At 64.7% G+C, this 57,671-nt stretch carries 19 protein-coding genes and 1 pseudogene (2 of these 20 running past the window's edge); 6 read left to right on the top strand and 14 right to left on the bottom strand.

The features are described from left to right. The 13 genes from LWC34_RS26610 to LWC34_RS26550 form a co-directional block, all read right to left on the bottom strand. On the bottom strand, positions 1–30,816 hold the 5' portion of the coding sequence (locus LWC34_RS26610; protein ID WP_233727866.1) for a phospholipase D-like domain-containing protein. Its footprint begins 32,688 nt before the window's first position; the window shows 30,816 of its 63,504 coding nt (coding positions 1–30,816); the start codon lies at positions 30,814–30,816; its stop codon lies beyond the left edge, outside the window. Between the two features lie 92 nt (positions 30,817–30,908). Further along, positions 30,909–31,502: a hypothetical protein gene (locus LWC34_RS26605; protein WP_233727865.1), complete on the bottom strand. Its 594-nt coding sequence runs from the start codon at positions 31,500–31,502 to the stop codon at positions 30,909–30,911. Then, positions 31,499–31,900, bottom strand: coding sequence for a YbaB/EbfC family nucleoid-associated protein (locus LWC34_RS26600; RefSeq protein ID WP_233727864.1), 402 nt, complete (start codon positions 31,898–31,900; stop codon positions 31,499–31,501). The genes LWC34_RS26605 and LWC34_RS26600 overlap by 4 nt, the downstream gene beginning before the upstream one ends. A gap of 155 nt (positions 31,901–32,055) precedes the next feature. Further along, the gene (locus tag LWC34_RS26595) at positions 32,056–35,388 is read right to left on the bottom strand and encodes a right-handed parallel beta-helix repeat-containing protein (protein ID WP_233727863.1); all 3,333 of its coding nucleotides are present in this window, start codon (positions 35,386–35,388) and stop codon (positions 32,056–32,058) included. Positions 35,389–35,404: 16 nt separating this feature from the next. Beyond that, positions 35,405–37,966 (bottom strand): hypothetical protein, encoded by a 2,562-nt coding sequence (locus tag LWC34_RS26590; protein ID WP_233727862.1) that lies wholly within the window; start codon positions 37,964–37,966, stop codon positions 35,405–35,407. Positions 37,967–37,981: 15 nt separating this feature from the next. Then, on the bottom strand, positions 37,982–39,313 hold the full coding sequence (eccB, locus tag LWC34_RS26585; RefSeq protein WP_233727861.1) for a type VII secretion protein EccB: 1,332 nt from the start codon (positions 39,311–39,313) through the stop codon (positions 37,982–37,984). Between the two features lie 6 nt (positions 39,314–39,319). Beyond that, positions 39,320–40,729: a type VII secretion integral membrane protein EccD gene (gene eccD / locus LWC34_RS26580; RefSeq protein ID WP_233727860.1), complete on the bottom strand. Its 1,410-nt coding sequence runs from the start codon at positions 40,727–40,729 to the stop codon at positions 39,320–39,322. Continuing rightward, complete coding sequence (gene eccCa, locus LWC34_RS26575) at positions 40,726–44,700, bottom strand: type VII secretion protein EccCa (RefSeq protein ID WP_233727859.1); 3,975 nt, start codon at positions 44,698–44,700, stop codon at positions 40,726–40,728. Before eccCa ends, eccD begins: the two co-directional genes overlap by 4 nt. Further along, the gene (locus LWC34_RS26570; protein ID WP_233728958.1) at positions 44,697–47,591 is read right to left on the bottom strand and encodes a hypothetical protein; all 2,895 of its coding nucleotides are present in this window, start codon (positions 47,589–47,591) and stop codon (positions 44,697–44,699) included. Before LWC34_RS26570 ends, eccCa begins: the two co-directional genes overlap by 4 nt. A 64-nt stretch (positions 47,592–47,655) precedes the next feature. Next, on the bottom strand, positions 47,656–48,297 hold the full coding sequence (locus LWC34_RS26565; protein WP_233727858.1) for a hypothetical protein: 642 nt from the start codon (positions 48,295–48,297) through the stop codon (positions 47,656–47,658). 92 nt (positions 48,298–48,389) lie between these two features. Next, positions 48,390–48,680 carry a WXG100 family type VII secretion target gene (locus LWC34_RS26560; protein WP_233727857.1) on the bottom strand — a complete coding sequence of 97 codons (291 nt, stop codon included), beginning with the start codon at positions 48,678–48,680 and terminating at the stop codon, positions 48,390–48,392. A 30-nt stretch (positions 48,681–48,710) separates the two neighbouring features. After that, positions 48,711–49,031: a WXG100 family type VII secretion target gene (locus LWC34_RS26555; protein WP_308200138.1), complete on the bottom strand. Its 321-nt coding sequence runs from the start codon at positions 49,029–49,031 to the stop codon at positions 48,711–48,713. 938 nt (positions 49,032–49,969) lie between these two features. After that, positions 49,970–50,371: a CAP domain-containing protein gene (locus LWC34_RS26550; RefSeq protein WP_233727855.1), complete on the bottom strand. Its 402-nt coding sequence runs from the start codon at positions 50,369–50,371 to the stop codon at positions 49,970–49,972. Positions 50,372–50,498: 127 nt separating this feature from the next. Here LWC34_RS26550 and LWC34_RS26545 point away from each other — a divergent pair, with 127 nt between their 5' ends. The 5 genes and pseudogenes from LWC34_RS26545 to fusA all read left to right on the top strand — a co-directional run bounded on the left by LWC34_RS26545 (position 50,499) and on the right by fusA (position 56,078). Continuing rightward, complete coding sequence (locus LWC34_RS26545; protein WP_233727854.1) at positions 50,499–51,416, top strand: malate dehydrogenase; 918 nt, start codon at positions 50,499–50,501, stop codon at positions 51,414–51,416. An 82-nt stretch (positions 51,417–51,498) separates the two neighbouring features. Next, positions 51,499–52,151: pseudogene (locus LWC34_RS26540) on the top strand (response regulator transcription factor). A gap of 5 nt (positions 52,152–52,156) precedes the next feature. Then, positions 52,157–52,738, top strand: a complete 582-nt coding sequence (locus LWC34_RS26535) for a hypothetical protein (protein WP_233727853.1) — start codon at positions 52,157–52,159, stop codon at positions 52,736–52,738. Between the two features lie 460 nt (positions 52,739–53,198). Then, positions 53,199–54,029: a transposase family protein gene (locus LWC34_RS26530; protein WP_233722716.1), complete on the top strand. Its 831-nt coding sequence runs from the start codon at positions 53,199–53,201 to the stop codon at positions 54,027–54,029. Between the two features lie 27 nt (positions 54,030–54,056). Further along, positions 54,057–56,078, top strand: a complete 2,022-nt coding sequence (gene fusA / locus LWC34_RS26525; protein WP_233727852.1) for an elongation factor G — start codon at positions 54,057–54,059, stop codon at positions 56,076–56,078. A gap of 44 nt (positions 56,079–56,122) precedes the next feature. On the opposite strand, the gene LWC34_RS26520 is transcribed toward fusA, so the two are convergent. After that, entirely contained in the window at positions 56,123–56,980 is an 858-nt protein-coding gene (locus LWC34_RS26520) for a GNAT family N-acetyltransferase (RefSeq protein ID WP_233727851.1), read from the bottom strand. Between the two features lie 169 nt (positions 56,981–57,149). Here LWC34_RS26520 and LWC34_RS26515 point away from each other — a divergent pair, with 169 nt between their 5' ends. Continuing rightward, positions 57,150–57,671: the 5' portion of an IS701 family transposase gene (locus LWC34_RS26515; RefSeq protein ID WP_443667751.1), read on the top strand. The gene runs 822 nt beyond the window's last position; only the first 522 of its 1,344 coding nucleotides appear in the window; its start codon is at positions 57,150–57,152; its stop codon lies beyond the right edge, outside the window.

Raw genomic sequence — 57,671 nt, 5'->3', positions numbered from 1 at the left:
GCCAATCTGGTTGCTGACGTTCGTCGTGCCGTGGTCGTAGTGCTCGAATTCGCCTGGCGGCACGTAATAGATCTGCCGCACCGGGCCCAGCTTCGCTTTGACGTTCATGCCACGGCTGAGTTTGACCTGACCATCGGAAGTGTGGACGGCCGTGAAGTCCGCGCCTGAGCCGGACAGCATCTCCCTGAACCGGGACAGCAAAGTCTCCCGGTTGAGCACAACGTCCTTCTCGGAGTTCAGCTTTCCTGGCGACACCGACCTGCCGGCCTTGTCCGCGCGGGCGATCCTGTCGAGGGCGTCGAGCGCCTGCACGCCGTGGACGACAACATCTCTCGGCAGCTCGTTTGGCGGTCTGCCCGGCCACGTGTGCGGTCGGTTGTCGCCGACAGTGGTGCCATCAGTCGGGAAGTGCCCCGTACGGTTCTCCCGCACGACACCGTACTTGACGTTCCTGGCCCGCCTGAAGGATGCCAGGTCAGTCAAGGACGGGATCTCGCGGAGCGTGTAGGTGAACTCGAATGCCTGGTCGAACCCGGACGTGCCCTTCGGCCGGTTGCCGTCCATGGTCAGCAGGTTCGTGCTGACGACAGTCCCCTTTTCCTTGGTTCGCAGGCGACTGAAGATCGCCAGGAAGTTCGGTGCCGGAGTCTGCTCGGCAATACCGAAACCAGGACCGCCGCCGACGCTCTGCATGGTGGCTTTGTTCTTGCGCTTGCGAACCTGCCGCATGATGTTGGCACGGGTGTAGAGCTTCAGGCCACCGCCCTTCGAGTCGCCAACGTGTTTGGCCTCGCCGATCGGCTTCGCTTTGATGACCAGTCGGTAGTCGCGCCCGGCCGCGTTCAGCTGCCAGCCGTGCCCACCATCGGCCATCTGCGGCAGGCGGCTCGACAAACCCGTGAGCAACGGTGCGACCGCGTTCTCCAAGTCAGCACCACCCAGTTCCCGCGCGTCGTGGGAGAGCTGACGTCCCAACGGTCCTTCACCGATGGGATCAACCCATACCCCGCTCCACAGCCGGCCGTCGCGCAGACTCCACGGGGCCTTCCTGACCACCTCGGCGTCCTTTGTAGACGCATTGGCGAGCAGTCCGTGCGGGTCGTCGAAGGAAGAGCGATCTCCTGCGAGCACATCGGTCTTCGAGACGAACAGAACCACTTCGCCAGGCGTGGTCACCTGTGTACCGTCCTGCAACGTCACGGTGTTCTGGACAGCCGTCCGGACCACGTACATGTCCTCGGTGTCGCTCAGCGACCGGAACAATCCCTCGGTACGCCCACCGCCCTCACTTTCGCCGCTGCCCCACGACTGGCCGAACGTCCCATCGGCGTGGTCGCGCGTCTGGCCAGTGCGATAACCGCCATTGGCGCGGTATCCCCAGTTCGAACTGTCGTCCTGCTCCCAGTCCATGCCGGCCTGCACCTCCTGCATGAACTCGCTGTAGAGGTTTTTCCCCGTGCCCTCCAACGCCTTGAGGATCTGCGGCTTGCCGACCGGAATCGCCTTGAGCGTGCCGTTCTGCGGACCGATGTGAATCGCCGCACCTGAGGCGAGAATCCGCGTCAGGTTCGTCTGGTAGGCGGTTGTGGTGACCCCCGACCACACGTTGTTCTGAATACGAAGCCGTTCCTGGGCCTGGGCTTCGGGCGGGTTGTGAACCTTCACCCCGAGGTTCAGCTGTTCGACAACTCGCGGGTCCGGCGGCGCGCTGGGTTCGGTGTCTCCGCCGTCATTGATCATCCTATCCGGTGAACCAGACATCTCATTGATCAATGCCTGCTGCAGCAGAGCCATGCCTCGCACGGCAATCGGCGCGCGAGCCACCATGCCGACCAACGGTGACGTGGCATCAGGCGGAAGGCTTCCCAGCGGCCCAGCAGCCTTGTGCGGTGCGCGGTCGCTAAGCGTGTCCGCCTGCCACACCCGCACGTGCCCGTCGATCGGCCGGTGAACGACATCCGTGCCACCGTCGTGCTCTGTCCACGTGTAACTGACAGGCAGGTCGAACAGCGAAGTCGGGCCTTCGGTGCGGGCGTACGCCATGATCGACGAGGAAGACGTCTCACCAGTGTGGTTCTGCCTGCGAGTGCCATACGTGCCACCGCCAACGCCACCGAATGGTTGGTCGGTGGCCGATGGGCCGTCCTCGTCGGCGTCAGCGTCTCCGGTAGTGCCCAGTTCAACGCCGCCCACATGCGTCACAGCGTCCATACGGCGCGACGAAAGCTGGTCAAGCTGGATGAATACGTTGACCGGCATCGGATGGTCGCTCCGTTGGAACTCACCGGTTCCGGTGACCTTCGCCGACAAGCCGATTGTCACTTCATTGCCGGACTCGTAACGGAACACCAGCGGCACACCAGGTTGGCCGAGAGCACCACCCATCAAGTCGTCGATCCGCCGGGTCAGGTACGTGGCTGACAGCTGCTCGACCACCATGCGCCAATTGCTGTACAGCACCCCCGGCTTGTTCAGCTCGACCCCGGTGGGTGACATTGCCTGCAGCTTCTGCCATGGACTCTGCTGAGCGGTACCAAGGGCCTCGATCGGAAGCAGCTCGCGCTCGACCATGCGCGTCACGACCTGGTTGTAGAGTTCGTCCACACCGGTCAGGTCCTTGACCGTGCCGTGACCGATGCCGTTGTCGGCGTTCAGCTGAGGCGACCACCAAACTCTCTTCGGTTGAGCGGCCTTGTCATCCGCAGACGGGCCGGCCTTCTTGCCCGCGTTGTCCACTCCGGACGATTCCGCTTGCTCAGTGAACTCGCTGGTGCGGACTCGTACGTGGGCGAATCCCTTGACCGTCGTTGTGCCGTGGTAACCTGAACCTTTTGGCTCTTCGCCTTCTGCTTCGCCGCGCGACGTCTCCCGCGTGTCCTGCCCGCGCCTCACCAGACTGCTGATTTTGTGCGGAAGGGAATCCTTCCGCCCGCCGGTCAACAGCGCGGCCTTGTCGTCCCGGCCCCAGTCAGCCTCAAGGGTGAAATCGGAGTTGACCTTCACTACCTTGGTTTCGTCAGCGGCTCGCATCGCTCTGAGCAGCCACCCTGTCTGGCCTCGGGTAGAAGGCGTGCTGCCAAACCGGGTCTGTGCGTATCGCACAGCGGCATCGAGCACGCTGAGCAGAACCCTGAGGCGACCGGTGGTGTTGAAGCGGCCACCGATCCTGGTCTCCCTGGTCGCGGATGTGCGGTAGACCGTCTGGCTGAGCTGGTCGAACTTGACGTTCTCTGTCGGTATTCCGATGTCCTCAAGCGAGTTCGCCACAGCCGTCAACGCGATGTTCAGGTACCGGCCGTCCTTGCGCAGTGACAGCCTGGGAACCTCCTGCCAGCCGCGGCCTGGATTGTGTGCGTCGGCCAGTATCGACCCGACCCTGTCGTTGCTCAGGAAGAGCTTGATCTGCTCCTCCCAGAACCGGTAGTTGTCTTCCCCGATCAACTCACGGATGGCCGCGCGCATCCGGTCGACACCGCGGACCAGTTCGACGCCGATGTGTCCTCGGAACAAAGGCAGATCATCCGGCCGGGTCACCTGCCGCAGGTTCGGGTCATTGGTGGGCAGCAGGTGCTTTGGCACCAGCGCGGACATGGTTTCCTTGCGGGGATTACCGTCCTTGTCGGCGAAGGTGAAGTCTTTCCACCGTCCGGATGCCGGTTCGTTGATCCGTGCCGACCACCGCACAGGGACGTCAAGCATCGCGACCTTGTCGTCCGGTTTGAGGTACATGTAGCGGCCTACGGCGGAGCTGGCGCTGTGGGCCACGTTCTTGGTCACCGACACGCCACCGGTCAGCGTCCCGCTCAACGACGCGAACGGGCCAAGGCCGAAGCGAGCGGTCAACCCGAGATCCCCGTACACGGTGGTCGCTCGTGATCTGCCACGGGCGATGTCCACCCCGATGTTGTTGATCCGTTGCTCCAGCTTGCCTTCCGGCACGCTGGCAGTCGTGTTGTGCGTCGGCCGGTCGGGGACCATGGCGGTCAGCTCGATGGTGAACTTGCCCGCGTCGGTGGTGACCTCCAGCTCCATGCCCTCGTCAAGGGCGGCTGTGAACGACCACACGAGTTTGTTGCCGAGTTCAGCTTCGCTGATCTTGGCGTCACCGGGGATGATCCCGTTGAGCCACGTGGTCAGCTCGGCCAGGCTGGTCGGCTGGTTGGCGTACTGCAGGCCAGGTACCAGCCCGCCATGATCAGGCGCACCGTCTTCGACCGGGTCCGGCCTGGCCGGGCGAGTGCCGTCGTACCAGTGGGTGGCGATCGCGGCCCGGATCAACTTCTTCCTGGTTATCTCGGAAGAAAGCTTGTCCAGGTTCTGTGCGCGCCTGGCGAGGTCCGCCAACTCGAGCAGGCTCTGCTCTGTGACCACGTTCTGGCCAAGCAACTCCAGCATCATTGACTGGTAGTCCTCGACACTGGTGAATCCGCGGCTGCGCGCATCGCCGTAGTACGCGCGCCTCGCCGTCATCAAGAGCTCGGCTGTGGCGCGAGTGATGCCTTGGAAGCGCGACTCCAGTTCGAGGACCTCGTTCTGCCGGTTCGGCACACCGTCCACACCGGACTGCCGCGTTGCCGCCGACTTGAAGTACTTGGTCAGCCGCTTTCGCGTGACCTTCACCGTTTTGGCGTCCAGCATGGTGACGGCTTGCACCAAACGCTGGATGTGGTCGTCGGTGACCCGATTGGCCGCTGGGTCGGACACGTCGGTGATCAGCGGCAACAGTGCCGCACGGGGATCTGTTCCACTGAGTTCCCCAGTGTGCTGAGGGTATTTCGCCCGCACGATGGTCAGCAGCCGGTGGACTTGCTTCATCGAGAGGTGCTGCCACGAATCGGGATTGTCGTTGTACAGCGCCTTGGTCTGCAACGCGTGATCGCCGCTCTCGGCCGACAGGTCGGCCTGGAGTTGGTCGACCTGCTCATCGGTCAAGTGCAGTCGCTGCCGCAGGTCGTCCATCGCCTGGACATGTCGTACACCATCGACCGAAACCGTCCCGCGCTCCGCGGCTCGCAACGCCAACGCGGCAAGCTCCTCCGTCTGGGCGTCGGTGACGTTGGTGGCGTTGGGGTCCAAGATGACCTGCACCAGTGGTAGCAGATCGGCGTACACAGACGACCGGTTCAGCGCACCGGCCAGTTCCGGGAACTCGTTGTGGAACAACTCCATCAGACGGTGCATCGCGGCGATGTCGGGCACCACGTCTTGTCGCGACGCCAGTGCGTCGCCAGCAGCGCGCCGGTGGTAGTCCGCTCGTTGCGCCGAGTACTGCCGCCACCGCCCGAGCTCATCCTCGGCAGCCACAGCGACAGCATCTGCCGCTTGCTCCAGTGTTGTTTCGCGGTACGGCGACGCGTGCTGAATTCCCCGGTTGACGGCAGCGACAGTCCGGTCGAGCCGGGTTTTCGCCTCCCACCAAGCCGCACGTGCCTCGTCGGCGTTGGTCAGCCGGTAGTGGAAGTCAGTCTTGTCCGCGTCCAGCCGCGCCTGCAGATTGCGAGCTGCCCCATCGGCACGGTTGTGCTGTCGTTGGGCTTCCGCCGCCCTGTCCTCAGCTTTTCGCACCACGTCCGCCTGCAGATCCGCAAGCCGACCGGTCTCGGCCACCTGTTCCCGCAGTGAGGAGATGTACTCCTGGTTACCGCCTGCCCAAACGGGCCAGTCATCTTCAGCCAATCGCGCTTGCAGTGCCTCTTGCCGCGCCTTGTGCTCGGCGAGCACGCGGACGCGCTCAGCCAAGTCGTAGTTGGCGTCGTCCAGTTCTCGCTTCGCTTCGGCTACGTCGTTGCGGGCCGCACCGATGCGCGAAAGGAAATTGCGCCACGTCGAGTGAACGGCGTGACGTGCTCTCGTGAGCTGAGCTTCCTTGTCACGCCACCGCTTCTCGGCCTGCCGGACACTGTCCTGTGCCTGTTCGACGCCTGAGAGGTCGATCTCGGGCCGGTTCAGTGCCAGACCCACGTCACGAGCGTCAACCCGGATCGCCGCGGATGCCGGGACCGTCACCTCGACAACCGTTTGCCGGCCGTCAACGCGCCTGGTCTCAACGCGATAGTCGACGTCATAGCGCACGAGCGCCGATCGGCCGGACGACCACGCGGTATCGGACATCCCGCCGAGCTCGGGCGCTCGCAGCCGTGCATGCACCTGTACCGGAAGATCGGACAGTGGGTGGCCGGCTCGGAGCATCTGCGGCAGGCTGGTCCGCAGGCTCTCCGCGTCGATACTCTCTGCCGGGTCCACCAGCAGGCCAGTGTCCCGCAACGACGACGCGATGGCCTTGCGTAGCGCGTCGACACCGTGCACCGTCTCGGTGATCACCCCGTCGGGTAGGTGAACACTGTTGGACTTCCACGCCTTGCGGACATCCGTGCTCACGACGATCTCGTGCGGGAATCCACTGTGCGCGTTCTCGACAGAACTATGGTCATCAGCCATCGATCGGTACTGGACGGACTGCTGGACAAGCGGGGGAGCCGACTCCGTCATGCCGTCGGGCGACACCGCGACGAGTTCGAAGTCAACCTGCGTCCGGAATCGCGCGACAACGGCCGGACCGTCGTTGCTGACCGAATCGAACGTCGTCTCCCCCGCCTTGGCATGCAGGACAAACCGGCCGCCAGCCAATGCCGCGCCGCCGTCGAACGCGCTGTCCATCAGCTGTTTCGCGGCTAGGGCTGAGGTTTCGCTGTGCAGCTGTCGTAAGGTCGTCCGTGCGGCATGCCGTTCCGCGTCCGATATGTAGCCCGCCCGAAGGAAAGTCACCAGGCCTGAAAGATCAGGCAATTGCTCATATGTCCCCCGGCCGATCGAGCGCGGCGCGCCAGGCTGGTTGTGCAGTGGCGATGTCAGGCTGAGACCAGGCCAGTGCGGCGTTCGTGCTGGCAGCGGCGGCATCAGTGGCGGCGTACCGATGGTCCGCGCCTGCTGTTCGCTGACAGTCAGGAAAGCCGCGCCAGGCAGTACGAGCCGGTCCGACTCCGAATGCGACTGTCCAATGTGGTTGGTCTCGGCAACGATGTCGACCAGCACGTCCGCCTGTACCAGCAAACCGCCAGAATCACCGGCCGCGACAATCCTGGGGTTCACCAGCCGCGCTCGGGCTCCCACCGCGCCTGAGGTCACATTCGAACGCAGGTTCTTCACCTGCACTCCCGCGCGCACGAGTTGCGCGAAGTTCTCCCGGGTGAACAGTGCGTCGATAGCCGCCCGAGCGGGAGTGTCCTCGTGCGTAAGGGAATCTGTGCCAAGCGAAGCACGTTCGAGGGTGGCAAGGGCGGCCGCGTGGATGTGGTCGAATCCGACAATGGCCTCGACTCGATCCCATGTGGTCACCGCCTCCGCTGGTTTGGGCTGTGCCATCAGGGCGTCAAGGCCGGTGTGTCCGTAGGGCAGCGGTCCACGCTGAGCGGGGCCAGGACGGTGGCCGTCCATCGGCCTGTCGAACACTGCGAGGTATGACGCGAGGAGCTCGACTCGCCCACTCCTCGGTGAAAGAGCATGGACGTCTGCTGGCTCGGCTGAACTACCACGAGTCCTGGCCATCGTGACGGGCGAGAGCGCGTTCAGATCGCCGAGAATCTGCCGGATCCGCCTGCGGGGCCGGGAAGAGCGCTCGATGGTGACGTCGTAGTCCAGCTCACCGGAGAACCGGTGCCTGCCGTCCGATCCGCCGGCGTACTTCTCGTCGCGCAGTGCCGCCTTCACCCGCACTGTCACGTAGTCGTTGCTCAGCAGACCCTTTCGCTTGAGACGGACTGACACACCGTGCGTCAACATCCGGCCGAGGCCGGCCCGTGCGTCGAAGGCCCGTTCCAACGCACGTTGGTTCGCCATCATGAGCTGGAATTCCGCCCTGTCACGGACACGGTCACCCGCCTGCCAGTCCGGCAGGAAGTCCCGCAGGTCTTCCCTGCCGGTCAGGAAGGACTCCACCTGCTGTCGCAGGCCGGCCAGATCAACACTGACGGTTTGTGCCTCGCCGCTGTGCAGCGCCTCGCTCAGGTAGGGCGTCAGATGAAGCTGGTGGCCGGCCGTTTCCTGCGCTGCAGACGGTTGCGGGGTGGGCTGTTGCGGCACTGGCAGCCCGTACCGGGCCGCTTGGATGGACGTCAGCTCCGTCACGACAGTGACGTCGATCGGCACCTCCGTGCCGGTTGGCGTACTGACCCGAGCAGTTGCCTGAACTTGGTACATACCGAAGCCTGGAGAAGTGCTGAGCAGGCGTCCCCCGGTGATGGCCGCGGTCATCCGCACCGCGCTGACCGTCCTGCCGTCCGCACTGAGCAGGTCAGGTGAAGAAACCCATCCGTCCACCATCGTGGACAGCCCATTCGAGATGCTGGCCGCGCTGATGAAGTCCCGCAACGCTTGATGCCCCGGAGTTCCGTCCTCGGTCACCGACGGCTGCCCCAGCGATCGCGTGATGTCGGCGAATTTGTCCTCGACTGTGGTGGCGGGTCGCGAACTGTCATCCACGTCCTGCCGAGATTCAGCGAGACTGGGCTCGGGGCCCGGGCCGAGAACCGTGATCCTGATCCGGTCCTCATCAGCCTCCTGTTCAGGTGAGACCGTGGTCGGCTCGGCGGAAACGCCCGTCTCCGACGCCGTGACGGCGTGGAACTGGAGTCGCTGCCTGCTTTCCAGGTGCTCGGCGATCTCGGCAAGGGAATGCGAGCCGTCGAACAGGGTGCCGACCTCGGTCACCGGCTGCAATCCATTGCGCAGCAGCAGGTGCTGAAGCAGGAGCTGGAGGTTCACCTCAGCGTCGATGTCACCGAAGACGCCGACCGTGTTCAGGATGAGAACCGGCCGTGCGATCGCGACCAGCCTCTCCATTGTGTTCACGCTGGCTGCCAGCTCAGCACGCGATTGGTCAAAGATCTCGTTGACCAGCAACCGCCGGTCCGCCGCGGTCAGCTCGGTGTCCTGCTGGACTGTCCCATTGGCGGTTCTGCGCAGGATTCCCTTGGTCGGAGCGAGCCGGTCGACCATCAGTGGCTTGCCGAGGACGCGCACGCTCGCGATGTCAGCGATCACGCGAGGCAGGCGGACACGCGGCCGGATCCGGGCGGGTGCCAAGTCGGTGAAGCTGGCATTGCTGACCAGCGCACGACGCATCGCGTAGTAGTGATCGGCGTCGAGCTTGATCGACAGCGCCTCCGGGTTGTCGAGGAACTCCGCGGACGCCGCCTGGAAACCCGTCGTGAGGGTGTCGTTCAGATCAGCGGGGCGGTTCAGCGCGAACTGCCGCGTCCAGTCTTCGGCGTTCGTCCATTCCGACAACACCCGTGCAGGCGCGGCGGGGATGAACGGCCTTTGCAAGCGCCCGAGGTCTTTCGCGATGGTCTTGGCGAGCAGCGCCCTCGCGGGATATCCGCCGAGATGCTCGTTGCGAACGTTCTGCCAGCGCAAGACAGCCAACGCGCCTTGGTACTCCAGGTCAGTCTCGGGATTTTCCGGCGGCTCGAAGTACTCTTCCAACTCCTGGCGCGCGGCCGTGTCCATCGAGGCACTGACGGGCACGTCCCGCAGAGCCGCGAAGGCCGCGTCGAACTGCTGCTGCCATTCCAACGCGGATCGTTGACGTGGCACGCGCCCGTAACCATCGTCGACGATCCCGGCTGGTTCGGGATGAGGTTCGACCACCGGCGACGGCGCTCCCCCAGCCGAGTCCTGTTCGGACTCTTGTCGAACCGGAGTCCGCGGCGGCACCTCGGAGTTCGCTATCGATCCGGTTTCGTCCGCATACCGCAACTCGTGCATCGCCAACCCGAACAACGCACGATACCTGCGTTCGTGCTCCTCGTTGTCGAGCCGCGTGGTCTGCGGGTCAAGGAACCGATTCACCATGGCGCGGGCCTGCGGCTCGAGCCGCTGAGTCAGCTCCGAATCCCAGTCCCTCAGCTGACTGTAGAGTTGTTCCCCCTGCCCGACCAGCCATTCGAAACGTGTCAGGTCCTCCCGGAACTCACGTACTCGCGCCGCTGGATCGCGCTCTTCGTCCAGCTGTTTCGCCAGCAGATCCATGGCGACCAGATATATGACCTTGTCATGACGCGAATCGGCCGATTCGCCCCATTCCTCGTCCACCATCTCCTGTGCATCACGCAGCAGGACGTGGGGCATCGATTCGTCCGTCAGCCGAAGATGTACGGACTCAGCGTGCGTGAACAGCTGGTCCCAAGCGGCGAACCCGGCAAGATCCGCATCGACACTCAGTGCCCTGTCGCGCAGCTCTGATCTGGCGCTGCCTTCGGCCTCCCGCGCGTCGTACATGACCGATGCCAAGTGCCCAACGAACTGCCGCCACTGTCCTGGTGACTTCCGCCCCGGGGACAGGAAGATACGGCGCCGTCGTCGCTCTTCCTCATGGAACGGTCGCGACAAATGCTCGGCGACGGCCGGGTCCAGCTTCGTCAAGTCATCGTGCATCCGCTCCAACTCAGGTGTCAGCTGGTCGAAGCGACTCAGGTCTTCCCGAATCTGGCGCACCCTCGCGGTCGGATCGACCCCCTGCCCAAGCCAAGAGTCGAGGAGATCCAGCATAACCACGTGCATGCTGCCGCGATAGCGGCGCCATGCTTCATCCTCGCCGACGTCCTCGCCCTCTTGCAAGCCCGGTGGTCCGCCGTATACGAAGTCCACCAGTCCCCGCGCCTGAATCGTGAGTCCCTGCAACCAGCCCCGTTCCGTCAGCCTGCGGTAGGTGGACGTGGCCAACTCGGTTTCGGTCTGCCACCGATCGATCTTCGCCATGTCGTCGGCGAGCCACTTGGTCTCAAGCCGGCTGTTCACAGGCGCGTCGCCGACGGCAGGCTCGCCCGAGTTCCGCACGTCGTGCATCGCCAACGCGAAGAGTCCCCGGAACCGCTGCCCGTCCTCAGAGTCCTCGTCCTCGGTGATCTCCGGATCCAGGAATTGGCCGACAATCTCCATGGCCCTTGGCCGAAGTGACGCGACCAGTTCGGGATCCCACTGCTGCACGTCGGCATAGAGACGATCCGTCAGAGCGGCCCAATAATCGAAGGCATCGAAGTCCGCGCGGACTTCCCGTGCCCGAGCCGCCGGGTCGAGCTGTCCCCCTCTCGACACGGCAAGCAGATCCTGCTCCACCAAAGATCGGACCCGGTCATACCGCCGCCAGGCCACATTGTCGGCGTTCTCGGCTTGACGGGAGTCAAGCGGACGACCGTAAACCTCGTCTGTGAGTCTGCCTGCCTCATACAGCAAGGCGTCGTCCAAACTGGTGTGATCGACCGAGCTGACCCCGGCAGCGCTCGCGAATATGGCGCGCCATTCGTCGACCTTGGCAAGATTCTCCACGAACAGGTCCCAGCCCGGTCGCGACGAGGCCAGGGTCGAATCGTCGGTGATCGCACGCAGTTGCTCAGCTATCTCACGCACTGCCGTCACGGCGGCTGAAATCGACGACTCGTTGGCCACGATGTGTAGCGCGGCGACGTACTTGACGCCTTCGAAACGACGCTGTCGCACGGGCCCTTGGGGCGTGGCGAACACAGACTCAACCACGGCGGCGGCCCGGTCCAGCACCAGCTCAAGTTCTTCAGCCGTCCCGGTGAACGCGCTCCAGAACATGGCCTCCGCCTGTACGAACCGCATATCCACCTCAGTGGGCGAAAGCGTGTCCGGTAGCGACGGGCGGATCTCGTCCGCGATCTCTTGAAGCACAGGCAACTCATTGGCGATCGCCCGGACCACGGCCAGCGGGCGGCCAGGGGCCTGCTCCTCGATCAGCACGTGGTGCGCCGCGATCAGCGCGACTTCCTCGCTGGCCTGCGGAGCCTGCGTATTCGCGTGTGCCACCAGCCGTACCCGGTCGGCCTCCAGCAGCCCGCCAAGCGCTGTCCTGGCCCGCTCCACCTGCGTGGCCCAGTAGTCCGCGGTGTGCAGATCCTGGACCCACCGGCCGACGTCCAAGGCGGGACTGCCCAACGTCAAGTGAGCGGTCACCAGGGTCTGAGCGTTGACCACCGCGGTGGTGTCTGGCGGCAGGACACCGCTTTCGGCTGCGGCCCGCACAGCCTCGTCAACAACTCCAGCAGCCTCATCCATCAGCTCTTGGCTGGGCGGCCGCCCGGTCAGGACAGCTTTGGCTGCTTGGATCTGCTCCCGCAATGACTCGCCCGTACGCAACGCGGTGTCAGCGTCCTGGATGACCTGCCGCAGGTCCGGGATCCGCTGGCCCGCGAGGATCTCCAATGCGGCGATCCGCACGACTCCGTCGAACCGCCAGCGTTCCATCGCGCGAGTCGGCGCCGTGAACACCGACGTCACCACGTCAGTCGCCCAATCGAGCAGCCTGTCGCGCTCGGCTTGGGTGTCCTCGTCGAACTGTGCTTCGAAATCTCGCGTCGCCTGCGCCAACCGCGTGTCCACGGCGATCGGGTCGGCCGTGGCAGGCAACTGGACCGGGCGGGGATGCAGGTCCGCCACGATCTCACGTGCCAGTCGACGGAGTTCTTCGACATCCGTCATTTCTTGAAGATGGGTCATCGCAACGTACGCGGCGCCGTTGAACCGACGGAACAACTCGGCCGACATACCCTTCAACGACTGTACGAACTGGATTCGAACCAAGGGCTGCACACCGTCGAGCAGGTAGCGATAAGTCTCGACCGGCAGTTCGGAGAGGCTCTGTTCCGCGGTGACGAAGTCGTTATCCCACTGGGCAATGTCGCGGCGTATATCGAGGATCTGTTGAGCCCGATCGGACAAACCGCTCGTCTGGCCGAGCTGCACCTGATGCGCCAGCACGATCAGCGCCTGCTGATAACCCTCGCGTTCCGCAGGCGTCAACTCCTGCCCATCCTGCCGGACGAAAACCGGGTTCACCAGTTCCTGAGCCCCGCGCAACAGAGCGCCGCGTTCCGTATTGTCCAACGGCGCCAACGCGATTTTGGCAAGGCGCACCTGGTTGTTCAGGTCGTCAAGATCATCGAATCGCTTCCTGATGAGCGACAGCACGTGCTCGATCTTCTTGACTCGCTGACTTTCGTCGTGCGACAGCCGCAGCGCGAGGTGATGGCTGAGCATATTGAGCTGCCAGTTCACTCGGTCAGCATGTCCAGGAGTCCGCTGTTGAGCGAGAACCGGCCCGAAAGCGGCGAACACCACCGGCTTGAGCAGACGGGCGTAACGCTGGAAGTCCTCGTAGGGAATCTGGCCCAGTTTGATGTAGGACGCCAGTAGTTCGGTTTCCCGCAGTTCGGCCCGCGAACCGATGGCCGCCTCGCTCGATCGACGCTGTCTGCCAGCCGCGATCTCGTCCCACATGAAAGTGGCATTCCGGATCGGGGTGTGCAGGTCCAGATCGGAGTCGTACGGCAGCAGTGCCGTCGACAGCCCGAGTTGCTGATGTGTCGCGATGCTGGGTGGACGAACCCGATGGGTGAACTGCTCCCAGTGTCCGTTGTCATCGATACTCCACCGCGCCTGTCCGTCGTGCAGCCAATGACGCAGTTCACCGGTTGGCGCATAGAGCTTTCCCGCCCCGGACGGCCCGCTGACCACCTCGAGGAACTTCGACGCGAACCACGTACTCACACGGCCGGTGGCGAAGAACGTGATATCAGCGCCAGCAGCCATCGCATCAGCGAACCCTTGCTGCCGCAATGCGAACCACGCCAGCTGCGCGGGATCCGCCGACCTGATTTGGCCATATTCGTCGACGACAACGGCCCGTGGTCGACCCGCTTCAGGCTCGATGAGGTCCACGTCGACGACAACGGCCGCGTCCGGCAGCCCGTCAGGACGGCCCGCCAGGAACTGCTCGATCGAAACAGGCCGATCGGTCACGAACGACAGGACCTGTGGACCCCCTTGGGCTTGGAAGAAACGCGATACCGCCACATCGTCGTCGCCAAGCTCCAGAGTTCGCGCCGGGGAGCTCATCACGTTGGCGCGCGACAAATCCCACGGCACGGCAGGCTCTGCGTGGTCCATCGCACCTGGGAACCGTGACGATCCCCCGAGCTGCTCCGCGATCTCGACCTGATCAGCGTCCGATGCCGGGCCTTGTCCGAACGGCATGTCGTTTGGCCTGCGCTGGGTTCCATGGAGGACGGCCAGCTCCAGCGCGTAGGTTTCGGCACGCTGGCGGACCTCATCCGTGCTGAGCCCCCGGCCAAGGTCCTCGTAAGCCCGGAGCGCGACTTGGTTGACCGCCTGGCGATACCGGAACAGTCGAAGAGTCTCTTGTGGTGGCAAGGTGTCCACCGCGACCGGGGCAGGCCGGTGGTGCATGCCGACTGCCCTTGCCGCCACTCGCAGAGCCTGTCCGTCCCGCATCCACGGCAGGTCGAGCGAGTCGTCCGGTGTGCCATCCTCGCGCCACGTTCCCCATGCTTGGGCGAGTTCGCTCGCGCGGCGTTCGGCGTTCGCCTGGCGTACCTGATCCTCGATGCCGTCTTCGCCGTCTTGATAGAGCCGGAGAGCGACCAGATCAACCGCTTCGGTGAAGGAGATGCCCTGCCGGTGGAACGACTCGACTACCTCGGCCGCCCGCTGACGCAACAGCTGCGCCTCTGTCTCCGGGAGGCTGTCGAGCACCGCGCCCGCCGGTATTACCGGTCCGTCATCCGGGACAACGATGGTCTGGACAGGGCTCGGGCTGGGAGCAGGCGTCCCCGGCGGAGAGTCGAACCAACTGGCGTCGAAGTCACTGTAGTCGGTACGCCGCAACCCCCATCTGTCCGCCAGCGTCCGCACGCTGGTCTCTGTCTCCAGGTAACCGTCGTCAGACGGATTCTGCGCGAGCCGCACAGCAGCCCAAGCGACCAAGCCGGTGTGCCGATCGGTCCATGGATCGGCCAAGTTCCACCGCACCATCCGCTGCGCGTCCTGAAAACGCCCTGCGGGAACGTTGCCGACCTCGCTCCCGGCTCGGGCGAACGTGGTGTGCCAGTAGTTGTTGTCGTACACCAGCCATTCAGGGTCGAGCTGTTGCCCGTGTTCGGAAACCTGACTCCACCGCAACACCAGCGCGATCTCTTCGACGGTGTACGCACCCGCGAACAAAGTGCTCGTGTACGGCAACGGGAAATACCGGAAGCCATTGGCCTCCATGAGCCCTGGCAAGAGATTGAACACCGTGAACACGAAGTTGCCGTTCGGCATCGGCTGCAGGATCTGCATCGTCTCGACCAGCCGTGCGATCGCGATCAGCCGCTCGTGATCATTCGTGGCCGCCGCGATCTCTTCGCGGTGCCGGGTGACCGCGGCATCACCCAACTGGTCCACTATGGACCGAACAGCCGGGTTCGGACTGATCCGCCAGCCAACTGGAGTGTTCTCGGCAAAGGCGATCGCGGACGCGTCGCCAGGTTCACCGATCAGCTGATGGCCGGCTATGGTCGCGCCTGGCAGATCGCCGGCGATCTGGTCGAGTACCGGATTTCCCTCTGGATCATGACGATTCGGGTCGTACCCGCTGAGGATCGATTGCCACGTCAAGTTCGCGTACCACTCCGGCACAGCCTCGGTCGAGACACGCCGGATGGGTTGCGTGAGTACTGGCGCGTATTGCGCGCGTAGCCGAGGCAGCCAGTTCTGCGGTGCGTAATCGGCTCCCGTCATCGGGCGCTCAGGGTCGGCGGCGACGCTGGGCGTCAGCATGCCGCGCGCCTCAGGCGGATGATTCCAGTCGACCTGCGCGGCACCGGTCACGGCGATGACACGGGGATTGCGCATCGACACGGTGATCTGCGCTCTGTCCGTGCCGTCATCCTCGGGCTCGGCCGTCACCATGAACATTGCGTCGACATCGATCGGTCCGTAGCCGGCGACTTGCGGCTCACGAGCACGAACAGCCGCCTCGAGTTCCCGCCGCAGATGGGTCCGGATCGCAGCGCTTCCAGGGCCGGTGATCTCCACCTGTGGCAGGGGCGCACCATCCAGCGCGCGTTCGATGGCCGCTTCGGCAAGCCACACCACGTGATCATCGAGATCCGTGGCGGACTCGATCTCCGGTGACTGAGCGCTCCTGTCGTAGCGAACAGCGATCGGTGGGAGTGTGTCGGCAGCCGTCCACATCTGCGCGAAGTCGAACCGGCCGAGCGGAACCAGCTTCACGCCACGCGTGATCTCGTTGGCTGCGCGCCAGATTCCCTTTTTGAGAACGGTGTAACGCGCCCGCGCCAGCGGCGGCAGCTCGACCGGCGCCAGTCGTCCATTGCCGTCGACGACCATGTCGGTGATCGTGCGCGCCCGCGCCATGACTTCCGGACGCCTGGCAAGATCCGACAGGACCGCCGACCACATGAGATTCGGATGATCGCTTGACCGTACTTGCTGGTCGACCGAATGGATGCCGAGGTTGCCCGACGCCTGTACCTCCGAGGCAACGGTTTCGCTGATCTCACGGGCGGCTGCGACAAAGTCAGCGAATCCGTCGAACGGAGGATTGGCAGGAGGTCGCCCATCGATGGCATCGAGAACGTCCGCGACGAGGAGACGCTGTTCGTCGATCCGCTCCCATGCGCCGTCGTTGAACACCGCCAAGGTGTTGCGCGCCGGTTCAAGGTGATAGGCACCACCGACCGGAACGACTGGGCCGGTTGGCGCGTTCACCGCGAGAGTGAGGTTGTACGTCCGTAACGTCCGCCAGATGTCCCGGCCAGGCCGGTTGACCGAGTCGATGATGCCGGCAGCACACGAAACAAGGTTGATGGACGTGATCGGCGGTGCGCCGAGAGCAGACACAGCCGCACGGAAAATGTCCGAGTTGACCAGGATGTGCGCCAAGTCGGCTCCGCTGATCGCGGCCGCCCGGCCATCGCGATAGGCGACACTCAACAGGTGCTGCCCGCCCTGGGTCACAGCGGGAATATCCACAGTGAACGCGCGCCCGCCCTTGGCGAGATCCTCGACACCCGGTGCGGTGATGGTGCGGACGTACAGCTTCTTGTTGTCCCCCATACTGTCGTCGCGCACTGGGCTGACGAGCGCCGACTCGTTCTGTGTGGACACCGTGTGCTCGATCGCCCTGGCGCGTTCTTCGCCAGAGTTCGCGAAGGTCACGCCGACGACGGTGCCGTCCGGACCTCGCAGCGGATCCATGACCAGGTTGTCCGCGAACGTCACCCATGCCTGATCGCGCTGCGGCAATCCGTGCGGTACGCCGCGCATTCCCAGCAGCGGCGCACCGAGCAGCCGTTCAGCCTCTGGCTGTCCGCTGATCCAGGCCCTCGCGGGCGCGTCATCGAAGTTCTCAACAGCAAGCACGGCACGTGGAAAGCCATCCGAGTCGAACACACCATCAACGAGCATGGCCGACAGCGCCCAACGATCGACGTCGATCTCGGACGCCGCGCCGAGCGTATTCAGCACCGAGCGGATCTCATCGATCAGGACCTCGCGCGTGGCCGTCGCACGCTGGACACCCGTTTTCTGGGCTGATCTCTCGCGGCTGAGACTGAAGGGGAAACTGCTTCCCCTGCCATAGCCATCAATGAACAGCCTCGGCAAAGCAAGTCCATCGGCATTACGTTCGACAGCCGCCTCGGCCAACCACCGTGCCACGCCGCGAACCGAACCCGCCGGGACGTGCTCACGATTTTTCTTTCCCGATGCGAACGGCACTGTCACATCAGCGGGTACATCAACATCGTCCCACCGCGCTCGCACAGGATCACGCCACATGTAACCCGGAACCATGACGGCGTTGCGCTCAAGAACGTCGCCCCTGCCCCACATTCCCTTGCCATGCGCCTCGTAGCGCCGCCTGGCGAACTCCGGCAGCACGGGCTTGACCCAGCGGTTGTCCAGCCACTGACGTTCTACAACTCGATCAATACGGTCCGCGAATTCTGACGCCTCCGAGAAGTACTGGAGCACGGTGTTCCACACCGCTTCACGAAGATCGCGCCGCTCTATCCGCTCAATCCGCCTACCGGCAGCAGGGAGATCCAGCTTCCCCGAGTTCATGACCACCGGCGCCAACGTCTCGATGGCATAGCTGGCCGCGGCCACTATGAAATCTTCGTTTGTTCCCTGTCCGAGATCGACCAGTGCACGCACCTTCGCGACATGATTCAGGTCGTCGACGAGAGCGACCCGAATTCCGCGCACCACCATCTCTTGGTCGACCGTTATCCAATCACCACTACTGTAGATCGAGAAGTAATTGTCAAGTTCGTTGGCACTAGAAACGCCCCCTGGCGTGACTACGGCGGTTGCGACATGCACTGGAAGTGGGCCGCGTGAGCCAAGAAGCTCCTTCATACGATGAAAGAAGTCGAACGAAACCATTCCAGGCAGCGGCACCCTGCCTGTTTCGCAACCGCCAACGATGATCGATCCAATCGGGCCTTGGAGCGCCTTCTTGAAGGCCGCCGACGCGAACACCAGGTCGGCGAGTTCGGAACCACTTAGGAAATATGGGGAAGCTTGCCAATCCTCAACGTAAATATAGTTGGTCGTGCCGTGCACATCGACAAGGAAAGTTTTCTTGCCATTGCGGACATCGTCGGCCCATGGCGACTTGACCAGTGTGACATGCTTTGCCACTTCACTTGACGGGAGAGCGTTCACTTCGTCAAAGCTGATGTCGATCAAAGCGGTGATGTTCCGATTGAACGAAGCCCACCATTTCTTGACCTGCCGAATTTCCGCATTGCTTCTCGCGAATGAGATACCGTAACCCGTATCAGCGTTGCCTATGTCGTGTGACATGTATTGCGGCCCGGCGATCGGCTGCACCGAGATCACGGGTGGCTGCGCGGAACTACGTTCGGAACGATGTAGCCGCTCCTGCCTCGCCGGACCCTCGGGGATCTCGACGGTGAGCACGACGTGTGGTGGCTGGCCGCTGAGCGGATTCGCCTCACCGGTGGTGAACGCGGCCGGGGTGACGTTCTCGAACTTGACGCCTGTGCCAGGGGCAAGCTCACGCCGGGCCGCACGCATCTCGTCAATGAGGACGCCGCGGGTCAGCGTCGCCAACCGCTGACCAGCTCGTGCGCCAGGTTCCGGCCGAGCTCCTGGCGTTGTGCTCACGCGACCGGTGATCCGGACGACCGGCAGCGGACTTCCGTCTTCCTGCTGGTCGATCGAAGTGTGAACCAGCCACCGGGCCATCGATCGAATGTCGCGGCGGTTGATGTCCCGCTCAACTGGGTTGGTCGTGGTGAACTCGACTGTCGTCGTGGCCGTCGCGGCGGAGTCGTCGTCGGCGATCGTCGTCCAGGTTCCGCCGTCCCAGATGGAGTGCACCCAGTCCTGTTCCTGCGTGACATCGCTTGGCAGCACCATGTTCTTGCTCGTCGCGACGTGCACTGGCAGGTGAATTCCTTGCCGCTGGAGCTCAGCGTGGAAATCAACCGCCAGATCCCATGGCCGGGACGGGGTGTGCAGCTCCGGACCGAGCAACGTGATCGACGTGACAGGCTGACGCCCGCTCCTCGCGTCGCCGAATTCCACCGATTCGACAACGTGCTTGGCCAGATCCCTGCCCGTCACGTCGCGGCCGTGCCCGTGGTCGTCGAAAACCTCCGCAAGGTTGTCGATGACCTTGACCCTGACGAAGAAGCTCTGGTTTCCCCGCACGGCCTCGGCGGCCCACGGGGCAACCTCCCGGCGGACGTGGTTACGCCGCTCCTCTTGGGGAACGCGTGCGAAGAGGCCAGGCGGAAGGTCCACCACCGTGCTGACATCGCGCCTTGACGAGTTGAGCCACAGCTGCGTCTGTTCGCGTTGCCGTGCCTCGCCTTGGAAATCGAGACCGATGTGCTTTCCGTTGCTCATCAGTGGCGACGAGTGGACACCGGCAGGCTCGGGCATCTCGCCGCTGATGTCGGCCAACGCCTCGCGCCACAACGAGATCCGGTCCTCGTAACGCGGTCCGGGAGGCTCGACTATCGACGTGGTGGCCGGCGGATTGCCGGGCAGAGCGACGGTGATGACCGCTTGCCGGACGCCGTCACGCGCCGACGGCTGCGGATCCGTTCGCACCAACTTGACTGGATCCACAAAACCTATGAACCCGTACGGACGCGACAGGTCCTTAGCCATCTCGCCCATCACGAACAACAAGTGCCGTCGAACAGTCTCAACCGCGTCACGAGTACCAGAGACAACGACATCCGGAGACGGCAACCCGTCGGCTTGCCGTTCGATCGCGGCTTCTATCACCCATCTGGCGAGCACCGACACTTGCCTTGACTGTGCCGCGTTGTGCGGAAGAGTGACGACGACACTGTCCGGCAAGGTCCATGATGGATTGTGGGTGCTGGTCCCGCCGTTCCAATAGGCCGGACGGAACACGATATCGTCGTCGTGGTTCCAGACTGCCTTGTCCCGTATTGTATAGAGGCCCTGGAACGGGGCCGGAACCGATGCCCAGTGGCCACTGGCCGTCTTGTGCCGATCTGCGACCCAGAACTGTTGCCCTGGCTCATACCCATGTCTCGTCATACGGGTTTCAAGCGCGATCCGCCATGACGAATCGGAGATACGATACTCGTCAAGTTCGGTCATAATCGCGGTCAGGTCAAGCACTCCGCGCCGTTCCATCGCCTGGCGAAGCGCGTTGTTGGCCAACCTGATTTCCCTGGCCATGCGCGTTCGGGTCACGGCTTCGTCGGGATGAACGAGATCCTGAATCGACTCGCCGACATAGATGTGGTCAGGCAAGTCGGCTTCCGGGTCGAGCTCCTGCCCCCACTTGAGCGCGGTGGCGATCTGGTCGAGGGAAAGGCCACCGGTGAACAGCCCTTCCAGGTGCGGCAGGATCACCTGGTCGAATCCGGACCGCAGCAACAGCAACGGGAGTATCACCCGAACAGCGACTTGCTCGTTGATGACCGAGAAACCCTGCGGGTCTCCTTCGGATGAGATACGGGTGACCGCACCCATCGTCCTCAGTCGCAGAACGGCGCGTGCGACGGCCCGCAACTGGTCATGTTCGGTTCTCGCCTCGGTTATGTCCCGGTTGAACTCGGTGAACACATGGTTGATGAGCTCACGGGTCTGCCTCAGATCGTGATGACCGGTCGTGGTGATCATCAGATCGTCACTCTCCGGCACCCTGACGAGTTTCGCGATCGCGTTCTCGCCGTCCGGGTCAGTGTTCCCACGCGTAGCGTCGACAACCAACCGGACACCCGCGACACGATCGGTCAACATGTCCGCGCTCGGCCGCTCGGCATCCAGCACGAACGAACTCGTTCCCGACCCGGCCAACGCGGTCCAGGTGTACCAGTTCCGCTCCCGCAGCGGTGCCACGATGGTATTGACGATGCTGGCGTAGGTGTCGGCCGTCAGCTCGATGCCACCGATGTCCTTGGTAGCGAGGAACTTCGCGAATGCCGCGTCCATTCCTTGCTGAATCCCCGGAATCGCGTTGTCGAAGTACGCCCCCGGGTTATCCGGCCTGGCTTTCCGGGCAGCCGCGTGTTCTGACAGGGGAACCTGCATCTGCCACCACTCGGATCGGCTGATCCGCAACGGCTTCGGCCGCAACGACCTGGCGGGCACATCCGTGGCGCTGTTCGATGCGTTCGCAAGCCACACTCGGTATCGATTGAAGTCGTTGGCGCGCATGCGGCGTGTACCCGGTTCAGGCACCACGCCGATAGGCAGTGCGTTGGGCGCTACTGCAGGGCGAACGACTGCGTGGGGTGCCGTGTGATCACCAGGTACAGCGACGACGATGACCGGATGCCGCCTCTGGTCCCCAATGTCATGGTGAACGACATCGATATCGGCGAATTCAACAGTGTTGACGTTGGCAGGCGAGAGTTCGGCCAACGCGTCGTTCATATGGCGACGCAGTTGTGACTCAACAGATTCAGCCCGTGCTGGGGGCGCGGCAATGCTCACAACGGGCCGATCCAAGCCGTCGACTCGTCGCTCAATGGCTGCCTCTGCCAGCCAGCGACCAAGCGGCCCTATGTCCGTGAGGATCTTGTCTTCGACGTCGAACTTCACCTCCAACGGCGTCGGCGCCTCGTGCCGGTACCAGCCAGCCTTCGCATCGTGTTTTTCAAGTGCCACAAGAGTCACAGGCCGTATCACGCGGTCGTTGTGCCAGAGAGCTTTGCCAACGACCTTGTACCGGCCACGCGCCGCGGGCGTCAAATCGACGTGGAACCACTTCCCGCCGGAATCCTTGTACAAGTCGGCGACCCAGGCGACCGGCGCCGCTTGCCCCGCGAAATGGTCGAGGGTGAGAATCCAGCCTTGCTGCGAGGTCTGCTGATCAACAGCTGTGAGATCCAGTATGCCCTGCGACATCATCGGCGAGGACTTGATCGCCGCGATACCGTCAAGAGCCTCGGCAAGGGCCTCGTCGTACGCCAAGGGCTGATTCGAGCCGAGGCGCTGCTCCATGGCTTCGACCTCGCCGCTGTCCGCAAGCACCGCCTGCAGGTCAAGCCGGTTGATCAGCCCGATATTCGCGGTCCGCCACTCACCGCCGAACATCCACAGCTTTCCGTCGCGCACAGCGGTATCGCCGGAAGGCGCGTGCACATCGACGATATGCCCGTGCTCGTACATGTCCATGACAAAGTCGTGTATCGGCGTGCCAGGCCTGACGTCCGCGGCGGTATGGAGCCCGACGAACGTGAACGAACTGACTCGCCGTCCTTGCTCAACGATCTCCATGAACGCGTCCGAGTCCCGGACGATCTGTGCGACCTCTCGGCCGTTCAGCGAGTACTCGGTGCCATTCTCGTCGTAGACCTTGATTCCCGAGTCATCTCCGGACGCGTCGATGACGAAAGTCCGTCCACGAACGCCTTCATCATTGAGGTATGGCGATTCCTCCACTCTGGACATAGTCATTTTGTCTTGAGTGGACAGTGCGTCGAACTCACTCGCGGCGAGATCGACCATCGTGGTGCTGTCCCGGTCCCGCGACCGAATCCAGTTCTGGGTCTGGTTGAGCGCTTCGCTTCCCCGTGGCCTGAACGACAAGCCGGCAGGCCGCGGGCCGGAAGTCAGTGTCGTCTGAACGTACTGCCCATCCAGCACCGGTGCCGAGCGGGGCGCGCCGACAAGCGACCGCAGCAGATCCAGTCCGGTCTTGCTGTCCCGGTACTCATCGGGAAGTCCGAGCTGGTGGCCGATCTCATGCGCGAGCTCTTCGGCTGAGCTGTCGGTACGCCAGGTGGTTCGGTCAGTCGCGGCCCGTGGGTCGTTGCTCAGCTGCACGACCATGTCCGCTTGTTCACCGGGGCGAGCGGGAACCACTCGCACGACAAGCTGATCGCCTGTCGGTCCGTTGCTGAACTGATACTGAGGCTTGTTGAAATGCTCGTCGACGCCTTTGCGCAATGTGGACCACACCGCGGTGACGTCTTGGTGAGATCGGCTGCTGTCAGGATCGGGCTTGATCTCGGCCGTCACCGTCAATTCGGTGACCGTCTGCCCGCCATGCGTCATCCGACGTACGCCGAACGACGAGTTCGACCGCTTCTCCGTGTCCACGGTCGCGCGGAGGCGGTCTGCCCAGTCCTTTTGCGACAAGTCCAGCATCGCGAGCGTCTGACCGCGTGCACCGCGAGACAGTGATCGCGGTTGTGGGTCGATGTCGCGGCGGACATCGTTCATCCGGCTTTCGCCAATACCGAACGGATCGGTGAGCGACCTTGGTCCTTGTGAGACCTCCGGCTGCCCGGCATCGGTGATCGCGACCGGGGTTACGTCCTCGCCGACCAAGATCCCCAGCACGGCGAGATGCCGCTCCCGCAATCCGCTCTGGGTGAGCCCTTCGGCAACCGGCGCGTAGAAGTCACCCATCAGCGAGCCCGGCACGTGCGGCCCACCAACACCGAAGTGGGCGTGCAGCCCGCTCAACGCGACCCGGATCTGTTCATCCCCGGCACCGTGCCACCGCAGGTACGCCGCCAGATCCACAGCGGACGACCGTCCCTGCTCGGACACTCGATCCGGCATGAACCCAATGCGGCTGACGACATCGGTAACGGACGCCCGCAACTCGTCAGCCGACGACACCTCGGTCAGGGCGCGCCGGGCATCAAGCACATACGAGTTCCAGTCGGAAGTCGGCGACTGGGAAGGCCTTGGCGGCGCGCCGACCCAGTCGCCGCCTTGATTGCCACTGGGTGTGGCAGCCGCGAAGCCAAGACCGAACTGGTCAAGGATCTGGGTTGCCACCTGCCTCGCCCACGTGCCGCTGAAGTCGTGCATATCCGCAGCGATCACCTGGCGCATTTCCCAACGCAGTCGCGCCCGCTGCCGCTGCTCGGCAGTCATGTCCTCATGATCAGGTGTCCGCTCGCCCAAGTGAACCGCGAGGATGGCATCGGCCCGGTCCTCAAGCGACAGTCGGTCTCTGAGGGGCGCGTCATCGAGCACGTCCCCGGCAAGCTCCACGCGAGCACGCCACTGCGTCTCTTTATCAGCAGTAGGCATGTCAGCGTCACCTGGCTGCGGCGGAGCGGTGAACCCGACTCGTTCCAGCAGCATGCGCAGATCCGGCCCGGGCAGAGGCTGGTCGTCGCGCCACCGCATCTCACTGTCGGTGGTGGACAACAGGTAAGCGCCGATCGGCACTTGCTGACCGTCGACGCTCGCGGTGTCCGGATAGCGGGGGATCCGGCCTTCGGTCTGCACAAAGGTACGCAGTGCCTGCTGGTACTGGTCCTCCGAGAAGTTCCCTACCGTGCTGAGCTGCCCGGAAATCTCAGCGAACCTGAACAGCGCGGGCTCGCTGTAGTCGTCAGCGAGCAGGAACTCCTGCTGACCGCGGCCTGCCGGTGGCGCGTCGAGGGTGAACCCGAGCATCTGGAAGAGACGGCGCAGTCGCAGGTCACTGATCGTGCTCTTGGTGTTGTTCCATGTTTTCGTACGAGAGTCGAAGTTGTTGTGGATGTAGTTGCCGATCGGCACCACCAGGCCGTCGACCTCGGCGCTGGCTCCATTCGGGGGGAGCGTGTGCCTTCGCATGACGAACTCGTACAGGGCCCGCCGATACTGTTCAGGCCGCCACCTCGACCGCCGGTTGGGCTGACCAGCGACTTCGGCGAAGAGACTGCGTTCGGCGGAGGTGTACTGGCTGGCAGACGGTGCCACATCCGCTTCGGTATCGATGGCGGGTACGTCGTAGCCCAGGAGTTCCAGCAGCTGGTGGAAGCGGGGATCGCGGACCTGTGGGCTGACGCGTGCCCGTTTCTGATCTTTCGTGGTGCGGTTGAAGTTGTCGCCGAGGAACGAACCGATCTCGACGTCCTCACCGTTAACCGGGAAGGTGTCGTTATACCGCGGCAAAGCTCTGTTCTGCGTGACATACCCGTGCAGCGCCTGCCTGAGCTGATCCGGCGTATAACGCGGCAGTCCAGTCGGCCTCTGCCCTGTCTGCCCGTCATGCTGAGTCTGGGTGGCGGGTCCGGCTTGCTGCAGTGTGGTGGCAGCCGGGCCGGTAAGGCTGAACCGGGCCACCGATGTGGGGAGTTCGTCGAAATCAGCGTCCTGGACAACCGCGGCGGTCCAATGGTTGTTGTTGAGCAGGATGTGCGCGGTGTGCGTGGCACCCGGTGTGTCGAAGTGGAGGGGACGACCATTGCGGAGGTAAACGATGACGTTGATTTCGAAGGCCGCTGCGGCAAGGGAAGGCATCACGTCACCGCTGTTGACCCATTCGCGGTCTTCACAGATGTAGTCGACGATACGTCGAGGGTTGCCGTCACTGTTGGCGTTGAGTGTTTCTCTGAGGTCGTTGTAGAGCTCAGTGTTGTTGTCGATGTGGTACTGGAGGGTACCGGCGAGCCGCTCGCGGATATGGTGACTGGAGAAGTAGGAGCCGCGGCCGTTGTTGAGGTTGCCTGCGACGGCCACGGCGTACGTGAAGCAGTTGCCATCACCGGGAACGTCCCACGGCATGTACCCGGCCTCAACGATCGCCCGCGCCTGGGGTCCAGTGATGGCGGGCGCGGGACGTCCCGTCACCCGCTCGATCTCATTGAGCTGCTCATCAGCGGGATCCTCGAAAGCCGGTATCCAACTGTCCTCGCCCTGGACGAGGGTCACGATGTCGCTGGCAGCGTCGCCTCGCCGATGCCGGGTCACCGAACCACGCCGGTCTATCACGTCGATGTTCAAGTTGTAGAGCTCTGCGGCGATCCGCGGTCCGATAGCGGGATCCAGCAGCAACTCATCCGTCAGGTCGGCTGGCTGATGCTCCGAATTGCTGAGCAGCACACGTTGGATTTCTTGTTGCAGCTGGCTCTCTATGTCGAATACGTGTTCGCGGACGGCCTTGTCGAGATCTTGGCGGACCTGTCCCGTTGTCGACCTGACCACATCTTCGGTGACAGACAGCATGGTGCTGAACAGAAGCGCGTCCGCGAGCGAGTCACGGCTGTCGGAGACGAACGGTATCGCAGTGAGTGCGCGATTCCGGAGAATATGTTGCTGCGGCTGGGTCAGGAACGAGTCTGCCGCAGGCGCGTCTTCGTGCTGCCAGCCGTCGGACTGGTGCGTAAGGCTGATGACATCGGCAGAGTTCTCGTTCTCGAGGTGGGCCATCACCTCGCCGCTGTCAGAGGTGACGAAGAGGTTGAGGTTGTAGGTCCTCGCGGCGATCAACGACGCGTTGCTGACATCACTGAGCAGCAAGCCGACAGCATCTCCGCCGCTGTTCACCACTGCCGACGCGAGTGCGGGGAACTCACTGGACGGATCCTCTATGTGGCGTTGGGTGGCTTGCCTGAGGCCCGCCTGGATCTGCTCAGCTGTCATAGGCGTGTTGTCCGGGTTCACCAGGTTGGCGGTGCGGGCCAGCACATCGGCCAATGTGCGCGGAGGAGCCGGGGCTTGCCCCGTTTGAGTCTGCGGGTCGTGATCCTGTTCGTTCGTAACGGCAGTTGTGGTTGCCTGCTGCGTCTTACGACCACCTCGCGACCGCTTTTTGCCCTGCGCGGCAGCGGGTGCTGTGACGATGGTCGCTTGATCGACTGTGTGCTCTTGGCCTGGTTGGAGAACGCGGCCGTCCACAGTGGCGCGAGGCAGTTCATTGGCTCGATACCGTCGGACCCATCGCTCCAGCGTGGCCAGCTTCTCGCCGGTCCTGATCGCGATGTCCGGCAGCGACTCCGTCCCGAGCAGGTAAGGAGTAATGATCCGGGTGATTTCCGTGACTTCGTGCTTCTTGCCGAGGACATCACGGCCGTCATCGCGGGGGCCTACCTGATCTCCGGCTGCTGCTTCATCAGCGAACCGGATTCCGAACTTGTTGCGCAGAATCTCCCGCAGCTCAGCGGAAGCGGGTTTCTGCCGGGTGAAGACGCCTGTCTTGATGTGCTGGTAGAGAATGGCGCGCGGCCTGACGCTCCTTGTCCTCCCCTCGACCGTCACAGTCTCTTCGGTGCGTACCTTCAGATCCTCAGGCTGATTGGTCTCCAGGAATTTGCGCAGCGCCTCAACCAGTTCCGCGTCCGTGACCCCTCGGCTGGACGGCGTGCGCGCCGCGCCAGACGACGAGCCCTGCGCGCCCGTCAGACGGGCGCGTTTCCTCGGTTGGGGCGGGGTCGTCGAGGACTCCGAGGAAGTAGACACGGTGGTCTGCAGCGCAGGCGCGGTGACCCGGCGTTCCTGTTGCTCCTCGGCACGACGTTCCTCCTCAGCGCGAGCCGCCTCGTTTTGGTGGTAGGCGTAGTGCAGCAAAGTGATCTGCTCGCTAGTAAGGCGCCTGCCCGTGTGATCCCAGACCTGACCGTAGGTGACGTTGTCGTTGATCGGCTGGCGCAGCAAGTCGAAGAGCTGCTCCTGGTCCTGCCTGGAGATCCCAAGCAGCGGTGGCAAGGCAACTGCGCCGAGCCGCATTGGCGGTGGTGTACGCCAAGGCTGCGCCGCACGTTCACCCAGCGCGGCCAGTGCTTGGGGGCTAGGCGCCGGCCGTATCACGTTTATTGTGGACGGCCCGGCACCATTGTCACTGTCCGATTCGCTGTCAGAGTCCCTGTCCGATTCGCTGTCGGACGAGTTCGCGCCGCCTGCCGGGACCATCGGGCGCGGCAGCCACGACTCCCGGCGCAGCTGCTCAGCCAACTCCCTGGCAGGCCCGAGGAGGGAATTCCGTTCCTGCTGCAGCTGGAACAACCGGAAGGCTACCTGCAACCGGATCTTGTTCCGCTCATCGAGTTCCTGGGCTTGCTTGGGGTCGAGACCCGTCAGGAAATGCGGCGGTGGTTTGAAGTCGGCCCGAAGCATGAGTTCGTCCGCTTGGCGCAGCAGCTCGTCCACGTCCTCCTCACGCCGCTTGCCGAACAGTCGCTCGGCAGTGCGGATGAGCTCGTCTCTCACCGGATCGACACGTGCCGCCGAAGTAGTGACATCGACGGAAGTGGTCGCACCAGGCTCGGCGGCGCTCGTCACGACCTGCTCGTCCTGTGCGGACTTCGCCGTCGACCCCTGGTCACCCTTTGCGTACACATTGGACTCGTCGTCGTCAGCCCAATCGAAGTCCACCTCGGTGGTGACCTTGGTGTCCAGCGAAACCGATGGCCCAGTGCCAGCCACCTTCGGGTCAGTGGCGGCAGGGTTCGCGGGATTCTGGGTCGAGTTAGGCCCGGTACTCGCGGTTGCCGCGTTGGCAGCCGTGTTCCCAGCGTTGGCGGCTGGATTTCCAGATGGCGGTGCCGCGCTGGCCACGGTGGCCGGTGCCGTCGTACCGGGCGACAGCTCGTCCTTGGCGGCCGGGCCTTCCAGACCTGGCAGACCTTCCGGCTTCTGGCCGGTCGCCACCAGGTTCGACGGACTCTGCAGCGACGGGCCTGGTGTGACGGTCGGCGCAGCTACCTGGGCCGCAGGGCCGGTGACACTCGGACCATTCGTGCCAGAGGTTTGCGCGGGCCCGGTATCCGACTGTCCATTCGATACGGTTGGGTTCGTGTTCACCGTCGAACCAGTGACCGATGTCGTCACCGGGTTGGCCCCCTGGCCGGTTACCGCGGTGTTGGGCAGCCCGTTCGGTCCCGACGGAACCTGGGGTCCATCGATACCAGGTAGTCCACCGGTCTGGCCGGTGTCCGAGTTGATCACACTGCTCTGGGCTGGACCGTTCTGCGCCGGACCATTCCCTAGCCCACCGCTCACGCCACCGCTCGGCCCGCCATTCACACCACTGCCCGGCCCACCGTTCACACCACTACCGGGCCCACCACTCACGCCGCTGCCACCCACCGCCGGGCCAGGACCACCTTGGCCCGACGACACCGCAGCGGGCCCGCCGGTCGAACCCGGGCCACCGTTGCCCGACAAGTTCGTCGGACCGCTGACCGGGCCGCCAACCGGGCCGCCAGAACCGTTGCCAGACGGCAGGTTCGGCCCGGACGGTCCGTTCGTGCCTCCTGACGGCCCGACCGATGGCGCGACCGGACCGCCGCCAGGGGCGGGTGGCGTCAGCGGACCTGAACCGGGCGGGAGCGGCGGCGTGATCGGCCTGCCATCCGGGCCCACCGGCCCATGTCCACCACCGGACAGCGGTGGCTGATGCGTCGGCACGTTGCCGGGCGACGGCGCCAACGAACCAGTACCCGGTGCCGGCGGCGGCGTGACCGGCTGGCCATCCGGCCCCACCGGACCGTCGCCACCACCACCAGACGCACCACCGCCCAGCGGCTGATTGTTGCCGCCACCACTCGTATTCGACGGACCACCAGCCGGACCCACCAGCCCCGCAGGGCCCGAGCCGCCCATGCCAACCAGACTGTCCGGATTGGCCAATGTGGGCGGCGGCACCACCTCCCCGCCGTGCAACCCCGCCTGCTTCTGCCGCTCGTGGATGGCCTCGCGGGCCTTCGTCTCCACCTCATGCATCACCGGGTCAGTGAACGTACTGTTCACAACACCAAAACCAATATCCAACGGCGAACCCCCAACAGCCATCCCCGCACCACCGGCCGCGATCTCGCCCGCCCACCCGGACTGCATCCCGTTGACCCGGTTCTTGTTGTGACTCCCTTTCAGACCCGCTTTACGGCCAGCACTACCCGCCGCAGAACCAGCCCCACCACCGACAGCGCCGATACCCGCCCCGGTCCCCCAGTTCTTGAGATCCACCCGGCCCGGATCGGCCAAGTTGTCGGCAATACCACCCTGCGCGAACTCCTCGCCCGCTTCCTCCGCCGCCTCATCGACGAACCGGCGACCGGTATACCACCAATTGTCCGGCGGAATCTGCTTGATCAGTTTCGGCACGGCGAACCCAGACGTCGGAATATCACCCAGCCCCTTGGACGCCACCTTCACAAAGTCATCGAAACCCTGAGTCATCGCGGTAACCGCGACGTTGTCAGCGCCCCTCTTAACGCCCTCCCACGCGATCCTCGCCGCAATAATCGCCGCCGTCTTGTAGCTGATGCCCATCCGCACCAGCCGCACCATCAACTGCCCGAGCGCGAACACAAACGGCCACGTCGCCCACAGAAAGATGGACGCCGCGATATACGCCAGCTCCGACACCGTCCAGACCACCTGGACATAAATCCCGTACCGGCCAGAGTCGATATTGGTGGCCTGCTCGTCGAGCTTCCACGCCTGCAAATTCGCGATATCCGCGAGCGCCTGCCCCCGGCCATCATTGAGCTCCGCCATATGCACACGGAACTTCTCCGCCACCTCGGGACTGACACTGTCCCCGACCCCGTCCACCAGACGCTGCAGGCCCTCGCCCGCGCTCAGAACCCGCTGCGCGTAAGCCCGATACGCCACAGCCTGCTCACGCATCAGCTCGATCTGCCCAGGCGGCAGCGGCCCACCCGCGATCAGGATCGGTAGGCCCTGCCAGCCATCCGGAATCAGATGGCTCTGGTCACCTGACGGTTCAGACATAACAACTGGTCTCCATCACCGCGCAGGTGGCGCTTCCAGCCGCCGGAACGCAGGAAACCCGCACGGCACACCACCTTCGCGTGCTCAGGGGATCATTTCTCGCGAGGCTCTACCTGCGCACTCGCTCGCTTCGTTTCCGTATTGCTCAAGAACGGCTCCATAGCCGAGGCTTTTGTCACCGGAACCGCCTCGGCGCCCGCATCCGACAACAGCGCGCGGTGCGCCGCGGGCTCGGCCGGAATCGGCTCGTACGAACCACTCCAGCGCGTCATAGGCGGATTGCCGCCACCGCCACCGCCACCGCCACCGCCACCGCCACCGCCACCGCCACCGCCACCGCCGGAAGTATCGCCGAACGGTGACATGAGCGCGCCCGCCAAACGGACGTTGTTGTCCTCGTTGTTCTCAAGGATGTCGACCATCGCCTTGACCTTGCCCGCGATGGCCCGATAGTCCCTGGCCCAACCGCCATGCAAGTCTTCCATCTCACCGCCGGAACTGGCGAAATCCGCGGCGAACTTCTTGCCGTTGTCGTCGTCGCCATAAATGTACTGCCCGCCGGTGACACCGCCCGGCGCTGACCGCAACGGGTCGATCGAAGCCTCGATGTAATCCGCCGTGTCATCGAACCCCGGCATGTAGGTCCGGAGGGCGGGGATGCTTGCCCTGATCTCGCCGCCGCTCATGCCGTCGGCCTCTCGAAGAAGCCTGAGCCGTCGAAGTCCTTCGGCAACAGCGCATCCAGGTTGGCCGTACCGTCCATCATGGCCTTCAGGTCGAACCCTGGCGGCGTCATGGGAGCCATCAACTCGGCCATCTTGTCACGGGATTCCGCCTGCGCCTTGGCGATGGTGTCCATCACCGTCGCGGCGAGCTCCGACGGGGTCAGCCTCCGGTACGCCGTCGTCGGGAACTGCACGCTCCGAACCTGGCCGTGTTGACCAACAGTCACCGAGACGACGTTGCGCGGCGCGGTGACCGTCACCTCGATCTCGGCCAGCTGCCGGTGTATGTCCACAGCGACACCACGCCTTCGCTCGAACTCGTCGAAGGCTTGCTGGAGCTGCTCTTCCAGTGAAGACACATCTATCACCTCAATCAACTGTCCGGACAAGTAGACGACCACGCCAGTCAATGAACAAGAAAGATGCCCTCAATCACCTTCTCCGGGTGTCTTTCCGGCTCTTGCTTGATCAGATACATGAAACCAGTACAAAACGGGCGCAGCATAAAACGGGCTCAGCCAGTCGGCACCAGTCCATTCGTGATCGGCAGCTCATTGACCGTGCCGGGCCTGTTGCCAGGGACGTCCGCAACTGTCAATGTGCGCGAGGCCGCCGTACGTGCCAGCGTTCGTGCCAGCTGGCGGGCGGCGTAGGCGGTCGGACCGTCCACTGTGGCAATTCGGCTGGCCATTCCGGCACGTACTTCGTCCGGTACCTCGTGACCGGTCTTGACCAGCTCGCGGACGGCGATCTCGGTCAGTTCATCCACTGTGTACTCGGCGAAGTCCCAGCCCTGGAGGAAGAACTCCGCAAGCACCGGGATGTCCTCGAACAACGGGACCAACCGGTCCGGCGTGCCAAGCATCACGACGACCGGGTCAACCGGATTGCGCAGCATCGCCCCGACGAGGACCTCGATCACCTCAAGGTCCTCGTCGTTGTCAAGGATGTGCCCTCCGCCGTCCATGTCCAGTACCAGGACACCACCGCTGGCTTCCTCGAAGGCGCCACGTACCAGGCTCTCCGCCTGGCCGGGCCACTGTGGACGGAGTTTGCCCTCAATCGCGACCGGAACGACGTGACCGGACTTCACAATGTCCACTTCGGACATACACTGCGCATAGAGGCGGGCGAGCTGATGACGACCGCTACCTCGCCTTCCGCCGATGACAACGTTGGCCGCGTGCGCCGTCAGCCGTCCCGTCGACTTGAATTCACTGATTCGCAGCAGGCTTGATCGCACGGTGTTGAGCAACGACACCTGGCCGACGAGCCCGTCAAGGCGTCGCCATCCGTTGCTGGCCTTGACAACGGCGACCGGGTCGGCGGTCGCGGTGACGCGGTCGGCGGCAGGCGCCACTTCTGCCAGCTGTTCGAGCTCTGGACGCAGGTCGGCCGCGGTCAACCGGTTGAGCTCGGAGTCCTTGCTTGGTGGTGACATCGCCAGCCGCGATGCCTGGTTGTTCACCATCGCCTCGAACAGTTTGCGCGCGACACGACCGTTTCCGAAGGTGTCGTTCTTCGGCACCCGCTCGAAGTACGTGGTGAGTGCCTGCAGCCCGTCCTCGGTCAGTTCGTAGTAATGCTTGTGGCACAGTCCGGTCGTGATGGTCACGAGTTCGTCCACGCTGTAGTTGGGGAACTCGATCGTGCGGGTAAAGCGGGAGGCGAGACCCGGGTTGGACGCCAGGAACTTCTCCATCAGCTCGGAGTACCCTGCGACGATCACCACAAGCTCGTCGCGCTGGTCTTCCATGATCTTCATCAGCGCGTCGATGGCCTCCTGGCCGAAGTCCGGCCCGTTGCCACCGGTCGGCGCCGACAACGTGTAGGCCTCGTCGATGAACAGCACACCGCCAATGGCCTTCTGCACAACTTCGGTCGTCTTGATCGCCGTCGACCCGATGTACTGCCCGACCAGATCCGCCCTGGCCACTTCGATCATGTGTCCCTTGGCGAGCACGCCGAGCTCGGCGAGCACCGTGCCGTACAACCGGGCGACCGTGGTCTTACCGGTACCTGGCGGGCCCGCAAACACAAGGTGCCTGCTCATCGGCGGCATCGGCAACCCGAGCTTCTTGCGGGTCTCCGACATCTTGATCAGGTTGATCAGGCCGACGACCTCACGCTTCACTCCGGCGAGACCGACGAGCGTCTCCAGTTCGGCCAGTGGTCCCGAGAGCTGCCCCGCCGCGTCGGAAAGCTGGTTGCCCCCTTCAGGTTCCCCTGCCGGTTCCCGTTCGGCCGTCACCAGCTCACTGACCGAAGTGGACGCCGGAGCGGCCTGCTGCTGGTTCGCGGGCTCTTCAACGGTCACCTGGTCGTGATCGCCGAACCGGCGGATCGGCACGCCACCGCTGTCGCGGATCACACATCGGCGTACCAGTACCTGCTCGCGGGTGTCCAGGCTGAACCCGTCCCTGCCACTACCAATGACCTCGCAGTCGCTGAAGCTCGCGGTGACACCGGGATCCACGTTGACGCCATTTCGCTGTGCCGAGCGGACCCGGCACTGTGCGATGTCCGCGGACGCACCGTCGGCGAGGTCGATCCCGTGTCCAGGCGATTCGACGATTTCACTGTCCCGCAATGAGATCTCTGTTCCCGCGGTGGCCCGGATGCCGCCACCACGTAGCAACATGGACGACATTTTCGCGCGCACGTTCTCGGCGAGCGCGATCGCTGCCTCGGTCTTCGCGGTGATCCGGACGTCACGCAACTCGACGCGGGCGGATTCCGACGCGTCGATGGCGGCGAAGCCCGCCGAGTCGATTTCCGCGTCGCCAAGCCGGATCTGGCCACGCTGCTTGATCAGCAGGCCAGGACCGCGGCCGTTGCCGATTCGCACCCCGCTGAACTGGACTTGCGACTCGTCGGTGAGCGTGATGGCCTGCTCGAAGCCGCGTACCGTCAAGCGCTCGAACCGGGGCGAACTGCGTTCGTCGACAAGGACACCCAAGGGTGAATCGGCTACACCGCAGTCAACGAACCGGGGCGACGATCCCCCGGTGACTTGCACCGCGTTGCGTTCGGCGCCGACGAAGTCACACCCGCTCAAGGTCGGCGAGCTGCCACCGGCCACGTGCACGGACTGCACGGCTGCGCCGGTGAACCGGGATTCGCTGATCTGCACCTCGCCCTTGCTGATCAGGTACAGATCGACATTTGCACTGCCGGTGACGCTCAGGCCGCGCACCTTCACCGCACCCTGCTGCTCGGCGACGACGGCTGGCTTGGCCGCACCACTGATCTCACTCTGCTCGACGAGTACCGAACCGTCGCCATTGACGCAGATCCCGTTGCCCTGCGGGCGGATGATCGAACACCGCCGGAGCACCAGTGATCCCTGCTCGGCCACCACGACCGCGGACGACGCCGCTTCGAGGATCTCCGTGTCCTCCACTGTGCTCTGCTTGGGTGACGCGATGACCAAGCCAGCACCGCCGGTGCTGCGCACAGTGCAGCCGCGCAGTGCCAGCGAACCGGTCCCACGGGTGTACATCGTCGCCCACGAGGCACCACCGGCCTCGCAGCTGTCCATCGCGACCTCACCACGCACCACGTCCACAGCGGCGAGTTCACTGTCGTCACACGTCAGAATCAGTCCGTTGAGTTGCACAGCCTCGGCGTTGGCCACGAGCACGCTTCCCTGCCGCGCGAACACCTCGACGGTGCCACGGCCTTCCGCGGCCGTCAGCGTGACCAGCTTCGTGACGACGAGGTTCTCCTCGTACCGTCCAGGTTGGACGTTGATGGTCGCGCCGGGCCTGGCGTTGTCCAGCGCCACACCGATCGTGGGGAACGCGCCCTGATGGTCCTCTCCGACCACGAGCAGCTGACGATTCATCGGTTCAACGCCTTTCTCAGTCGACCAGCAGTCCAGGCAACGCACCGAACCGGTGTGCCGCCGCTGGACCCACCCGGGTGACCGGCCCGGTCCCGGCCCACTTGTCCACCTGGCGGTGCAACGAGTTCAGCGCGAGCTCATCGAGCGACACCCGGTTCTGGTCCACCCGGCCGTCCTCGTCGATCTCCACCGCGGTCAGCTCACGCAGCAGCACCCGCCCGCGACCGGACTCGTCCGCCTCGGTGATCTCCAGCACCTTGAAACTGGTTCCCGGCACGAACAACACCCGGTCGGCCACCCCGTTCTCGCTGGCCTCCAACAACTTGGTGCGCCGGGCAGTCATCGACCAGACCAGGACATCCGTCGTGCCCTGCTGTTCGGCGCAGGGACCGACCAGTGCGTGCAGGAAACCCCACTCGGTGATCAGTTTCCGGTTCCGGTAGAGATCCAGTTCCTGCTCCGACGGCGAAGTCGTGAACACAGCCGGTCCACGGTGTGACGGCAACCTGCTCAGGCCAGCGACGACACACCGGGCGAACGGAACGTGCGGACCGACGGCGCCGGTGCGCAAGGCGCGATCCACGTCTTCGCCGTGCCCGGACAGGTACAGCTGCACCGCCACGGCATCGGTCAGCACCTGGGCTGAGGACCGGGACAGGGCTCCCTGGAATCCTGGGTGTTGCGACAGGACCCGCGCCACAGCCGTTGACATCGTGCCGAACTCCGAAGCCAACGTGCGCCGCAGCCACGCACGTTCGTCATCGATTCCGCGCTTGGCCAGCAAGGCCGAAGCCTCCGGCTCGGGAACCGGCTGGATCCGCGCGTCAGCACGCTCCTTCGCCGGAGCCGAGGTTTCCTGGATCTCGGATCCCGCCTGCTCGACGGGAAGATCCGGCAACTCGACGGACACGACCGCCGGCACGGACAGTTCAAGGGACTCGACCGGCACTTCCTCCACAGTGGACCCAGTAGCAGCGGACACAGCAGCGGAGTCAAGCGGCCCGTCCGGCGCTGCGACCGCCGCGACCGCGGGCAGATCCGGCAGCTGCGGTGCCATCGACCCAGCACCCGTCGATGCAGGCCCCATCGATGCAGGGCCCGGCGTCGGCGAGCTCTCCAACCGGATAGGAGCCGCCGTCGCTGCCGGAATCGCTGGCCGACGTGGGCGCGGGGACGGCCAGAGCACCGACGTGACCTCGGCCTCGTAGCCGATCCCGCCGACCGGCTCAGCCGTGGCCTCCTGCTCAAGCTCGCCAGCGAACCAGTCGACGGTCGTGCTCGGTTCGATCTGCTGCTGCGCGATGCCGACCGGCCGAACAGCCGACTGTGCACCGATGCTCTCAACGGCATGCACGATCCGGCTCACCAACCGGGTGGTCTTGTCCAAGCGCTGCTGCAGATCCTCGGCCAGGTAACGCATCCGCTCAAGGTCGCGATCGTCGACCGCGTCGTACGTCAGGTTGTGCGTGCCAGGGTCAAGCGGAATGGCACGAATGGCATCGGTGTGCGGCGTCGGTGTTGGCGGACGCAGGAGCAGGCCCGACTGGACGACCTCGACGACCGCGTCGATCGAGTACCAGTAGACCTCTGGCGCCACTTCCTGCGCGCCGGCCACCGGCAGACGGTGGCTGATGATCCTGGGAGCCGGTGCTTCCTCACCGTCCTTGGCTGGCCGGTAGGCCAGTTCCCTCGCGAACGAGTACCAGCCGAAGGTGCCGTCGCCGACCACGGTACGGATGTCCGGCTCCGCGGCGACTCCCGTTGGCATCCCGGTGTAGCAGACGATCTCGTGCTTCAGCACGTCCGCGATCATCTGACCGAGCACCGCGCCACGCGGGATCGACATCGGTCCATAGTGGATGAACCGGAGCTTCGCCTTGGTGCCATCCGGCAGCTCACGCCAGAACCGGACGATGTCGTCCATGTTCAGCGGGATACCGCCTGGGCTGCCGAGCACGACGCCGATCACGTCCTGCTGGCACGGCATGGCCTCGATGATCTGCATCCGGTTGTGCTGCAACAGCGGGTCGTCCCCAGCTGGCCGGATCCACACACCGCCTGGCAGCGGTTCGGCGATACCGCGGGCACTGGTCGGGAAGTTCTCCGACATCACGGTGGAGTCCCAGCTCGGCCGGGGGAACCGCTTGGCTTCCCAGCGAGGCGGACGGCCGGGGTGAAACCGCACCCAGCCACTGCTCTGTCCGGCGTGGACGAACAGCGAGCCGCCTGCCCCGCGGATCACCGGGCCGTCCGGCGCGAGCACCGTCCGTCCCAACCGCTGGGCAAGCCAGTGCCCGGCGAGCGCGGTGGTTTCCCTTGACCGGCCGCCGATGACCAGCCGCACGCCACGCCCGCGGCGGGGCAGGGCCGTCGCTACGGCCTCCCACATCGTGATCGGTGAGCCGGCAGGCAAGTCGACGACAACGAGGTCGTGCTCTTCGTCGGCGGCCACCGCCAACGCCAGTTCCTGGGTCTCGCGGGTCATCCGCCCTGCGGGGTAGATCACCAACGCGTTCCCGACGACATGCTTCGCCAGGTCCGCGTCGCTTGAGTCCGTGTGGCGCGTCAGTAGTGGCATCGCCGTCTTCCTCTCTTACTCGCTAACCACGGCCGTGCGCGTGAGCGCGGGACCGGCTGGGATCATCGAAAGCACCTCGGTTCTCATCGGCACGGGTTGCATACCGCTGAGGCCGAGCGCCGTGATGGAGTCGTTGTCCGGAATGAAGTACCGCTTGCCCTGGTCGGTGATCAGGTATCGGTTGGGCACCCGTTGCTTGTCCGCAAGCGGCACCTCCGCGACGAACGTGCCGCGAGTCGGCCGCACGAGTGCGCCGAACGTGTCCACCGATGGCCAGTTCGCCGCACCCTGCGCGATCACGACCCCGGAGGTGATGACGTCCGCGCCGGTCCCGATCTGCTGGATGCACGGACCGCCCGTGAACGGGTCGAACGCGCGCTGCGGCACCAAGTCCGGCAACCGGTTCAGCAGGGTCGGATCCGGCGAGAACCGTGCGGAGACGACAGCTGAGGCGTCGATCTGGACAGCGGGGCGGGCCGAATGGGCGGCAAGCAAGGCATATTCGGTGACCGACATGGAGGCGAGACCGTCGGCGCGCAACACGTAGTGCTGTTCGGTGCCGTTCGCAGGTTTGTGGACGAACAGGTCGCCGACTTTCCTGCGCTGCCCAGCGATTTCCAGCCCGTCCCTGCCAGCCTGCGGGATGACGGCGGCATTGAGGGCAGCCCCTTCCGGGATCAGCCCCAGCCAGAGATCGTTCGCCTTGACCGGAAGCGTCGTTGTCAAGCCGAGTGCCACCCGGCTCTGCACATCCGGCAGCCGGTACTTGGTGCCCCGCCAGACCAGGTAGAGAGCTCCGTTCGGCGCCTCGACCGGTACGTACCGGTCGTCCGGAACGGCATCGATCAGCGCTTGGTCGTCCATGTTCACGCTCAATCCACCGCCGGTTGCCGGACAGAGCAACCAGCGCCCAGGAAGCAGCGAACCGGGCGCGGGCACGGCGTCTGGCGCGCCGCGGATGCCGATCAGTGACCCGCGCGGCAGATCACCGAGCGACGACCGTGAGATCGAGTGCATCGTCGCCCGCTGCCCCTGGATCAACATGGCTGACGCCTGGTTCGGCGTCGGCCGCAGCACTCCGTTGATCATCACGTACCGGACGCCTGACTCCTTCTCCATCAGGATCGCGCCGGGGATCGTCCACGCGGTGTTGCCGCCCGGCCGGATCAGCCCGTACACACCGAACCCGACTCCGACGAGCAGGGCGACCACCAGGCCGATCAGCAGGCCGTTCCACTGCCTGCGGCCCGGCGTCTCGTGCTCGTCCGGGTCACCGGTCACGAACGCCGTGTCCATCCGCCGCATCATGAACTGGTAGGCGTGTACGTGGTCCTTCTGCGTCTGCATCCCGCGTCACCCAGCCAGACCGCGGGCCCAGGCGTACACACCAAGGATCTGCAACAGCACCGGGATCGCCGCGATCGCCGCGATCGATTCGATCCAGTTCGACCGCTGCACCCACACCGGAACCAGCCTGCGGTGCGGCGGACGCAACGCCGCGAACACCAACGCCACCACCACGATCCCCAGGCACACCACCGCGACGGTCCGCCATCCCGGTGTCATGGTCGACCCGAACGAAGTCACCAGCAGGACCACACCGGCCATCCCCGAGGTGATCAGCGCGATCCGTTGCAGTGCACCGAAGAAGGAGGCCGACCGGACCAGCATCGAGATCGTGAAGAGGATCCCGAGCGTCATCGGCGCCCATCCCGGTGCGTCGAACAATGTCTGGTAGGACAATCCGAAGACTGTGGACGCGACCACAACCAGGACGGTCAACATCCGATCGGCGTTGCGTGTGCCGTCGATGACGCTAGCCGCGGGCAACGGGTCGATGTCGTACTGCATCTCCTCGGCCTTGCGCGGCAACTGCGGGCCGCGCAGCCTGCTCATCCGGACGGCCAGCCGGGGCGCGTAGTAGACGAAGCCGAGCAGGACCGTGCCGACGACACCCGCGGTCTGCACGGGATCAAGCCAGCCACTGGTGAAGGGCCACAGCCCGACCAGCGCGACAAGGCCCGCGGCCGCGAGAATGGCGAACGGCGTTATCGGGATCAACGGGATCCAGAAGTACCGTGCCATCAGGATGCACGCCGCGACAACGGCGACCGCGAGACCGCCGAGCCGCACGGGAACCGGTTGCAGATCAAGCGCGCTCGGCACGTCGAACAGGCCGGTCATCGTCGCCAGCCCGATCAGCAGGCAGCCAGGCACGCCGATCACCACGACCAACGCCCGGTCCGTGGTCACCACACCGGACACAATGCACACTGTCACCAGCACGACTCCCAGTGACAGAGCGGAAATCGTGACCGAGGACGCGATCGGGTAGTCCAGCAGCAGCATGGTCATGGCCACAAGCACACCGGCCGTCAACGCTAGGAACACCCACCGGCCCAGTTCCGGTGTCCATCGGTTCTTTTGCCGGTTGACCGAGTTGGCCATGCCTTCGGCGAGATCGTCGAAGTCCATGTCCGGCATGGGGTTCTCGGTCGGCCGCAGGTACAGGACCTCACCGTCGAGCCAGTCGAGCGCTTCCGGGGTGGCACCGGCGTCCATCGGCGGCTCGCCGAGCCGTTGCACCACCCAGGCTCCTGGCGGGCCCGCGGGCGCCCGGCGGGTGCTCTGGTCGGTGGTGTGCTTGACAAGCACCGGCAGCAGCGCCGCGACCGGTATGGAAACCGGCACGGCGAGATCCGCACGGCCGGCTGGGCCGTACACCGTGATCCGGCACAGTTCGGCCGGCTGGACGCTGGTCATTTCCACTCCCGTTGTGCTTCGACCAGTCCGGTCTGGATGAGCTTGATGCCACGCCTTGTCACCAGCTGCGCCCGGCCCGCCACCAGCCTGCGTGGCACAGCCTCGCCGAGGAACCTGCCTTCTTCCTTGGGATACGAGAAGAGCAGGGCGGGCGTGCCGAGTTCCCACATCCGGCGGATCACCGGATCCATCATGGCCCGGTGCGCGCTTGAGGAGGTGCGGGCGACCAACAAGTGCAGTCCGATGTGGACACCCTGGGCGAGCAGCGGCATCAGCGGATCGAGCGGCGACAGTGAGCCAGGCGAGGCGAACAGCTCGTAGTCGTCGACCGCGATGAACACCTGCGGTCCTTCCCACCAGTCCCGCAGCCGCAGCCGCTCAGGGCCGATGTCCTGGCCCGGCACCCGCCTGTTCATCGACACGGCAGCCTTGGCGCACAGGTCACGCAGTGACTCGCTGGTGATCGCGTACCCGACCCGGTACTCCTCGGGCACGTGGCTGTCCAGCTGCCGGTTCGGGTCGCCGAGCACGATCTTCGCCTGCTGCGGCCCGTAGTGCCGCATCACCGAGGACAGCACGAGTTTGAGCGCGTTCGTCTTGCCTGTCTCGTTGTCACCGAAGGCGAGCATGTGCGGCGTCGCTTCGAAGTCGTGCCACACGGGCAGCAGCCGTTGTTCGTCAAAGCCGACGCAGACCCGTACGTCACCTTCGGCGGGTGGCAGCTGCGCGGCAGGCAGTTGCATAGGCAGCATCCGGACCTCTGGGGCGCGGCGGCCCGGCCAGAACGTCGCCGCCTCCTCGGAAACCGCCTTCGTCGCGGTCGGCAGATCGTCCAATGTGGAGCTGCCGTCCATCCTCGGCAGCGCGCCGAGGAAGTGCAGTCCTTCCGACGTGAGGCCACGTCCCGGTTGTGACGGCACCGTCGCGGCTTTCCGCGATCCGACGTCGGATTCCATCGGATCGCCAAGCCGCAGCTCGTAACGGGTACCGAGCATGTCCCGCAACGCGGGCCGGATCTCCGACCACCGGTTGGACGCGATCACCACGTGGATGCCGAACGACAGGCCACGCGCGGCCAGTTCGTTGATCTTGGCTTCCAGGTCCTGGAAGTCCTGCCGGAGCGTGAACCAGCCGTCGACGACAAGGAACACATCGCCGTACGGATCGTTGATCTGGCCGTCGCGGCGCGCGGCACGGTACGCGTTCATCGATTCAAGCCCGCGGTTGGCGAACTCGTGCTCGCGGAACTCCATCACCTGCGACACTTCGGCGATCGTGCGGACAACCCGGTCGTGTTCGAGCCTGGTGGCCACCGAGCCGACATGCGGCAGGCCACTGATCGACATGATGCCGCCGCCACCGAAGTCCAAGCCGTAGAACTGGACCTCGTCCGGCGTGTGCGTCATCGCGAGCGACAACACCAAAGTACGCAGCAGAGTCGACTTGCCCGACTGCGGAGCACCGACCACCGCGACGTGACCGTCCGCACCGGACAGATCAGCCACCAGAAGTTCACGCACCTGCTCGTACGGCCGGTCGATCACGGCGACTGGGGCACGCAACCCGCCACGAACCCCTGGCTCCTCGACAATCATGCCTCGCACAGGATCCGGCAGAACGCCCGGCAGCAACGAGTCGAGGCTCGGCGACTCGGCGAGCGGCGGCAGCCAGACCTGGCGCGCCGAGGGACCGGAACCGTTGAGCCGGGCGATGAACGCCTCGGCCAATGACATCGTCGCGCCTGGCTGCTGTGCCGTGCCCGGCTGCTCGGCAGGCTCCTCCTCGGAGCTGGTCAGCGCGGCGATCAGCTTGCGGCGTGGGTGCGCGTCTGTGATGAACGGAACCACGTCCGGTGGCGCGACCTGAGCAGGCCCCTGGGTTTGTTCCTTGGCGACAGGCACCGGGCCGGACACGTACGCGGCCTTGAACCGCACCAGGTTCGTGGTGTCGATCTTCAAATACCCGTTGCCGGGTTCGGATGGCAGCTCGTAGGCGCTCGCGACACCGATGACGCTGCGCGACTCCATCGACGAGAACGTTTTCAGCGCGATCCGGTACGATAGGTGGCCTTCCACGCGATGGATCCGGCCTTCGTCCAGTCGCTGGGAAGCCAGCAGCAGGTGCACGCCGAGACTGCGACCGAGCCTGCCGACCGAGACGAACAGGTCCATGAACTCCGGTTTGCTGCCGAGCAGCTCGCTGAACTCGTCGACAACCAGCAGCAGCGTGGGGAACGGCACGAGCTGTTCGCCAGCGGCACGGGCTTTCTCGTACTCGAACTGCGATGGATACCCGCTCTGCCTGAGCAGTTCCTGCCTGCGCGTCATCTCACCGTTGAGTGAGTCCTGCATCCGGTCGACCAACGGCAGCTCGTCGGCGAGGTTGGTGATCACGGCCGAGGTGTGCGACAGCTTGTCCATGCCGAGGAAGGTCGCGCCGCCCTTGAAGTCGACGAGGACGAAGTTCAGGATCTCCGACGAGTGCGTCGCGGCCAGCCCGAGCACAAGCGTGCGCAGCAGCTCGCTCTTGCCGGAGCCGGTCGCGCCGATCAGCATCCCGTGCGGACCCATTCCGCCCTGTGCGGACTCCTTCAGGTCGAGCTCGACGACCTCGCCGTCCTCCGTGACACCGACGGGAACGGCGAGCCGGGCTCGTTGCGCCTGCCTTGGCCGCCACAGGCCTGGGACGTCAAAGGTGTGCACGTCCCGGATGCCGAGCAGGGTGGTCAGCTCGAAGTCGCTCTCCAGCGGACGTTCGACCAGTTCGACCGTCCCGCTTGTGCGTCTCGGTGCCAGGATGCGGGCGAGTTGCTCGATCTCGGTCAGCCCGAGCGCGTCGCGCGTGGCCGTGCCCGTCTCGTCACCGGTGGGGAACTCGACGCGGTCCTCGGTCGCGGTGAGCCGCAACACCTTCTCGCCACCGGGCAGCATGCCCGTGATGTCGAGCAGGACCACGTTGCGCAACCCCACGTCGAGCAACCTGGACGAATCCGGGATCGAAGCGAGGTGCACGACGACAACCACGAAAGGCTCGGAAGAACTTGGCGAGACCGACTTGTCGTGCGGGGTGCGGTCGGTGATCTCCACGCCGAGCAGTTCCATCAGCTCGTCGTGATCACAAGCCAGCATCCGCAACGGCCCGGCACCGTCACGCGCCGTCGGATGGGCGTTGTGCGGTGCCCACTTGATCCAATCCCACTCGCCGCGGCACTCCTCGGTGGTGAGCACCGCGATGCGCAGTTCGTCGGGGGCGTGGAACGTCATCAGCTGAGCGAGGATCGCTCTGGCCAGCGCTACCGACGGAACGAGGTCACCAGCGAACTCGATGCTGGTGAAGCTGCGCAGGCCGACGGCGATAGGGATACCCGACACTGTCCGGTACGTCTCGCTGAAGCGCCGCAAGGAGATCGCCGACAGCGGCTCGAGATCCTCGATCGGCTTGGTGGTCGGCGGGACGAACTCGAGGGCAGCCAGCTGCGTGCCAAGCCCGATGCGTACCCGGCCGAAATCCTCGTGGCCTGCCCGCCGTTCCCACAGCCGCGGCCCTTCGGCGATGTGCCACAACCACGCGGGATCTGGGTTATCCCAGCCGACCGCGAGGCGCTGTTCGTCCGCGCTGTCACGGGCTTTGGTCCGCAGCTGACCGATGTAGCGCAGGTAGTCCCTGCGTTCGCCGGCCATCTTGCGTTTGCGCTCCGAACCGGCCCGGCCCATCTGGCCGAGCCCCATACTGATCATGGCGATGCCCATGGCACCACCCATCATGTAGATGAAGGGCGAAGTGCCCGCGGCGCCGGAGAAGGCGAGGATCATCACGAACCCGCCCATACCCATGGGCAGGAACATCAACAGCGACAACATGTCGCGTGGCGCGGGCTCGGCCACCACTGGTGGTTCCTGCAACTCCACCTGGCCGCTGGGCACCGGTGGCCCAGCGACCCGTGGGCCGCGCTTGACGGTGACCGTTGTCATTCAATGACTCCCTTGGCGTTGACGCCGCCCTTGCCGATCCACGCCGAGTCGTCCTGACTCAGCAGATCGGCGATGACGCGCTCGCCCTCTTCTTCCTCGTCCGGCTCGTCGGACTCGTCGTCATCGTCTGGTTTTTCGTGCTCGTCCTCGATCAGCTCCGGCCGCTCCTCGGCACTGCAGTAGATCGGTTCCACCTCAACGATCTTGGAGTCCTCGCCCGGCTGCCAGCGCTGGAAGGTCTGGTCCTCCCACGGCTCGGTGGTCCGCATCACGTAGTCGGTGGTCACGGTCTCCTCGGTCTTCTTCCGGTCGCGCACCGCGAGCGAAGCGGCGAACGGAAGGAAGGCCAACGTGCCCACGTCCCACGCTGACGTGTCCTCCTTCGTGTCCGGCACCCGCACGACCGGCACCGCGTCGATACCGGCGCGTGTCGGCTCCTTGTGAACAGGGACGTCCGGCGCGGCCGGTTCGGATGCCCCGGCAGGCGACCACGACGTCTTTTCGCCACCGAACAACCCGGCCGATCCCGGCCGCGGCGCCGCGCTTGTACCTGCCCCTGCCGGTGGCGGAGTCACCGGCGGCAGCACCGGAACGACCGGTCCACCGTCCGCATTGGACGGAAGCGGGCCCGCAGCCCACTCCTCGGGCTCGTCCGACGCCACCGCGCCGTCCGGCGCGACCGGTGTGACCCCGTAGGAATCCCTGGTCTGCCAAGGCTTCGTCTCACCACCGAGCAAGCCAGACGAATCCGGCCGATCAGCACCACCGGCACCAGCGCCAGCCCCCGCACCTGGCGGCGGCATCATCGGCGGCCCACCACTGGCAGTCACACCATCGGGACTCGTAGCCCAGTCCTCCGGCTTGTCCGGCGACAACGCACCGAAATCAGCACTCGGACCACCCGTCTTCCCGTCCGAACCCGTGACCTCCCAAGGCTTCTTCTCACCACCGAGCAGACCGGACGAATCCGGCCGATCAGCACCACCACCACCACCCCCACCAGCCCCGGCACCCGGCGGCATCATCGGCGGCGGCACACCCGCACCAGGCGACGGAACGGCCCCGGGCGGTGGCACCGCTGACGTCGGCGGTGGCGTGCCCTCCGGCAGGTTCACCGGCGGCGGCAGGCCAGGACCCCTGTCCTGATCGGTACCGGAGCCACCCGGACCACCACCGGCAGCCCAGTCGGCTGGTTTGCCACCGGGCGGCTGGGAACCCCCGCCGGTAGGCGGCTTCTCCAGGTCGGGTGGTGGCGGAACCTTGGTCTCCCAAGGCTTCTTCTCACCACCGAGCAGACCGGACGAGTCCGGCCGGTCGGCACCACCACCACCGGCACCAGGACCACCACCACCGGCACCCGGCGGCATCATCGGTGGCGGCATTCCACCGCCACCGCGCTGATCAAGGCCACCAGGCCCATTTCCGCCGCCCGCGACCCAGTCACTCGGGTTAGGCGGCGGCACGTTGACCGGCGGCACGCTCGCTGGCGGCGGCGCACCACCACCTGGGGGCGGCACACTCGACGACGACGGCGGCGGCGCACCACCACCGCCACCACCACCAGGCGGCGCCACGCTCGACGGCGGCGGCACGCTCGCAGGCGGCGGCACGCTCGCAGGCGGCGGAACGGACGTCGGAGGCGGCGCACTCGGCGGGGGCACGTTCACGGGAGGCGGCAAGCCGCCACCACGGTCATCTCTGCTCGTGTCGGGATTGTTGCCCCCTGGGCCGTTGCTGCTCCCAGGCGGTCCGTTGCCGATGGACGGCGGATCCGGCAACCTCGGCGGCGGCGCACCGTTTCCACTACGGTTGTTCCCGGAATTGCCGCCCGGACCGCCGCCCCCCGGTCCGACGGGCGGTGGGAGAGCACGGTTGGTGTCGCCACCACCAGTACCGGGCGGAGGCGGACCGCCTATGCCGCCGTTGTTGAACGGTGGTGGCGGGGAGATGCTGCGGTTTTCGCTGCCAGGGCCGCCACCACCAGGGCCACCGTTGGCGTTGCCCACGTTGAAGGGCGGAGGCGGACCACCATTCCCAGCAGTTGACGGCGGAGGCGGACCACCATTCCCAGCAGTTGACGGCGGAGGCGGACCACCATTCCCAGCGGTCGACGGCGGAGGCGGACCACCATTCCCAGCAGTTGACGGCGGAGGCGGACCACCATTCCCAGCGGTCGACGGCGGAGGCGGAGGACCACCAGGTGGCGGAGCGCCAGGCGGCGGAGTGGCACCGGCCGGGGTCGGCGGGATAGGTGTAGGCAGAACGACGGCGCTGACGGTGACGTTGTACTGCTGCGCTAGGATCCGGATGACCTGCTTCATGTCGTTGGTCATCTGTTCGGGAAGTCCAGGGAACGCCGAGACGGTGGCCAGGCCGTTACTGGTCTTGCCCTGCTCGTTCACCCACGTCGCGTAGTACTTGTCGATGCGCTGGATCACGTCCTGCGCCCATCGCAGATAGTTGCCGCTGTTGAACAGCTGGCTCGGCACACTCGACGCTCCGGACGAGCCACCGGCGATCTGCTCGGCCTTCGCGCGCAACTTGAGTGCGAAGTTGTCCATCGCGTTCTGGAAGCTGACCGCTCCCTGCCCTTGCCACCCGCCGCCTTCGCCAGCGAGCGATCCAGCGGCCTTGCTGATCTGAGCAGCGAGCTGCTCCAAGTTGGCCTGCACCCGCCCGAAGACCATGGAGGCCGTGAACAAGGTCTGCGGATCGATCAGCCCGGCGATCCGCGCGGCTCCGCCACCCGACGGCGGCATGGACGCACCGCCGAGGATGGCAGCCCGGATCTCCTTCCACGTCCACGACTCGAAGTCGTTGAGGTTCTGGAACGACGCGTTGGGGTCGACGAACACCCCGTCGGAGTTCTCGGTGAATCCTGTCGCCGGCATACCCACTCACCTTGGACCGCTTGCGCTTATCGGGAATCAGGGCCGATGCACCACTGTGGACGCCTCAGGCGCCGATGTTCAGGCCGTTCACGTCGCTGACAACCTGGTTCATCATCAACGCGACCTCGCGAGCGTCGGCCGCGTTGAGTTCCTCAGTGGACTTGTACTTGTCGGCGATGCTGTAGCACGTCTGCTGAGCGTGCGTCAGTGTGTTCTCAACGCTGATCAGCATTTCGATCGTCTTGCCGAGGAGCGCGCCGCCGTTGATCTTGTCGGCTAGTGTTCTCGCCGCACCGAAGTAACCCGGTTTGATCCCGCCCACACCGGCGAGCTCCTGTAGTTCCTTGCGCCGGTCCTGGACCGCGGGGATCAGTGTTCCGCACCAGTCTCCGAACTTCCTGATGTCCTCGACGCTGACGACCGTGCCACCATCGGCTCCACCGCCTCCACCTGAGAAGGTCGGTGGCTTGTGGTTTTCCAGCCCCGAGCCGCCACCGAAGGGCATCGGCTGGTAGTCCGGGTCGTAGGGGTCGTCCGGCTTGTCGAAGTAAGGGTGGACGCTCTTGGAGTCGCCCTTCGTCCAGCTGTCGTCCCGGCCGCCGAAATCAGGCCGGTTCGCCTCGTTCTCGGCTTGTTTTTGTGCCTCCGCGTCCTTGTTCTGCTGATGTTCGGTTACGGCGGTGTGGCCGCCTTCCATTGATGGCATGTCGTCGGCATCCTTCCGGCGAGTTGATCAGTCTCGGAGGCTCGTAGGTGAAGACCGGGCGGGACCACGTCCCGCCCGGCTGTGAAGCAGGATCACCAAATGGAAGCGGCGTACTTGTCCGCTGCGGTGTAGCCCTCGGTGATGTCTGCCAGCGCCTTCGCGGCCTGCTTCAGCGACGTCTCACACTGAGCGTTGCCTGCGCGCCACTCCGCCTCGTACGTCCCGAACCGGTTCTTGGACTCACCGTCCCACAGCTCGAGCTGTGCGCGGTTGCTTGCCAGCAGCTGCTCGACGTATGAGGTCATGTTGTCGCTGGCCCGCTGCATCGCCTGCATGGTGGCGATACCGTCGGCTTCCCTGAACGTGTACGTAGGTGAGCTCATCGCACACTCCTAGTCGGTAGTTGGGTCACGTCACACGCCTTCGAGCCCGGTACCTACACTGCTGGCGGTCCTGACGGCATCCGACTCGGTGTTGCCGAACACAACGCCGTTGCGCTGCATCAACTCACCCATGTTACGCAGCGCGTCGATGGACTTCTGGAAGCCCGCGAGCCACGAGTCGATGCCGGAGTAGAACCGGTTCGCCGCCTCTCCGGTCCAGGCCCCTCGCAGGCTGTTGATCTGGTTTTCGATGTTGGTCTTCTCAGTCGTGAAGTCCTCGACCCGCTGCTGGATCGTGTTCTGCGACTGGCTCATGCCGTCGAGCGTTACGGAAATATGAGGTGACGACACCGCGCCCTCCGTTCCTCATCGGAAGTTCTCGGGCGGCATGGCCACGGCCGCGCCAAACCCGAACAGGTTTCATATTGAGGCAGGTAACGAATCGAGGTCGCGAGCAGCCAAATCTGTGCACTGACGTCCCCGTTCGACAGAAAGCTAACGGCACGACCTTTCAATCCGCAACAGTCGTGCCCGAAAAACCAACCCAGATTTTCCCGTTGTTACCACGTCAGCCGTGGCAAAAGAATGCCACCGCCAGTACAGCGGCGACGTGTTTATAGTGTCCATCGTTCCCACTCGGGAACAACACACTCACCCCCACCTGACCCGGCCGACGTCAGCAGTTCTTTCTGCCTGGCACGGCCGGGTCGGGCACCGAAAAAGGTCGGCAACGATCTTGCTTTGCTGACTCAAATCACCAGATCAAAGCACGTTTGACCAGCCCGATGACGCCGTATCGCATCGATCGTCACAGAGCGCGACACCCCGGGTTGCCGACACCCCAGCGCGCACAGCCATTGAATACTGTTCACCGAAATCGGCGAACGTGCAGCACTGCGCATTGTTGACCTTTTCGTTGCCATCCTGTATCCCGACGGATACGACGACCATGACCACGGCATTCGCTGGACGCCATTCCGCGATTGAACCGGCACGTCACCGCACAGGGTGAACTAAGAAACTTTTGGTCGCGACCGCTTGACCAAAAGTGCCGCAAGATCCCACCAAAGAACGCCCGGCCACGCCTAACCAAAACGGGCGAGATTGTCAAATTCCCACGTCGCGTTCCAGCGGCACGAAAATGACCCGACCAGCCAGGCGGTTTTACCAATTCAATAGACACCACTACCCGGGGTGATCGACCCTATGCCAAATACCTACCGCCGGCACCAAGCACCCGACGGCGGCGTGAGCGTCCACAATGGACGAACGAACCCCAAGATCGAACTTCAGTATCCGAAGTTCTGCGTCCACCAATGTCCTTCATCGCTGATGAACAAGCCGACGCCGATCGCCGCGAAGTCGGGATGCAGGATGTTCGCGCGATGCCCAGGGCTGCGCATCCACGCTTCCACAACCGATGCGGCCGATGTCAGTCCAAAGGCGACGTTCTCGCCCGCCGGTTGTGCGTAGCCAACGGCGAGCATCCGCTCCCACGTGTCGGGCTCACCGGGGACTTGATGGGCACAAACGCCTTGCCGTGCCATTTCGGCACTGTGCAGGCGTGCTGACAGTCGCAGCCGCTCGTCTGTGCGCAGCGCGGCCAAGTCATACCAGCTACGTTGCAGGTTGACCAACGAGCGGACCTTGTCCTCCATCCACGCTCGTTCCACCGCGCGCCCAAGACTCACACCGGAAGAGTAATCCGCGGTGGCCGAACGGAACCCAGTTGTCCCGCGTTGACTCGGGCCCATAGCCAATGAACGCCAGCCAGTGTATGGATGAGCGGGGGCATGTCGAGACTCTGAGGGGACTGCGATGAAGGTCGTCATCATCGGTGGGGCTGGCGGGATTGGTTCGTCGGCCGCTTTCAACCTGCTGCGGGTTGCCGGGACGTATGAGGTTGTGCTCGTCGACACCAGGCCGAACATGATCACCAGTCACACGATGGACCTGGAGAATGCCGCTGCGCTTGGATCGAGCCCGACGACGGTTCGTGGTGGGACGGCCGAGGATGCCCTCGATGCCGACATCGTGGTGGTCAGCGCGGCGGTTCCCCTGCGGCTCAACACTTCGCGGCTCGTCTACCTTGCCGAGAATGCCCGCATCGTCGACGAGGTGCTCGCGCCGCTGGCCAGCTCGGCCTTCCAGGGCTTGGTGCTGCTGGTGACCAACCCGGTCGATCCGCTGACCACCTACGTCCACCGGCAGGGGTGGGTGCCGAGGCACCGGCTCATCGGCTACACCCTCAACGACAGCCTGCGCCTGCGTACCGGGATCGCCGAGGCGCTCAACGCGCACCCGCGGGACGTCGATGCCTGGGTGATCGGTGACCATGGGGACGGCCAGGTGCCGCTGTACAGCCGCGTCAGCGTGGGCGGGCAGCCGGTGACTCTCACGGACGAGCAGCTCGCGGCCACGAAGGCCTACACCGACACCTGGTACCAGCGGCATGTCGCCCTCGACTCTGGCCGGACCACGACCTGGACCACTGGGCTCGGGATCGCGGTCATGATCGAGGCCATCGCCACCGAATCCGGCGCCGTCCTGCCTGCGTCCGTCGTTCTTGACGGCGAGTATGGCGTCGACGGAGTCAGCTTGTCCGTGCCTGTGGTGCTCGGGCGCAAGGGCCTCGACCGGATCGAGGAATGGGGTCTCACCGAGGGTGAGCGCCGGGCCATGAGCAGCGCCGCTGCCGATGTCGCCAGGACGCTCGACGAGCTCGACCAGGCCTAATTGGCCCAATTCTGAAACTGCGGCGAAACCTTGGACTCGGCATGCTGGACTTTTGTGTCCTCGTGCACAGAAGGGACGAACGGTGCGGGTGCTGGTCGTCGAGGACGACGAGGAAATGGCGCGCACGATCGGGATCGGGCTGCGCCGGGCCAGAATGTCCGTCGATATCGCGCTTGACGGGCCAAGTGGACTGGAACGGGCCCTGGTCAACGACTACAACGTGATCGTGCTCGATCGGGACCTGCCCTGCATGCACGGTGACGGGGTTTGCGCCGAATTGGTCAAGGGCGGGTGCCAGAGCCGGGTACTCATGCTGACGGCCGCGTCGAGCACCGAGGACCTGGTCGACGGGCTGGCCATTGGCGCCGACGACTACCTGCCGAAGCCATTCGACTTCCCGGTGCTCGTCGCACGAATCAGCGCGCTGGCCGGCGTAGCCAGCCCGCCCATCCGCCCATGCTCCGGCACGGTGAGCTGGTCGTGGACACCTCGCAGCGCACGGTTCATCGCGGCGATGAGGAGCTGCAGCTCACCCACAAGGAGTTCGGGGTCCTCGAACTGCTCCTGGCCGCTCAGGACCGGATCGTGTCGGCCGAGGAGCTGCTCGAGCGGGTCTGGGACGAGCAGGCGGATCCGTTCACCAACGCCGTGAAGATCACGGTCAGCAGGCTGCGGACGAAACTCGGCGATCCGCCGGTCATCCAGACGGTCGCCAAGTCCGGTTATCGAATCTGACCGGCATGGGCCTCGCGAGCCGGCTGGCCGGCAAAGGATTGCCGCGGCGGCCCTTGCGGCTGCGGCTCACTCTGGTTTACGGCAGCCTCTTCCTGGTTTCCGTGATCGCGCTGCTTGCGCTGACCTACGTGCTGGTGGACAACGCCACTCAGGGGGCGTTGCCCTTCAAGGGTGACGGTGGCATCGCTGGCACCGTCGACGAGCGGTACAACCAGCCTGGCATCCCCGCCCCCGGCGAGGCGCCGGAACTCACCGGCATGCCAACAAATGAGCAAATGCAGGCGTTGCGCGACGGGGCGGTGCAGCAACGCAACGACAACATGAACCAGCTGCTGGTACAGGGTGGGATCGCGCTGGCGATCACGGATCGTCGCGGGCGTCGTAGTCGCCATCATCCCGCGGTTCGGCGGGTGGCTCGTCGCTGCGTGGCTGGCCGCGATCATCATCAATCTGCTTTCCCTGCCCGGTTTCTACGACGTCGCGCCCCGCGACTTCGGGCTGCTGGTCGCAGCGGTGGCGCTGGCGAGTCTGGCAGCTCAGTACGCGCCGGGACGCTCCGCACGGACCTGATCGCCGAAAATCGGTAGACCGTCCAATCGGGATTCGGTACAGTTCCCCCGAAATCCGTGCTGCCATCCGAGTGCAGTGCGCCGCGATTAGAGGGGGCAGGCCGTGTTGCGTCACGAAGCCGTTGCCCTGCAGTCGCGATACGAGGTGATCCTGATGTCTTCGCGCGCCCGGTGCCGGCTGCGCGGCCGGCACCGGACCCGGTGACGAATACCCAGCGCCATTGAACCGTGCGGCCCTTAAGCGGCCGCACGTTCCCGCGGGTCGATGTCCCGTGAATCGCGCCGACATGTTCTCTGATCACCCTGAAAGGGCAATGAGGTAATCTCACCAAGATTCTGGTTCGTTTGTTGAGCCGCGAAGCTGCTCGGACGAGCGCTGGTCGATGTACTGGGGAGTGGTGAGACCCGGGGAAAGATGGGCGGGGAGCCCTTGGTAGAACTGGATTGCGAAGATCAAGTCCGGACCAGAAGGCTCCCCGTGATTGCGTATCGTGCCATGCTCGATGTCCCGCGTGAACTGGCCCTCTACCTCAGCCGGCTGCTGCACGCCGAACGCCGCCGACGCGGCACCCGCAAGAACAGCAGGGCGTTGACCTGCTTTCGCCACGCGGTGCTGGGCCTGCGCTGGTTCCGGCAGAACACCGACGTCCCCGCCCTGGCTCGCGATCACGGCATCTCCCGCGCCACCGGCTACCGCTACTTGGATGAGGTCGTCATCGTGCTCGCCGAGCAGGCGCCGGACCTGCATGAGGCCCTGCAGCGGGCCAAGGATGAGGGCACGGCCTACGTGATCCTCGATGGAAAGGTCTTCTCCGCCGATCGCTGTAGCGAGAAAACGTTGAGCGTGAAAGGCGAGCCGATCGACCTGTGGTACTCCGGCAAAGCCCGCGAGCACGGCGGCAACATCCAAGCGCTGTGCGCGCCGGACGGTTTTCCGTGGTGGGTCTCGGATGTCGAGCCCGGTTCACTCCATGACTTGACCGTGGCGCGCGAGCATGTGCTGGGTGCGCTGTACTGGGCCGCCTCGCACCTTGATCTGCCGACGCTGGCCGATGGCGGCTACGACGGTGCCGGCATCGGCGTGCACACCCCGGTCAAACAGCCTGCCGATGGCCAGGTCCTCGACGTGGACACCCGCACACGCAACGCTCTGCTGCGTGGCCTACGGTGTCTGGGCGAACGTGGTTTCGCCCTACTCACCGAACGCTGGCGCAGCCTGCGGCATCTCACCGCCAACCCCAGCAAGATCGGCGACATCATCAAAGCCGCCCTTGTCCTCACGCATTTCGAACACGGCAAGATCGCGTGAAAGTCGCTGAGATCACCTCAATGTGCCGTGCGTACCAACATTCGTAACCTTGGCATTCTCGCTCACGTAGACGCGGGCAAAACCACTCTCACCGAACGGATCCTCTATGCGACAGGCACGACGCACAAGCGCGGCGAGGTTCACGACGGGACAACCGTTACCGACTTCGACTCCCAGGAACGCGACCGTGGCATAACCATCTTCGCCGCGGCGGTCAGCTGCACGTGGGACGGTCACCGCATCAACCTGATCGACACACCTGGCCACGTCGACTTTTCCGACGAGGTCGAACGTTCGCTGCGCGTGTTGGACGGCGCCATCGTGGTGTTCGACGCTGTGGCAGGCGTTGAACCGCAAAGCGAATCGGTGTGGCGGCAGGCGGACCGGTATGGCGTGCCGCGCATCGCGTTCGTCAACAAGATGGACCGCGTAGGCGCCGATCTCGATGCCGCTGTGGCGTCGATCCGTGAGCGGCTACATCCGGTACCGCTCGTGGCACACCTGCCGATCGGCCAGGAGAACGAGTTCGTCGGCGTGGTCGACCTGGTCGAGATGTGCACACTGTCCTGGGTGGACGGCCGTTGTGTCGAAGGCCCAGTGCCGGAAGCACTGCAAACGGAAGCCCAGCGGCGACGACACATCCTGGAAGAGGCGGTGGCGGAACGGCATCCGGCGGCCATGGAGGAGTTCTGCACGGACTCGACGATCTCCGCAGCCACACTGGCAACAGCATTGCGCGACCTGACGCACAGTGGTGAAGGTCTGGTCGTGTTGCGCGGCTCGGCTTACCGCAACCGCGGAATCGAGCCGTTGCTCGCGGCGGTTGTCGCGTACCTGCCGTCACCATTGGATGTGCCACCGGTACAAGGAATCCAGGACGGCACAGTAACGCAGCGGCACGCCGACCCAGCGGAACCGTTCGCAGCGCTGGTGTTCAAGGTTGTCGCGACAGCCACCGGCAGGTTGACGTATCTGCGTGTCTACTCAGGAATGATCCAAAAAGGAGCGATCGTGCTTGACGTTGAAGCACGGCGAACCGAGCGAGTAGCCCGGATCCTGCGCGTGCACGCCGACCGGCACACGGAGCTGGATCAGGCGTCGGCAGGCGACATCGTCGCCGTAATCGGTCCGAAGTCAGCTCGTGTCGGAGCCAGCCTCTGCGCACCGAAGGCGCCGTTGCTGCTCGAACGTCCACGGGTCGCCAATCCCGTTGTCTCCGTGGCGGTCGAAGCACGCAAGTCGGTCGACACCGACAAGGTGACGGCGGCGTTGGCGCAGTTGGTCGAAGAAGACCCGTCGTTGACCGTGCGAACAGACCAGGAAACTGGCCAGACAGTGCTGTCAGGAATGGGCGAACTACACCTGGAGGTAGCGGTGGAGAAGATCCGCCGAAGCCGAGGCCTGGAAATCGCCGTCGGCCGTCCAAAGGTGGCATACCGGGAGACGGTGGAGCGCGGCGTGTCCGGACTGGTGTACCGGCACGTCAAGCAAGAAGGCGGAGCAGGCCAGTTCGCCCACGTCGTGATCGACGTGGAACCGTTACAGACAAACGACTTCGAATTCCAATCCACAGTGGTCGGAGGAAAGGTGCCGCGCGAATACATCAGAGCGGTAGAAGCAGGCTGCCGCGACGCCCTGTCCGAAGGTCCCATCGGAGGCCATCCAGTAACAGGCCTCAAGGTTACGTTGACCGACGGCGCAACCCACTCGAAGGACTCATCGGACGTGGCGTTCCGGACGGCCGGGCGACTCGGGCTGTGGGAAGCGTTGCGCGCGTGCGTGATGGAGCTGCTGGAACCAATGTCGGAGGTGACAGTCACGATCGCCGAAGACGCCGTCGGTGGCGTCCTCGGAGACCTAGCGATGCGCCGCGGCCGAGTCACAGCCTCGGTCACGCACGCGAAAGCGGTGACAATCACCGCAACCGTGCCGCTGGCCGAACTGTTCGGTTACGCGGATCGCCTGCGCAGCCGAACCCAAGGCAGAGGAGCCTTCACGGCTGAACCGGCCGGCTACGCCCCAGTACCGGCCACAGCCTCGGCCCACTGACCGAAAATGGCCTCGCCCGCTAAGCACCGCGGGCGGGGCCATTGCTACAGAGGTCCACTAACAGTGACCTCATGCCCGTCAGGAAGAGCAATCACGAACTCCCGCCTCCCCCAAGGCTGAACAACCGGATACTGACCGATCTGCACCCCAGCAGCGACCGCGCGAGCGTGAATGGCGTCGAACTCGGTGACAGTCTCCAACGACAGCCGAACCGGACTAGGCCTTTCATCGGTAACCAAATGAATCCGCCGCCCACCACTCCAAGCCCCAATGCCCAGACCAGCAAAGTCATCCTCGGTAAACAGAACCGTGCAGCCGAAAACGTTCTCAAACAAACCAGAAGTGCCAGACACATCCCGCACCGGAAGCTCAACGACAACGTTGAGAACGACAGTCGGCTCAGCCAGCCGAGCCCGCCCCATCACCACAGTCTCATGTGGACGATCCCGATGCGGGTAGCGCTGCGGAAGGCGACCCCGTTCAGTAAGCCCAGCCCGCCGAGCAACCGCAATCGACCGTCCATTGGCAATGTCAACCCAAGCCTCAACCCGCTCCAAACCCAACTCCCCCAACGCATACTCAACAAAAGCGATGGCTGCCTCACCCGCATACCCCCGCCCCCATACATCACGGCGCAGAATCCATTGCAGGCCAGGAATATCAACCCCACCCATAATCCCAATCAGCCCAAGTACCGGCCCACCATCAACATCCCGAACCGTCCAATAGTCACCAACGGCCCCGGCAAGCCGCCCAGCAGTCTCCCCAACATCCCTCGACGGAGGCTCGTCCCAATACATCATCACCTCCGGATCAGCGAACGCAACATGAACATCGGCCGCGTCAGCCGCAGAATCCAACGGAACAAGCCAGAGCCGTTCAGTACGCAAGGGGATGCCCATGCGTCCTTCCTAGTACGGCAGCAGCCATTCGGGTTGTGACCTGTGGGGATGTGTAGCTGGGGCCGGTGGCGACATGGGGCAGCCGCCTGTTGATCATGTGTTTGTGAGAACTACAGGATCGCAGGCGGCTGCGGCTGCCAGGATAGGTGCTCGGTTGGCTGGGCGGAAACTGGGTGAGCTGTCCGAACGGCTGCGTTCGTGTTTTCGGCGGATCGAGCCGTTCGTGCAGGCGCGTAAGTACGTGCGGGCGGTGACAAGCGAGCTGCCGAAACGGAACGGCTGGACCATCGCTGAGTATGTCGGGGACCGGACACCGGATCGGACGCAGCGGCTGCTGAACCGGGCGGTGTGGGACGAGGCCGAGGCGATGGCGCAGATCCGGCGGTTCGCGGTGTCCGGGTTGGAGGAAGCGGCCCGCAAGGGCGGGCGCCGGCGCGGGAAGTTGGTGATCGGGGCGCTGGATGAGACGGGGCAGCAGAAGAAAGGTGAAGCCACCGCGGGTGTCAAACGGCAGCATCTGGGCTGCGCGGGTCGGGTGGAGAACGGGATCAACACGGTGCACCTGTCCTATGTGCGCGAAGGTGTCGGGCATGCGTTGATCGGGTTCCAACAGTGGATTCCCGAAGAGCACATCAGCGACCCGGTGACGTCGCTGCGCTCGGCGCTTCCCCTGGATCTGACGTTCCGCACC

Source organism: Kibdelosporangium philippinense (genome assembly GCF_021390435.2).
In the GTDB taxonomy this organism is placed as follows: Bacteria; Actinomycetota; Actinomycetes; order Mycobacteriales; family Pseudonocardiaceae; genus Kibdelosporangium; species Kibdelosporangium philippinense.
Note: the sequence above shows the minus strand (reverse complement) of the source record. Positions and strands in the feature narration are given on the sequence as shown.

Coding starts and splice junctions, on each gene's coding strand:
- LWC34_RS26595 (WP_233727863.1), bottom strand. CDS start 35,388: ATGAATCGTCAGCTGCTCGTGGTCGGAGAGGACCATCAGGGCGCGTTC.
- LWC34_RS26560 (WP_233727857.1), bottom strand. CDS start 48,680: ATGAGCTCACCTACGTACACGTTCAGGGAAGCCGACGGTATCGCCACC.
- eccB (WP_233727861.1), bottom strand. CDS start 39,313: ATGCAGACGCAGAAGGACCACGTACACGCCTACCAGTTCATGATGCGG.
- LWC34_RS26545 (WP_233727854.1), top strand. CDS start 50,499: ATGAAGGTCGTCATCATCGGTGGGGCTGGCGGGATTGGTTCGTCGGCC.
- LWC34_RS26535 (WP_233727853.1), top strand. CDS start 52,157: ATGGGCCTCGCGAGCCGGCTGGCCGGCAAAGGATTGCCGCGGCGGCCC.
- eccCa (WP_233727859.1), bottom strand. CDS start 44,700: ATGACAACGGTCACCGTCAAGCGCGGCCCACGGGTCGCTGGGCCACCG.
- LWC34_RS26570 (WP_233728958.1), bottom strand. CDS start 47,591: ATGCCGGCGACAGGATTCACCGAGAACTCCGACGGGGTGTTCGTCGAC.
- LWC34_RS26605 (WP_233727865.1), bottom strand. CDS start 31,502: ATGAGCGGCGGCGAGATCAGGGCAAGCATCCCCGCCCTCCGGACCTAC.
- LWC34_RS26590 (WP_233727862.1), bottom strand. CDS start 37,966: ATGCCACTACTGACGCGCCACACGGACTCAAGCGACGCGGACCTGGCG.
- eccD (WP_233727860.1), bottom strand. CDS start 40,729: ATGACCAGCGTCCAGCCGGCCGAACTGTGCCGGATCACGGTGTACGGC.
- LWC34_RS26565 (WP_233727858.1), bottom strand. CDS start 48,297: ATGCCATCAATGGAAGGCGGCCACACCGCCGTAACCGAACATCAGCAG.
- LWC34_RS26520 (WP_233727851.1), bottom strand. CDS start 56,980: ATGGGCATCCCCTTGCGTACTGAACGGCTCTGGCTTGTTCCGTTGGAT.